Below are 57,671 nucleotides of genomic sequence, written 5' to 3'. Positions count from 1 at the left end.
AGCGCGATCACCGTCTCGGGCGCGACCCGGTCGTGCGGGCCGCCGAGGTCGTCGGCGAGGTCGTGCAGCCGGGCCGCGAGATCGAGGTCGTTCACGAAAGCCTCCTCGACGCCTGCGCAGGATCGGGTTGGGGGGCGAGCAGGGTGCGCAACGCGCGCAATCCGCTGCCGACGTGCTTGTTCACGGTGCTGACCGAGCAGCCCATGAGACGGGCGGTCTCGGCCTCGCTCAGGTCGTCGAAGTAACGGAGGACGACGGCGGTGCGCACGCGGGGCGACAGGTGCAGCAGCGCGGTGCGCATCTCGTCGACCGCGGCGTGCGCCGCCTGGAGGTCCGCGCCGTCGGAGCGGTCGGGAACGGTCTCGATCACCCGTTCGGTGTTGCTGAGCAGGCGGCGCCAGCTGAGATGGGTGTTGACCAGCAGTTTCCGTACGTAGGCCACCGGGACGTCGGCGCGCTCGACCTTCGCCCACTGCGCGTACGCCCGGGCCAGCGCGCTCTGCGTGAGGTCCTCGCCGCGGCTGCGGTCACCGGTGAGCAGGCGGGCGGTGCGCAGCAGCGAGGGGCCGTGCGCGCGCACGAACTCGCTGAACGCCTCGTCGTCGCGTCGTGCCACTCGCCCCCCTCGTGGATGCGCCTCCACCCGGTAGACGCATCGGCAGCCCGCACCGACCCCGGACCCTCGAGTCTCGGTTCGGTAACGGTCAGCGCCGCCGGGAGGCCAGCCGCCGCTGCACGGCCTCGCTGCGCAGCTCGCGCAGGGCGTCGGCGCCGACCCACCGGCCGCCCCGGCCCGCGGTCTCCTGCAACCGCAGCGCCGTCGCGACGGCTGCGGCGTTCAGCCCCGGGCTGCGCTTGCCGATCGCCCGCAGGGCCCAGCTCGCCCCCTTGCGGACCAGCGGCCGGTCGTCGTCGGCGCCGGCCGCGAGCGGCCCCAGCAGCGCGGCGAACCGCTCGTCGTCCGCCTCCTTGTCGGCCACCGCGAGCCCGGCCATGAGGGCGAAGCCGGCGCGCCTGACGAACAACTCGGGTCGCTGCGTCCAGTCGGCCGCCTTCTGCCAGGCCGGCGGCGCGTACCGGAACAGGTTCTGGCAGACCTGGTCGCACAGGTCCCAGGAGTCGAAGCCGGCGGCCCAGCGCTCGCACTGCCCGTCGTCGACCAGCGTCGCGTCGTCCACCAGCGAGGCGAGGATGCGCGCCTCGTGGACGCCGCTGTCCCACAACGCCGCGGCCAGGTCGTGGTCCCGGCCGAGCTCCCTGGCCACGCCGCGCAGCTCGGCGACCGTCACGCCGTAGGCGTGCTCGGTGGCGATGCCGTAGCGCGCCATCCCTGCGAGCCGGGTCGGGTCGGCGAGCGCCCGCAGCCGGGCGAGCACGCCGGGGACGTCGGTCACGGTCAGGATGTCAGGACGACGGGGAGCTCGCGCAGGCCGCGGATGACGAACTCCGGACGGCGCCGCGCGGGGTAGGCCAGCTCCAGGCGCGAGGTGCGCTCCAGCAGCGCGCCGAACGAGGCCTGCAGCTCCACCCTCGCCAGCGGCGCCCCGATGCAGAAGTGGACGCCCGCGCCGAAGGAGATGTGGGGGTTGTCAGTGCGGCCGACATCGAGTCGGTCGGGCTCGGTGAACACCGCCGGGTCGCGGTTGGCGGCCCCCAGCAGGGCGGCGATCTTCTGCCCGGCCGGCACGGTCACCCCGCCGATCCCGACGTCCTCCGTCGCGGTGCGCTCGAACAGCTGGAGCGGGGAGTCGAAGCGCATCAGCTCCTCGATCGCCGTCGGCAGCAGTCCCGGGTCGTCGCGGAGGCGCTGCAGCTGCTCGGGGTGCTCCAGCAGCGCGAGCAGGCCGTTGCCGCTGACGTTGACGGTCGCCTCGTGGCCGGCGTTGAGCAGCAGGATGCAGGTGGTGACCAGCTCGTCCTCGGTCAGCCGGTCACCCTCGGCGTCGCGCACGCTGACCAGGTGGGAGATCAGGTCCTCGCCCAGGTTCTTGCGCCGCCCGGCCGCGAGCTCCCGCAGGTAGGCGACGAACTCGGCCGCGGCCCGCTCCGCGGCCTCCTCGACCTCCGTCGTCCGCCCGTACTCGTACATCTTCACGATCGCGTTGGACCACGGCCGCAGCAGCGGCCGGTCGGCGTGCGGGACGCCCAGCAGCTCGGCGATGACGTCGACCGGCAGCTGCTCGGCCATCCCGCTGAGCACGTCCACCGGCTCCGACCCGCCCGAGCGCTCCACGAGCCCGTCGACGAGTTCCCTCGCCAGCTCCTGCACCCAGGGCCGCAGCCGCTCGACGTGACCGCGGGCGAAGGCCGTGCTGATCAAGCGGCGCAGCCGGGTGTGGTCGGGCGGCTCCATCTCGAGGATCGCGTTGCGATGGATCAGGTTGAAGCTCCCGAACCGCTCTGCCGGCTCCCGGTCCCGCCAGATCCGACCCAGCCGCCGGTCCCGCAGGACGGCGTTGGCCTCGGCGTGCGTGAACGCCAGCCACAGCTGCAGGCCCTCGTGCCACTGGACGGGTGCCTGCGCACGGGCGGCGGCGAACGCGGGGTACGGGTCGGCGACGACGGCGGGGTCGGAGAGGTCGAGCGGGACGGCGGTCACGCCCGCGAGCCTAGAGAAAGGACCCCCTCGCCCCCCGCCACTCGCAGGCTCGCGACGGGACCCTGCGAGGGGGCCGCGCCCCCGGTCATCCCGGATCCCGCCGAGTGCGACGAACTCGTGGTGATCAGCGGCTGATGGCCACGAGTTCGTCGCACTCGCCGGCGCCGTCCCGTGGCCGGCCCGGGCGGGGCCCTCCGTAGGCTCCCCGGCATGGCTTCCCGCAAGCGCTCATCCGCCTCCGCCGCCTCGGACGCCCCCAACCCGAAGGCTCCCTGCCCGTGCGGGTCGGGACGGCGCTACAAGCACTGCCACGGCTCGGGCTACGCGCCGCCGGTGACCCGCCCCTTCGAGGGCCTGCCGGGCGAGGCCGACTGGGTCGCCCTGCGCGAGCTCGTGCCGGCGGCGACGGCGAAGCTGCGGACGACGGACGGCAAGGACGTCACCCTCGCCAGCGTCCTGCCCGGCGGCGCCCCCGCACTGGTCCGCGCCAGCGGCGAGATCGTGCTGGGCGTCCAGCTGCAGGCGTCCTCCGACGACGTCAGCCGCGACCTCGGCACGGCCCTGGCGGCCGCGCTCGAGGCGCCGGCGGGCGCGCCGGTCGACCCGGGCCCGGTCGGGGCGGCGGGGTCATCCGGCCCGCGCCTGCAGGACCTGCTCGACGCGACGGCCCCGCTCGAGGTCACCGTGCACGAGGACTTCGGCTTCTGGCTGGAGGGCGTGGAGCCCGGTGCCGCCGCCCAGGCCGGGCTGAAGCAGGCCAACGAGGCGATCCTCCCGACCGTCCGGCTCGAGGGCCTGGAGGCGGCCTACTGGGTGCGCCCGAGCAACGAGCGGGCGCACCTGCGCTGGGTGCGGCCCGAGCCCGAGGAGAAGCTGCTCGACGCCCTGGCCCGGCTGCGGGCATCGGGGGAGATCCTGCTGGGCGAGGGCACCCGCTACGCCGGGGCGTTCCGGGCGCACGGCCTCGTCGTGCCGGTGTGGGACCTGCCCGCCGACGTGCCGGCGGCCGACTGGGCCGCTCCGGCGGCCGCGTTCCAGCAGCGGCTGGAGCAGGCGCTGGCCTCGACCGAGCCGCTCACGGCGGACGAGCGACGGGCGCGCGCGGGGCTGCTGTCCCGGCAGATCACGCTGCGCTGACCCCCCGGTCGCGGGGTCCCGGCTCACAGGAATCCCCGCTGTCCGTCGCCGTCCGGTGACTGTCAGGTGCGGGTGTCCAGGACGTTACGCGACCGTGACAACTAATTCCGGGTGAGGCCTTGACGCGGCACCGTTGTTAGCGCTCACAATGTGGCCGCTCGCACAGTGCAGTGACGCCGATCCTGCGGCGGCAAGAAGTCTCAGAAGGAGATCTCATGAGCAGAAGGCTCGGAATGACCGCCCTGGGTGCCGCTGCGGCGCTCGTCCTGGCGGCCTGTGGCGGAGAGGGTGCCGGAGGGTCGAGCTCGGGCAACGAGGGCTCCGCCCCCGAAGACCTCACGATCGGCGTCTCGATGCCGACGCAGACCTCGGAGCGCTGGATCGCCGACGGCGAGAACGTCCAGGAGCAGCTCGAGGAGCTCGGGTACGAGGTCGACCTGCAGTACGCCGGCGACGACATCCCGACCCAGAGCCAGCAGGTCGACCAGATGATCACCCAGGGCGCCGACGTCCTGATCATCGCCGCGATCGACGGCACCGCGCTCAGCAGCCAGCTCCAGGCCGCTGCCGACGCAGGCATCCCGGTCATCTCCTACGACCGGCTGATCCGCGACAGCGAGAACGTCGACTTCTACGTGACGTTCGACAACTTCGCGGTCGGCGTGGCGCAGGCGGAGTCGCTCGTCGAGGGGCTCGGCGAGGGCGGCCCGTTCAACATCGAGCTGTTCGCCGGCTCGCTCGACGACAACAACGCCTTCTTCTTCTTCGAGGGCGCGATGTCGGTCCTGCAGCCGCTGATCGACGACGGCACCCTGGTCGTGAAGTCGGGTCAGACCGACATCGAGCAGGTCGCCACGCTGCGCTGGCAGCAGGAGACGGCGCAGAAGCGCATGGAGGACCTGCTGACCTCCACGTACAACGACGGCTCGCGGGTCGACGGCGTCCTCTCGCCCTACGACGGTCTGTCCCGCGGCATCATCACCGCGCTGCAGAACGCCGGCTACGGCCCGACGACCGACGGCGGCGCGCAGCCGATGCCGATCGTCACCGGCCAGGACGCCGAGATCGCGTCGGTGAAGCTCATCGCCGACAGCGTCCAGTACTCGACGATCTTCAAGGACACCCGCGATCTGGCCGAGCAGGCCGTCATCGCCGCGGAGGCGTTCCTCGACGGCGACGAGCCGGAGGCCAACAACACCGAGGACTACGACAACGGCGTCAAGGTCGTGCCGTCCTTCCTGCTCCCGGTCGAGACCGTCACGGCCGACAACATCCAGACCGCCCTGGTCGACTCGGGCTACTGGACGGCCGAAGAGGTCGAGTCGGGTCAGGCCGAATGACCTCGGCACCGAGGTGACAGGGCCGGGCCCGGCAGCGGGAGCAGCATCCGCCGCCGGGCCCGGTCCCGCACCGGGGCCCTGAGCCCCACCGAAGGATCCCCGCCCGTCGACCCTGCCCGGATACCGGCGCGGGACATCGGGCCACCCGCGCCGGAGCGGCGCACACTGCACACCGGAACCCCGCACGACGACCACTCGACGACGAGGACGGCGGAATCCATGGACGACCACATCCTGGAGATGCGCTCCATCACCAAGACCTTCCCGGGCGTCAAGGCGCTGGAGAACGTCAACCTGGACGTCAGCCGCGGCGAGATCCACGCGATCTGCGGCGAGAACGGCGCCGGGAAGTCGACGCTGATGAAGGTCCTGTCGGGCGTCTACCCGGCCGGCACGTACGACGGCGAGATCGTCTTCGACGGCGAGCCCTGCCGGTTCGGCGGCATCCGCGACAGCGAGCACCGCGGGATCGTGATCATCCACCAGGAGCTCGCCCTGGTGCCGTACCTGTCGATCGCCGAGAACATCTTCCTGGGCAACGAGCGCCGCGGCCGCGGCGGGCTCATCGACTGGAACCGGGCCAACGCCGACGCCGCCGCGCTGCTGGCGTCCGTCGGCCTCGACGAGAACCCGGTCACGCCGGTCGGCCAGCTCGGCGTCGGCAAGCAGCAGCTGGTCGAGATCGCCAAGGCGCTCTCCAAGGACGTGAAGCTGCTGATCCTCGACGAGCCGACCGCGGCCCTCAACGACACCGACTCCGCGCACCTGCTCGGCCTGCTGCGCCGGCTCCGCGAGCGCGGCATCACCTGCATCATGATCTCGCACAAGCTCAACGAGATCACCGCCATCGCCGACAACGTCACCGTCATCCGCGACGGCAAGACGGTCGAGACGCTGAGCCTGCACGCCGGTGAAGTGACGCAGGAGCGGATCATCCGCGGCATGGTCGGCCGCGACCTGGAGAGCTTCTACCCCGACCGCGAGTCCCACCCCGGCGAGGAGGTCCTGCGCGTCGAGGACTGGACGGTGTGGCACCCCACCCAGGACCGCAAGGTCGTCGACGGGGCGAGCTTCCGGGTCCGCGCGGGCGAGGTCGTGGGCATCGCCGGGCTGATGGGCGCCGGCCGCACCGAGCTGGCCATGAGCATCTTCGGCCGGTCCTACGGGCGGAACATCTCCGGCCGGATCTTCGTGCACGGCCGGGAGATCCGCGCCCGCGACGTCCCGGAGGCGATCGCCAACGGCATCGCCTACGCGACCGAGGACCGCAAGAAGTACGGGCTGAACCTGATCGAGGACATCCGCCGCAACGTCTCCGCGGCCGGCCTGCGCAAGCTCGCCACCCGCGGCTGGGTCAACGGCAACGAGGAGATCAAGGTCGCCGAGGACAGCCGGCGGGACATGAACATCAAGGCCCCGAGCGTGCTGTCCGTCGTCGGCAAGCTGTCGGGCGGCAACCAGCAGAAGGTCGTCCTGTCCAAGTGGCTGTTCACCGACCCGGACGTGCTGATCCTCGACGAGCCCACCCGAGGCATCGACGTGGGCGCCAAGTTCGAGATCTACACGATCATCAACCGGTTGGTGGCCGCCGGGAAGGCCGTCGTCGTCATCTCGTCGGAGCTGCCCGAGCTGCTCGGCATCTGCGACCGCATCTACACCTTGTCGGCCGGCCGGCTCACCGGTGAGCTCCCGGTCGGCGAGGCCACGCAGGAGTCCCTGATGGAGCTCATGACCAAGGAGAAGGAGCTCGTGGCATGACCAAGACCGCGCCTCCCCCGGCCGAGCCGGCTGCTGACGAGGCGGCGCCCGCCGTCGCGCTCCACACCGGCACGAGCGACCTGCGCCAGCTGCTGACCCGCAACCTGCGGACCAGCGGCATCTACATCGCGTTCGTCGCGATCGTGGCGCTGTTCGCGATCCTCACCGAGGGCGTCTCGCTGAGCCCCGGCAACATCACGAACATCGTCCTGCAGTACTCCTACATCCTGGTCCTGGCCATCGGCATGGTCCTGGTGATCATCGCCGGCCACATCGACCTCTCGGTCGGCTCGGTGGTGGCGCTCACCGGCGCGGTCTCCGCCGTCCTGGTCATCCGGCAGGGCATGCCGTGGTGGGTCGGCATGGCGGCCGCACTCGCCGTCGGCATCCTGGTCGGCGTCTGGCACGGCTTCTGGGTCGCCTACGTCGGCATCCCGGCGTTCATCGTCACCCTCGCCGGCATGCTGCTCTTCCGCGGCCTGACCCTCCAGGTGCTCGACAACATCTCGCTGTCGCCGTTCCCGAGCGAGTACGGCAAGGTCGCCAGCGGCTTCCTCAACGGGCTGATCGGCGGCGACGGCTACGACGCGTTCACGCTGCTCATCGGGGCGATCGCGGTGGCCGGTTACGCGGTCAGCGGCTTCCGCACCCGGGTGGCGCGGGTCAAGTACCAGCAGCCGGTGGAGTCCTTCCCGCTGTTCGTCGCCCGCGTGGTGGTCGTCGGCGCCGTCGTCATGTACTTCGCCTGGCAGCTGGCCCACGCCCGCGGCCTGCCGATCGTGCTGATCATCCTGGCCGTCCTCGTCATCGTGTACGGCCTGGTCTCGAAGCGGACCGTCTTCGGCCGGCAGATCTACGCCATCGGCGGCAACCTGTCCGCGGCGATGCTCTCGGGCGTGAAGGTCCGCACGGTCAACTTCTGGATCTTCGTGAACATGGGCTTCCTGTCCGGGGTGGCCGGGGTCATCTACTCGTCGCGCTCCAACAGCGCCCAGCCGGCGGCGGGCAACATGTTCGAGCTCGACGCGATCGCCGCCTGTTTCATCGGTGGCGCGGCCGTCACCGGCGGTGTCGGCACGGTCGTCGGCGCCATGGTCGGCGGTCTGATCATGGCCGTGATGAGCAACGGCATGCAGCTGATGGGCATCGACCAGTCGGTGCAGTCGGTCGTCAAGGGCCTGGTCCTGCTGCTGGCGGTCGCCTTCGACGTCTACAACAAGCGCCGCGCCGGCGCCTCCCGCTGACGGCGCGCGCAGCAGGGACGACGAGGAGTCGAGGAGGAATGGTGCAGCCCGCGGCTGCGGCGGTCCGCCCGCTGTCGATGGCGGACGTCGCGGCCCGGGCCGGCGTCTCGCACCAGACGGTCTCCCGGGTGGTGAACGGCCATCCCAGCGTCGCGCCGGCCACCCGGGAGCGGGTGGAGCAGGCGATCGCCGAGCTCGGCTACCGCCCCAACGTGGCCGCGCGGGCGCTGGTCACCGGCTCCACGCGCACCATCGGCCTGGTCACCGTCAAGATCAACCAGTACGGGCCGGCGCAGACGATGCTCGGGCTGGAGAAGGCCGCCCGCGCGGCCGGCTACTCGCTGAGCGTCTCGATCCTCGACGACGCGACGGCGGGGGCGATGCGCGACGCGGTCGACGCCTTCGTCGCGCAGCGGGTCGACGCGATCGTCGCGCTCTCCACCTATGACGACGCCGCCGAGGCGCTGGCCAGCCTGGAGCCGCCGGTCCCGCTGGTCGCCGTCCAGGTCGGTGGCGACGAGGACCGGCCCGCGGTCGGCGTGGACCAGGAGGCCGGCGCCCGGCTGGCCGTCCGGCACCTGCTCGACCTCGGGCACCGCACGGTGCACCACGTGGCCGGACCGGCCGACTCGAAGGAGGCCCGCGGGCGCATCGACGGCTGGCGGGCCGAGCTCGAGGCCGTGGGCGCCCCGGTCCCCGAGCCGCTGCGCGGGGACTGGACGCCGTCGTCCGGCTACGCCGCGGGCCGGCAGCTCGCCGACCGCATCCGGGCCGGTGAGGACGTCACGGCGGTCTTCCTGGCCAACGACCAGATGGCTCTCGGCCTGCTGGCCGCCTTCCACGAGGCCGGGCTGGAGGCGCCCGACGACGTGAGCGTCGTCGGCTTCGACGACCTGCCCGAGGCGCCCTACTTCACCCCGCCGCTGACCACCGTCCGGCAGGACTTCGCCGAACTCGGGCGGCGCGGGGTCCAGCTGGTCCTGGCCCGCCTGCGGGGAGAGGACCTGCACCCGCGCCCGGTCCCGGCGCAGCTGATCGTCCGGGCCAGCTCCGGCCCGGCGAAGCCGGCACCCGCGGCTTGACCGCTGAGATGTTAGCGCTAACAATCGGGTGGACGCCGGGCCTCCGGCGCGGGGACGACGTCGGTTCGGAGGAGCACTGATGGACACCGATGCCGGCATCCATCCCGGCGAGGCGATCGCCGGCGGTCGCACGGCTCTGGGGATCGAGTTCGGGTCGACCCGGATCAAGGCGGTGCTGATCGGCCCGGACCACGCTCCGCTCGCCGTCGGCAGCCACGACTGGGAGAACCAGTTCGTGGACCGGCTGTGGACCTACTCGCTGGACGCCGTGTGGTCAGGAGTGCAGCAGAGCTTCTCCGCCCTGGCCGACGACGTGCGGCGACGCCACGGGGTCGAGCTGTCGACGGTCGGCGCCCTGGGCGTCTCGGCGATGATGCACGGCTACCTCGCGTTCGACGCCGACGGTGCGCTGCTCACACCGTTCCGCACCTGGCGCAACACGAACACGGGCCGGGCGGCCGAGCGGCTCAGCGCGGAGTTCGGCGTCAACATCCCGCACCGGTGGAGCGTCGCGCACCTCTACCAGGCGATCCTGGACGGCGAGGAGCACGTCGGTCGGCTCGCCCACCTGACCACCCTGGCCGGCTACGTGCACTGGCAGCTCACCGGCGAGAAGGTGCTCGGCATCGGGGACGCCAGCGGCATGTTCCCGATCGACACCTCCACCATCGACAAAGCCACCCGCGGGTACGACGCTCCGATGCTGGCCCGGTTCGACCAGCTGGCGTCCGAGGCCGGGGTCGAGCTGACGCTCGCCGAGCTGCTGCCCGCCATCTCGGTCGCCGGTAGGCCGGCCGGCGAGCTCACCGAGGCCGGCGCGACGCTGCTCGACCCGACCGGGCGGCTGCGCCCCGGCGTCCCGCTCTGCCCGCCCGAGGGTGACGCGGGAACGGGGATGGTGGCCACCAACTCGGTCGCCCCGCGCACCGGCAACGTCTCCGCCGGGACGAGCATCTTCGCGATGGTCGTGCTCGAGCACGAGCTCACCCAGGTGCACCGCGAACTGGACCTGGTCACCACGCCGGCCGGGGACCCGGTGGCCATGGTGCACTGCAACAACGGAGCCAGTGAGCTGAACGCCTGGGCCGGGCTGTTCACCGAGTTCGCCCGGGCGGTGGGAGCCGACGTCGGTCCGTCGCAGGTCTTCCACACCCTCTTCGCGGCCGCCCTCGACGGCGCGAGCGACGGCGGCGGGATGCTCGCCTACAACTACCTCTCCGGGGAGCCGATCACCGACCTCGAGGAGGGACGGCCGCTGTTCGTGCGGTCCCCGGACAGCCGGTTGAGCTTGAGCACCTTCATGCGCACGCAGCTGTTCTCGTCCCTGGCCACCCTGCGGATCGGCATGGACGTCCTGCAGCGGGCCGAGGGCGTGCGGCTCGACCGGATGTTCGCGCACGGTGGCCTGTTCAAGACCGAGGGCGTGGCGCAACGCTTCCTGGCCGCCGCCATCGACACCCCGGTGTCGGTCGGGGACGTCGCTGCCGAGGGAGGCGCCTGGGGGATCGCCGTCCTGGCTGCCTTCGCCGCCCGCCGCTCGCCGGAACAGGGTCTGGCCGACTACCTGGACACCGCGGTCTTCACCGGCACGAGCCTGCAGACCGCCGAGCCCGACCCGGTCGACGTCGCCGGCTTCGACGCGTTCATGCAGCGGTACGTCGCCGCACTCCCGGTGCAGCGGGCCGCCGTCGACCACGTGAGCCCCGTCCAGCGAGGAGAGAACGGATGACCGCCACCCTGACCGAGCACGGGACGCACCGCACGCAGCGCGAGCACGTCGCCGCCCTGCACGGCTACCTGACCCGCTACGAGCTGGTGACCTGGACGTCGGGCAACGTGTCGGAGCGGGTGCCGGGCGAGGACCTGTTCGTCATCAAGGGCAGCGGCGTCGAGTACGACGAGCTGACCTGGGAGGGCATCACCGTGTGCGACCTCGACGGCAACGCCGTCGACGGCGTCAAGCGCCCCTCCAGCGACACCGACGCGCACGCCTACGTCTACCGGCACATGCCCGAGGTCAACGGGCAGGTGCACACGCACAGCCCGTACGCCACCGCCTGGTCCGCGCGCGGGGAGGAGATCCCCTGCGTGATCACCGCGATGGCCGACGAGTTCGGCGGGCCGATCCCGGTCGGCCCGTTCGCGCTGATCGGGGACGACTCGATCGGCCAGGGCATCGTCGCGACGCTGGCCGGCTCGCGCTCGCCCGCGGTGCTGATGCGCAACCACGGCGTGTTCACCATCGGACCGTCGGCGAAGGCGGCCGTGAAGGCCGCGGTCATGACCGAGGACGTCGCCCGCACGGTGCACTTCTCCCGGCAGCTGGGGGAGCCGATCCCGATCGCCCAGGCCGACATCGACTCGCTGTACGCCCGGTACCAGAACGTCTACGGCCAGCGCTGATGCTGGGGAAGGACCACCACGTGGCATTCGAAGGTCAGGAGATCTGGTTCCTCACCGGCAGCCAGGGGCTGTACGGCGAGGAGACCCTGCAGCAGGTGGCCGAGCAGTCGCAGCGGGTCGCCGCCGCGCTCGACGACGCCGCCGAGGTGCCGGTGCGCGTGGTCTGGAAGCCGGTGCTCACCGACGCCGGCGCGATCCGGCGGGCGATGGGCTCGGCGAACGAGGACCCGACCTGCCTCGGTGTCATCACCTGGATGCACACCTTCTCGCCGGCGAAGATGTGGATCGCCGGGCTGGATGCGCTGCGCAAGCCGCTGCTGCACCTGCACACCCAGGCCGACGCCGCCCTGCCCTGGGCGACGATCGACATGGACTTCATGAACCTCAACCAGGCCGCGCACGGCGACCGGGAGTACGGCTTCGTCCTGACCCGGCTGCGGACGCCGCGGACGACGGTCGCCGGGCACGTGTCCAACCCGGCGGTCCGGGCGCGCGTCGGCTCGTGGGCCCGGGCGGCGGTGGGCGCCGCCGAGGCGCGGTCGCTCAAGCTGGCCCGCTTCGGCGACAACATGCGCAACGTGGCCGTCACCGAGGGCGACAAGGTCGAGGCGGAGCTGCGCTTCGGCGTCTCGGTGAACACCTGGGGCGTCAACGACCTGGTGTCCGTCGTCGAGGCGGTCGAGGAGTCCGCCGTCGACACGCTGATCGCCGAGTACGGCGATCTCTACGACATGGACGACGACCTGCGCCCGGGCGGCTCACGGCACGACAGCGTCCGGTACCAGGCGCGGATCGAGGCGGCGCTGCGGCAGTTCCTGACCGACGGCGGGTTCGGGGCGTTCACCACGAACTTCGAGGACCTCGGCGGCCTGCGCCAGCTCCCGGGCCTCGCCGTCCAGCGGCTCATGGCCGACGGGTACGGCTTCGGCGGCGAGGGCGACTGGAAGACCTCGGCGCTGCTGCGGATCCTCAAGACGGCCGCGACCGGGCTGCCCGGCGGCACCTCGTTCATGGAGGACTACACCTACGACCTGTCGTCGGACCGGCCAAAGATCCTCGGCGCGCACATGCTGGAGGTCTGCCCGTCCATCACGTCGTCCCGGCCGCGGCTGGAGGTGCACCCGCTCGGCATCGGCGGCCGCGAGGACCCCGCCCGGCTGGTGTTCACCGCCGACCCGGCGCCGGGCGTCGTCGTCGGCTGGTGCGACCTCGGTGACCGGTTCCGCTGGGTGGCGAACGAGATCGACGTCGTCGAGCCGTCGGAGCCCCTGCCTCGGTTGCCGGTGGCGCGTGCGGTGTGGGAGCCGCGGCCGGACTTCGCGACGGCGGCCGAGGGCTGGCTGACCGCCGGCGGCCCGCACCACACGGTGCTGAGCACGCAGCTGGGCGCCGACGAGCTCACCGACCTGGCCGAGGTGTTCTCGACCGAGCTGGTGCTCATCGACGGCGACACCACCCGCCGGTCGCTGGCCAAGGAGCTGCGCTGGAGCGCCGCCTACCACCGCTTGGCCCAGCGCCTGTAACAGCTTTCTGTACCGAAAGCTGAGCGCGGCGGTTCAGCTTTCGGTACAGAAAGCTGGCGTCGAGGGGGCGGGCGTCGGCTAGGTTTCCCCGCCGTGACCACGACCGAGCAGCCGTCGAAGCGGTCCCGGCGGAGGAAGCGGAAGCAGGAGTCACTCCCGCCCTACGACGGTCCCGAGGCGGTCGCGCCACCGCTGGCGTGGGCCCGCCGGTTCACGCCGTTCGGCATCGGTCGGCGCCGGGTGCGGCTCTCGATCGAGGGCGGCCGGCTCACGGTGACGCGGGTACCGGTGCTCGGGGCCGAGCGCGTGGTGATCCAGGCCCCGGTGGCGGAGTTCCACAGCGCGGCGCCGTCCCGGGGCGGCCGCGGGCTGCACCTCTGGCACGGCGACCGGCTGTTCCGGCTCGCCGGCAGGTCCACCGCCAGGGCCGACGGTGGCAGCACGCTGACCCTCGGCGACGACCCGGTCAGCGCGGTGATCGGTCTGATCCTGCTGCCGTTCTACCTCTTCGCGCTCATCGGCATGTACACCGAGGCGGTCGCCTCCCAGCGGAAGAACGTGGCGACGACGCTGCGCTGGCTCGGCCCGGTCGTCGGGGGCCCGCCGCCCGGTGTCGAGGTCCGTCCGCCGCTGCCCGGCGGGTGGCTCGCCGCCGGACGCTGGACCGTGCGCCTCGCCGTCCTCGGCGCCCTGGTCGGCGGCCTGCTCGCCGTCCTGTGACAGCTTTCTGTACCGAAAGCTGAGCGGGACGGCGCAGCTTTCGGTACAGAAAGCTCAGAGGGGGTCGCGCTGGACGGGGCAGCTCATGCACCGCGGGCCGCCCCGGCCGCTGCCCAGCTCCGAGCCGGCGATGGCCACGACCTCGATGCCGGCCGCCTCGAGCGCGGCGTTGGTGACGGTGTTCCGCTCGTAGGCCACCGCGATCCGGGGGGCCAGGGCGAGGGTGTTGTTGCCGTCGTCCCACTGCTCGCGCTCGGCGGTGACCGGGTCCAGCCCGGTGTCGATCACCCGCAGCCGGTCGATGCCCATGGCGGTGGCGGCGGCCACGACGAACGGCTGCGGCCCGGTGACGGTCAGCTCGACCTCGTCGGCGTCGTCGCCCACGCCGGCCGGCGCCGTCACGGTCCAGGCCCGCAGCGAGTCGGCGACGGCGGGGTACATGACCATCGCGTCGACGTCGACCATCGTGGCGATCGTGTCCAGGTGCATCGTGGCCCGCTGCTGGGCGATCGGGACGACGAGCACCGTCGTCGCCAGGCCGCGGGCGAACAGTCGCCGGGCCAGCCGCTCGGCGCCGCCGGGCGTCGTCCGCTCGCCGACGCCGACGGCGATGACCCCGGGGCTGAGCAGTAGGACGTCGCCGCCCTCGAGGTGCTCCAGGCTCGAGCCGTACAGCTGCTCGACCCCGGCGAAGCGCGGGTGGTGGGTGTAGATCGCCGCGGTGATCGTGCTCTCCCGGTGCCGCGCGGGCATGGCCAGCGAGGTCACCGCCACCTCGTCGCCGATCCAGACCGAGGAATCCCGGGTGAACAGCAGGTTGGGCAGCGGGGGGACGACGAAGTCCGAGCGGTCCATCACCTCGTAGGCGAGGCCGCGGCCCCCGCGCAGCTCGTCGTGGGCGAGGCCGGCGATGAGCGTGGCCGCGAGGTCCTCGGGGGAGAGCCAGGCCAGGTGGGAGGTGGCGGCGCGCTGCAGGGTGGCGCCGAGCCGGGGGTCGTCGACGGCGGCGCCGATGAGCTCGGCCCGCGCGGCCGGGAAGGACAGGATCTCGGTGAGCAGCGCGTCGACGTGCAGCACCTCGACGCCGCGGTCGCGCAGCGCCTGGGCGAACGCGTCGTGCTCGTCCTGCGCGCGGGCCACCCACGGGACGCCGTCGAAGAGCAGCTGGTCGTTGTTCCGCGGGGTGAGCCGGCGCAGCTCGGGGCCCGGGCGGTGCAGCATCACGGTGCGCAGGCGGCCGACCTCGCTGGTCGCGCCCATCGTCCCGGCGGTCTCGATCATGGGCAGAGGCTGGCACACACCGAGGACCTCCCGCGCCGCAACCCGCTGGATAGGGTCCGGTGGGGCCGGCGCGACGAGGCGCCCGCGAGCCGACCGGAGGAAGCCGTGGACCTGTTCGACCTCACCGGAAAGGTCGCCGTCGTCACCGGGGGCACCCGCGGCATCGGCCTGATGATGGCCCGCGGGCTGCTCCAGGCCGGAGCGCGGGTCTACGTCAGTTCCCGCAAGCCCGAGGCCGGGGACGCCGCCGTCGCCGAGCTGTCCGCGTACGGAACGGTCGCGTCGATCCCCGCCGACCTGTCCACCGAGGCCGAGTGCCTGCGGCTGGCGGAGGAGGTCGGGAAGCGGGAGGACCAGGTGCACGTGCTGGTCAACAACGCCGGCGCGACCTGGGGCGAGCCGCTGGCGACGTTCCCCGAATCGGCGTGGGACAAGCTGCTGAACCTCAACCTCAAGGCGCCGTTCTTCCTCACCCGGGCGTTCCTGCCGCTGCTGGAGGAGGCCGGCACCCACGAGGACCCGGCGCGGGTGGTGAACGTGGGCAGCATCGACGGGCTGCACGTGCCGCCGATGCACACCTACTCGTACTCCTCCAGCAAGGCCGCGCTGCACCACCTCACCCGCGTGCTGGCCAAGGAGCTCGGACCGCGCCGGATCACGGTCAACGCGGTCGCCCCGGGGCCCTTCGAGTCGAAGATGATGCACGCGACGCTGGAGACGTTCGGCAAGGAGATCGCCGCCCGCTCGCCGCTGGGCCGCATCGGCCGGCCCGACGACATGGCCGGCGTCGTCGTCTACCTGACCAGCCGCGCGGGCTCGTACGTGACCGGCTCGGTCATCGCGGTGGACGGCGGCATCGCCACGACCCGCTGAGAAAGGACCCCCTGCCCCCCACCGCTCGCATGCTCGCGGCGGGACCCTGCAGGGGGCCGTTCAGACCGTCGTCGCCGTGCCGACCCTCGCCAGGTGCGACGCCGCCAGCGCCACCTGGTGCGGCGAGCCGACCAGCCCGCCCTGCTCGCGGGCCGCCTCCCACCACGCGCGGGCCCCCTCGAGGTCCCCGCGGCGCTCGGCGATCCGGCCCAGCAGCTCGTCGTAGGCGCCCAGGGTCAGCGACGGCGTCCCGAGCACCGCCTGCCGCCCGCGGTAGGGCCGCAGCGACTCGGCCGCCGCCGCCCAGTCCGGCTCGTCGCCGAGCCAGAGCGAGGACTCGGCCTGCAGGTAGAGGGCGACGTCGCTGGCCCAGTCGCGCACCAGCGTCCGGCCCCAGCGGGCACGGAGCCGGCGGGCCTCGGCGAGGTCGCCGGACTCGGCGGCGGCCAGCACGGCCATCTCCTGCAGCAGCGGGCTGCCCTCGTCGCCGGTCTCGACCAGCAGCGGGATCGCGTCGGCCTGCCGGTGGTCGGCCCGCCGGAGGGTGAACTGGTGCGCGGCGTAGGCGTGCCGCGCGTGCGGCGTGACCCGCCGGTACAGCTCGTAGGCCTCGGTCGTGAGCTCCTCGGCGCGGGCGGCGTTGCCGCGCAGCCACGCCAGGCCGCCGGCCTGCCAGAGGACGTGCGGCCGCACCTCGGGGCCGCTGAGCGAGACGGCCAGCCGGCGGGCCTCGGCGTGGTCCTCCTCGAAACCGGCGAGGTCGGCGAAGTGCAGCCGGATCGGGGCGCGGTGCAGGTGGGTGATGAACTCGGTGCGGCGGGGGAGGCCCTTCCCGGCCAGCGCCAGCGCCTCATCGGCGGCGGCCAGCCGCAGCTCGGCGGCCCCCGGGCGGCCCCACACGCCGACGCTGAAGTTGTTCAACGTGCGGCCCAGCAGCTCGGGGTCGCCGATCGTGCGGGCCATCTCGACCGCCCGCCGGGCGGCCTGCACCCCCCGGTCGTCGGGGCCGAAGGCCAGCTCGATGCCGAGGGTGCCCAGCAACCGCGCGGTCATCCGGTCGTCGCCGACCCCACCCTCCTGCTCCGAGAGCAGGTCCTCGAGCAGGGCGACCATCTCGTCGTCGACGACGCCGTGCGGCCGCCAGTTCCACACCGTGACGCTGCCCCAGACGGCGGCGGCCTCGGCCAGGCACTGCCGGTCGCCGAGCTGCCGGGCCACGGTGATCGCCTCGCCGATGACCCCGGCGGCCTCGGTGCGCGACCCGCTGCGCAGCAGGTCGTGGCCGAGGGCGGTGAGCAGGTCGTGGCGGGTGCGGGCCGAGTCCGGCTCGGCCGGGTCGATCAGCGCCAGCGCCTGCCGGGTGTGCGCGGCGGCCTCACCGTGCGCCAGCCGGGCACGCGCGGCCTGCGCCGCCGCGGTCGAGTACGTGCGCGCCGGCCCCGGACCGGCGACCGGCAGGGCCTCGACGAAGTGGTGCGCCAGCCGCTCGACCAGGCCCTCGTCGGGCGCGCCGGCGGAGCGCCGCTCGAGCGCTGAGCCCAGCCGGGCGTGCAGCCGGGCGCGCCGCAGCGCCGGGAGGCCGTCGACCAGCACCTCCTGCACGAGTGCGTGGGTGAAGCGCCAGCTCCACGGCCGGCCGCCCTCCACCACGAGCCCGACGGCCAGCGCCGAGTCCATGGCGTCGAGGGCCTCCTCGGCGGGCGTGCCGGCCGCCTCGAGCAGGTCGAGGCTGACCTCGCGGCCGGCCACGGCGGCCAGCTCGAGCACGTCGCGGGTGCCCTGCGGCAGCCGGTCCAGCCGCGTGCGCAGGACCTCGCCGACCGACGGCGGCACCGGCACCCGGTCCAGGTGCAGGTCGTGGGTGCCGACCATCCAGCGCGACAGCTCGACGACGAAGAACGGGTTGCCGCCGGTGCGGTCGTGCACCTGCGTCGCCAGCGTCCGGTCGCCGGGCGAGCCCAGCTGGGTGGTGAGCAGGGCGGCGACGTCGTCGGTGGCGAGGCCGCCCAGGCGCAGGAAGGTCGCCGACTGCTCGCGGGCCATCCGGCCCAGGCAGTCGCTCACGGCCACCGGCAACACCTCGCCGACGGTGCGGGCGGTGACGACCAGCAGCACCGGCGCCCGGGGGAGGTGCCGGGCGAGCAGGCCCAGCAACTGGACGGAGGTGGTGTCGGCGCCCTGGAGGTCGTCGAGCACCACGAGCACCGGCCGGTCGGCGGCGGCCTTCAACCGGGCGCGGAGGTCCTGGAACAGGCGGAACCGCGCGGCGTCGGCGTCGTCCTCGGTGCTGTCGGAGACCGGCGTCAGCTCCGCCTGGTCCAGCTGCTCGAGGACCTGGGTCCACGGCCACAGGGCCGGGGCGCCGGCGTCGTCGGCGCAGCGGCTCCACGCCACCGCCCACCCGGCGGCGCGGCCGGCCTCGGCCGCCGCCTCGGCCAGCCGGGTCTTGCCGATGCCGGCCTCGCCCTCGACGACGACGACGGCGGACCGCCCCGCGGTGACCTGCTCGGCGATCGTGCGCAGCTGGGTGAGCTCGGGACGGCGACCGACGAGCGCCTCGGAGCCCGGCGTGAACGTGGCCGTCGGGACCGGCCGGTGCGCGACCGGCAGCACGGGCCGGGGCAGCCGCTCGGTCAGCTTCGGGTCCTGGCGCAGCACCGCCTGCTCGAGGTCGCGCAGCTCCGGGCCGGGGTCGATGCCCAGCTCGTCGCGGAGCAGGTCGGCGCAGCGCCGGAGCGCGTCGAGGGCCTCGGCCTGCCGGTCGGCGGCGTAGAGCGCGGTGACCAGCCGCGCCCACAGCCGCTCGCGCAACGGGTTCTCGGCGACCAGGTGCTGCAGATCGGTGACGGCGGCGTCGGGACGGCCGAGCGCGAGCAGGGCGTCGCAGCGGCGCTCGCGGGCGCGGACGTACAGCTCGGCCAGCCGCAGCCGGTCGGTGCCGGCGCTCGGCAGGTCCCCCAGCTCGGCCAGTGGCTCGCCCCGCCACAGCGCGAGCGCCTCGTCGAGCAGGGTGACGCCCCGGCCGGGGTCGCCGGCGGCGACCGCGCGGTCGCCCTCCTCGACCAGGTCGGTGAAGCGCAGCAGGTCGAGGTCGTCGGCCGAGGCCTGGAGCAGGTAGCCCGGCGAGCGGGTGAGCAGCACGGTCGGCGCCTCGCGCGGGCCGCGGGAGGGCTCGAGGACGCGGCGCAGGTGCGAGACGTAGGCCTGCAGCGTGCCGGTGACCGTCGGCGGCGGGTCGTCGCCCCACAGCGTGCTCACGATGCGGTCGACCGCGACGACGCGGCCGGCCTCGGCGAGCAGGAGGGTCAGCAGCGCGCGCGGCTTGGCGCCGCCGACGTCGACGGGCTTGCCGTCGGGACCCGTGACCTCGAGCGGGCCGAGGACTCGGTAGCGCACGACGGGGGATGCTCCCAGGTCGCGGGCCGCCGCGGCACCCCTTTCGGTGCGCCGTCCCCCTGCAAGTCGTCGTCCTAGTCGGCTGCAAGTCCGGGCCAAGGGCCGGGGCCGAACCTTCGTGCCGTCCAGATCAGATCTCCGCGGCACCGGCCGCGGGCCGCGAAGAGGAAAACTCCCTGATGAGTCTCACCGACCTCCCCCGAGACCCCGAGCCGATGACCGCCACCATCGGTGACGACGTGCTCGACACCCTGGCCCCCGCGTACACGGCGGCCGACGTCGCCGAGCTGCGCAGCCTCGTCCACGGGCCGGTGTACGCGGCCGGGGACGACGGCATGGCCGCCGAGGTGGCCACGTGGAACGTGGCCGTCCAGCACACCCCCGCGATCGCGGTGGGCGCCACCTGCGCGGCCGACGTCGCGGCCGCCGTCTCCTGGGCCACCGACCGCGGTCTCGGCGTCGCCGTCCAGGCCACCGGGCACGGGCCGGTCCGCAATGCCGCCGGCTCGATGATGATCACCACCCGCCGCATGCAGGGCCTGTCCATCGACCCCGAGCGCCGCGTCGCCCGCGTCGAGGCCGGCGTCAAGTGGATCAAGGTCCTCGAGGTCGCGGCCGAGTTCGGCCTGGTGGGTCTGTGCGGCTCGTCGTCCGACGTCGGTGTCGTGGGCTACACCCTCGGCGGTGGCATGGGGTCGCTGGGCCGCAAGCACGGCTTCGCCGCCGACCACGTCCGGACCGTCGAGATCGTCACCGCCGACGGGCGGCTGCGCCGGATCTGCGCCGACAACGAGGGGGAGCTGTTCTGGGCCGTCCGTGGTGGCAAGGGCAACCTCGGCATCGTGACGGCGCTGGAGATCGAGCTGGTACCCGAGAAGACGCTGGTGGCCGGCGGCATCTTCTTCGCCGGTCAGGACACCCCCGCGCTGCTGCACGCCTTCCGCGAGTGGGCGCCCACGCTGCCCGAGGAGGTCAGCACGTCGATCGCGATCATGCGGATGCCGCCGATGGAGGAGCTGCCGCCGCCGCTGCGCGGGCAGACCGTCGTCCACCTCCGGTACGCCTACGCCGGCGCGGACCTCGACCTCGGCGAGCGGCTGGTCGAGCCGATGAAGGCGGCCGGCGAGATCCTGCTCGGCTTCATCGGTCCCATCCGGACGACCGAGATGGACAGCATCCACATGGACCCGGTCGACCCGCTGCCCGCGTGGGAGAAGGGGATGCTGCTGTCCGAGCTGACCGAGGAGACCGTCGACACGCTGCTCGCCGCCGCCGGCCCGCAGCTCGACATCCCGCTGATCATGGTCGAACTCCGGCTGATGGGTGGGGCGCTGGGCCGCCAGCCGGAGCAGCCGAACGCCGTCGCCGGCCGCGGCGGTGCCTACTCGCTGATGATCCTCGGCCCGGCGGTGCCCGAGCTGGCCCAGGTCGTGCCGGCCATCGGCAAGGGCGTCCTCGGGGCGCTCACGCCGTGGAAGTCACCGGTGAACATGGTCAACTTCCTCGGCGACGTGACCGGGCCCGACGAGGTGGCCGCGGCCTACGAGCCCGGCACCTTCGAGCGGCTGCGGGAGGTCAAGCAGCGGGTCGACCCCGCCGGCGTCTTCTCCTTCGGCCACGCGTTCTGAGGGACGCGATCACCAGGGAGGGCCTCAGTCGGGCAGCAGGACGCCGGGGTTGCAGATGCCCTTCGGGTCCAGCCGCTGCTTGACCGCCTTCAGCACCTCGACGCCCAGCGGCCCGATCTCCCGTTCCAGCCAGGGGCGGTGGTCGGCGCCGACGGCGTGGTGGTGGGTGAGCGTCCCGCCGGCGGCCAGCATCGCGTCGGTGGCGGCTCGCTTGGCCGAGAGCCACTGCTGGATCGGCAGGTCGTCGTCGCGGTCGGCCAGCACGGTGAAGTACAGCGAGGCGCCCGTCGGGTAGCCGTGCGACACGTGCGTCATCACCAGCGGGGCCCGGCCGTCGCGGGTGAGCGTCTCGCGCAGGGCCCGGCGGACGGCGTCGTACACGGTGGGCAGCGCCGACCAGGTGGCCGCCGTCTCCAGCGTCTCCACCAGCAGGCCGCCGTCCATGAGCCGGTCGCGCACGTAGGGACCCTCGAAGCGGTGCTTCTTCCACGAGTCCCCGACCCGGCGGCCCAGCCGGATCGCCCCGCCCTCGCGCAGCAGGGACGACGCCTCCCGCTGCCGGGCGCGGATCAGGGCCGGCAGCCCCTCCCAGCCGACGACCAGCAGGCAGCCCTCCCCGTGACCCCGGGTGCGCAGGCTGGCGCGCAGGGCCTTGGCCCCGGCGCCGGAGGCCATCATCAGGTTCGCCTTCGTCTCGTCGGCGTCGGACAGCCGGACGACGTCGGGCAGCAGGTCGTGGCGGGCCAGCCGCTGGAGGGCGGCCAGCCCCGCCGGCCAGGTGCGGAACGACCAGCCCTCGTAGGCCGACGCGGCGGGCCTCGGCCGCACCCGCAGGGTCACCTCGGTGATCACGCCGAGGGTGCCCTCGGAGCCGAGCGCCAGGCCGAGCAGGTCAGGGCCGGCCGCGGTGGCCGGCGGGTGGCCCACCTCCAGCACCCCGGACGGCGTGGCCAGGGTCAGCCCGGCGACGAGCTCGTCGAAGCGGCCGACGCCGGTCGAGGCCTGGCCCGCCGACCGGGTGGCCGCGTACCCGCCGATCGTGGCGAACTCCCAGCTCTGCGGCAGGTGGCCGAAGGTGAGCCCCTCGCGGGCGAGCTCCTCCTCCAGCGCCGGGCCGCGCATGCCCGGGCCGACCGTCACCAGGGACGACGGCACGTCGAGCGACTGCACCGAGGCCATCCGGGACAGGTCGACGGCGATCGACGGCCGGTCGTCGGGGTCCATGCCGGCCAGCCCGCCGACCACGCTCGTGCCGCCACCGAACGGGACGACGACGAGGCCGTGCTCGCTGCACGCGGCCAGCAGCGCCGCCGTCTCCTCGGTGGTGCCGGGGGTGACGACCGCGTCGGGGGCGTCGGAGGCGTCCCCCTCCCGTCGGCGGAGCAGGTCGAGGTAGCTCTTGCCCCCTGCCCGGCGCAGCCGCGACTCCCGGTCGGTGCGGACGTTGTCCTCGCCGAGCAGGCCGACCAGCGCGGTGCGGGCCTCCTCGCCCAGCCGCGACTCGGTCAGGCGGATCTGGTCGACGGCGACCGGCGGCGTCGGTCGCGGTGTCCAGCCCAGCTCGCGGGTCAGGTGTTTCCGGGCCGCCTTGGGCAGGGTGCCGGCGAGGTCGCCGCCGTCGTCGGGAGCGGCGGGGGCCGGGCCCCAGCCCTGGATCGTCAGTTCCGGCTGGTCGGGCATCGCTACAGTCTGCCGGTGCCCGTTCCGGATCGATCACGGTGACCGGTCCGCTGCTGCCCGGCTCCCTCTCCGCCGAGCGCCGCGCGCGTGACCTGGCCGCCGTCGCCGGGAGCTCGGTCGACGTCGTGGTGGTCGGCGGCGGCGTCACCGGCACCGGCGTCGCGCTCGACGCCGCCAGCCGCGGGCTCTCGGTCGTGCTCCTGGAGCGGGCCGACCTGGCCTCGGGCACCAGTCGCTGGTCGTCGAAGCTCGTGCACGGCGGGCTGCGCTACCTGGCGCACGGGGAGATCGGCCTGGCGCGGGAGAGCGCCCGCGAGCGCGCCGTCCTCATGGGGGCGACGGCGCCGCACCTGGTCCGCCCGCTGCCATTCCTCGTGCCCGACGCGGCGGGGCGCGACGTCTCCGCGCTGGCCGCCGCCGGGGGGCGGCTGGGCGACGCCGTCCGGTTCTCGGTGCCCGGCGGCCGGGGCTCGCTGCCGGCGACCCGGCGGGTGTCGGCCGCCGACGTCGCGCGGCTCACGCCGGCGGTGCGGCCGGGCGGGGGCGGGGTCGTGTTCTGGGACGGCCAGCTCGTCGACGACGCCCGGCTGGTGGTCGCGCTCGCGCGGACGGCGGCGCAGTACGGCGCCCGGGTGCTGACCGGGGCCGCGGTGACGGCGGTCGACGGCGCAGACGTGCACGTGAGCCTCGCCGACGGCGGGTCGATCTCGCTGCGGGCCGGGGTGGTGGTCAACGCCGCCGGGGTGTGGGCGCAGACACTGGCGCCCGGCGTGCGGCTGGTGCCCTCGCGCGGCTCGCACCTCGTCGTCCGCGGGTCCCGGCTGGGCGACCCGACCGCCGCGCTCACCGTCCCCCTGCCCGGCTCGCGGTCCCGGTACGTGTTCGCGCTGCCGCAGCCGGGCGGGCTGGTCTACCTCGGGCTCACCGACGAGCCGGTCGAGGGGCCGGTGCCCGACGACGACCCGTCGCCCAGCAAGGAGGAGATCGCCCAGCTCCTCGAGACGGTCAACCAGGTGCTCGCCGATCCGCTGACGCGCGCCGACGTCGTCGGGTCCTACGCCGGCCTGCGCCCGCTCGTGCTGCCGGCGTCGGCCGGCACCGGGCCGGGTGACGCCACCGCCGACCTCTCCCGCAAGCACCTGCTCTCCTGGGACGGACCGGTCCTCACCGTGGTCGGCGGGAAGCTGACCACCTACCGGGCGATGGCGCAGGAGGCGGTGGACGCCGTGGTCGCGCGGCTGGGCCGCGGAGCGCGGCGCGCGCTGACCGCCCGGCTGCCGCTGGTGGGGGCCGCACCCCGCTCGGCGCTGGCGAAGGTCGACGCCCCGGCCCGACTGGTCGCCCGGTACGGCACCGAGGCGCCGGTGGTCGCGGCGCTGGGGTCCGAACCGGTGGTGGAGGGCCGCCCCGAGACGGTCGGCGAGCTGCGGTTCGGGCTGCGCCACGAGGGGGCGCGGACCGTGTCGGACCTGCTCGACCGGCGCACCCGCATCGGGCTGGTCCCCGCCGACCGCGTGCACGCCGCCCTGGTCGCCGAACGGGTCTGGGCTACCGAGTCCTGACCCGGCGGGTCAGGCGCCAGGCCGCCCAGGCCCGGCCCGCGTCGCTGCGCGACGGCGGCAGGGTGCAGCCGACCAGGGCCAGGGCGTTGACGACGGCGAGCACGAGCCCCGCCGCGGATCCGGCCAGCGCGAACGCGCCGCCGGTCAGCGCCAGCGCGAGGGTCACCAGCGGGCCGGCGAGGCAGATGCGCAGCTCGGCCCCCGCGCTGCCGCTGCGTTCGCGCTCCACGGCACCGCCGAGCAGCCCCTCGAGGCGCAGCGCCAGCACGCGCAGGCCCTGCCGTCGCGCGGCGATCACGTGGCCCCACTCGTGCGCGGCCGCCGAGGCGAGCGCCACCGCGACGACCGCCGCCGCGGTGCCGGCGGCCCCGACGACGCCGAACCCCTGCCGGACCGCGATCACCCCGAGCAGCCCGGCGACCAGCGCGGACTCGGCGACGGCGCGACGGGACACCGAGATGGCGACGCCACCGGCGGCGCTCACCAGTCCGCCAGGTCGAACTCGGCCCGCCCCGGGGCGAGGTGCAGGGCGGAGAGGTCGAGGCCCTCGTCGGTCAGCGCCCGGCGCACGGCGGCCAGCCGCTCGGCCGGCCCGGCCACCGGTCCCGCCGCGACGATCCCCGAGGCGACCGCGCAGCACCGGTGCTGGCCGAAGCTCGTCCCGGGGCCCGGGTCGTCGGCGACCGCCACCCCGCGCAGGACCCGGCGGGTGAACGCGGGCACGGAGCTGCCGAACGCCGCCGAGTCGCGGCGCCGCTCGGCGAGCACGACCTCCAGGACCGTCCGGATCTGCTCGCGGGCGACGTAGACGACGGCGGAGTCCGGCCGGCCGAACGCGAGCGGGTCGTTGAGGACCTTGGCCGTGAAGGGCAGACCGGCCGCGTCCAGGCCGCGGACGATCCTGGCGAACACCTCGGGTGCCGTCTCCGGCAGCAGGTGCAGGTAGCAGCGGGCCAGGCCGGTGGCGCGGGTCATCGGGCCGCTGGTGCCGGTCACCACGTAGAAGCCGGTGGACGCCCACGGTCGGTCGGCGGGGAACCGGACGAGGACGCCGTCGGCGGTCGCCTCGACCTCGTCGTCGGTCACGTGCAGGACCAGGTCGTCGCGCTCGACCACCGTGCGGTCGTCGTCGCCGGGCCCGACCACCCGCCACCCGCCCTCCCAGTAGTACCGCTCGCCCAGGCCCGCGCGCAGCCGGTGGCAGAACGCGGGGTCCTCGCGGGCCGAGGCCGGCCGCTTGTCGGCGGCGCCGGTGGGGCCGCGGTGGAGGTGCGGGGTCTCGTGGTGGTGGTAGAAGCGCTCGTAGAGCGCGTGCGTGAGCGTGGCGGTCAGGGTCTGGTGGTAGCCGTGCCCACGCCGGGGGGCCACCGCCACGACGTCGGTGCCGAGCCGGAAGCCGTCCACGCCGGCCTGGGTCTGCGCGGCGATGTCGGCCAGCAGGTCGTCCCATCCGCCGGCGGTCTCGGGCGCCGCGGGGCGGAGGGTGTCGAGGATCAGGGACACAGCAGCAGCTCCGCGCACTCGTCGGGACGTCGTAGCAGTTGGCCGGCGACCTGCAGGTAGGCCAGCGACCGCGAGGGGAGGACCTGGCTGTGGATCGCGGCCGAGCACAGCCGCTGCAGCAGGAAGAACGCAGCGAAGCGGACCCACAGCCGCCGATCGGCTGCGACCACGGGCACGAGGGCCTCGTACGCGGCGACGGCGGCGGCGATGTCGGTGCGGACCGCGCTGAAGGGGGGATCGGCCGCCGCGATCCAGTCGTCGAGGGACGGGCCGGCGTCGAGGTCGATCCCGGACAGCCAGGTGAAGACGAGGTCGCCGATCAGGCAGCCGACGTCCCAGCGCGGGTCGCCCAGGCCGCCGGCCTCCCAGTCGACCAGCGCGAGCGGGCGGGGGGCCTCGGGAGCGGCACCGCACAGGATGTTGTCGCTCTTGATGTCGCCGTGGACGACCGCCGTGGGCCGCCATTCGTCGGCGGTGGCCCGGAGCAGCGGCACGAGGTGGCTGCCCCGCAGCAGCCGGAGCGCCTCGGCGAAGCCGCTGGCGTACCGGGTGACCTCGCGGGGGCTGACGACCGTCCAGGCCCGCACCAACCGGCGGGCGGGGTCGCAGCGGGGGAAGTCGCCGGGAAGGGAGCCGGTCGGGACGGCGTGGATCGCGGCCACGCTGCGGGCGGCGGCGCGGGCCCACGCGGGGCTGGTGCCGCCGGCGTCCAGCCGGCAGGTCTCGAGGGTGCCGCTGCCGGTGACGTCCTCGGTGACCAGGACGGGGGCACGCGGGTCGCCGAGGGCGGCGAGCAGCCGGGGGACCGGCAGGTCCGACCCGCTCAGCTGCCGGAGGACGGCGACCTCCTGGTCGACCGCCCCACCGGAGCCCGTGGGGAGCGCGCGCTTGACGAAGGCCGAGCGGCCGTCGTCGAACCGCAGCCGGTAGCAGAGGCTGCGCTGGTGCAGGGCGACGACGTCGACGACGGTGGCCCCCCGGAAGGGGTCGGCGGCGCAGACCTGCGCCACGGTCTCCTCGGTTCCCCGGTCCTGGTACATCGGCACTCCTCTGGGGCGGACGGTGGGTCGGCTGCGGGTCGGCTGTAGGGCGGCGTCGCACTGCCGGCCGCGGACGACTGGGGTCCGGGCCGGCAGTACGGGGGACGCCGATCAGCCGATGAACGTCGTGCCGAGCAGGCTGGGCGACACGATCAGCAGGACGACGGTCGGCGTCAGCGCATCCGTCGCCGTGCCCGTCACGGTGCGACGCTCGCGGGCCTTCTCCTCGAAGCGGGCGCGCTCGCTGGTGGTCCCGAACAGGTTCTTCTCCGACATCTCGGTGTTCCTCCTCCGTGGGTCCGGCTGGGCGGGTGCTGCGCCGGTGGGAGAAGAGTGCCGACGGGCGGGACGCCGGGAATCCGGCGAACGACGTATTCCGGACGACCGGAACCACGTATTCGCCCGGCGGCTGCGCGGCCCGGTCGAGCAGGATGAGTCGGTGGACACGTACACGCACGGGCACGCCGAGCCGGTCGCCCGCGTCTGAGCCGGCGAGATCGGCGATCTCGCGCACCTTGGCGGCCCAAGGCGAGCGAGATCGCCGATCTCGCCGAGGCGGCTGATCAGCCCTGGCGGGCGGCGTTGGCCTGGACGGCGGTGCTCACGTACTGCGCCAGACCCGGCGCCATGGCCTCGTAGGTGGCGGTGAACCGCTCGTCCTCCACGTACATGCGGCCCAGACCGGCGTGCATCTCCGGCGAGCACTCGTAGAAGTTCCGGCTGATGTGCTGCCGGTTGGCCTCCGCGACGTCCATCGCCTCGACGGACTCGGGCGCGGCACCGGACCGCATCACGGCCACCCACCGGGTGCCGAGGTCCTCCATCTCGGCCTTGATCCGCACCCAGTCGTCCTTGGAGTACGCCGCGGTCTTCCGCTTCGACTCCGCGTACGCGTCCGTGTCGCCCCAGCGCTCCTCCACCTCGGCGTCGTACTGCGCGGGGTCGTGGTCGCCGAACACCTCGAACCGCTCCTCGGGGGTGAGCGAGATCCCCATGGCTCGTGCCTCCATCTCCTTCTCGACGGCCGCGACCATCGCCGACGTCCGTTCCATCCGGTCCCGCAGCAGCCGGTGCTGACGGCGCAGGTGCACCTCGGGGTCGGCGGACGGGTCGTCGAGCAGGGTCGCGACCTCCTCCAGGGGGAACCCGAGCTCGCGGTAGAGCAGCACCTGGTGCAGCCGGTCCAGGTCGGCCGGCGAGTACTGCCGGTAGCCCGCCGCCGTCCGCCCGGACGGCGACAGCAGGCCGATCCGGTCGTAGTGGTGCAGCGTGCGCACCGTCACGCCGGCCAGCGCGGCGACGTCTCCCACGTTCATCGGTCCCTCCCTCCTCGTGACACGGAGAAGGGAACAGCCTGACGTCGCGTCAGGGTCAAGTGCGAATCAGCGCGTCTTCCGGCCGGCCTTGAGGCCCTCGACGGTCTTCGCGATCCGCGCCGTCCTGGTCTCGGGCTTCTTGGCCTCCTCGACCCAGCGCACCCACTCCTTGCGGTGCGTGAACGCCAGCCCGTCGAACGCCGAGCGCGCGGCGTCGTCCATCGCGGCGGCCAGGTCGTCGGGGACCGGCACCTCGCGCGGCGCGGTGTCGAGCTCGAGGCCGACGTCGACCACCTCGCCGGCGGTCACGCCCGCGGCCTCGCGGTGCTCGGCGGCCAGCGGGATCCAGAACTCGCCGCTGTAGGCCGCCACCGTCGTCCGGTAGGTGTAGCCGGCGAGCGTGACGACGACGGGCGGTCGCTTGCCCGAGCCCAACGCCTCGACGACATCGTCGGGCACCTGGATGCCCGTCGCCGTCTTCCCGCCCAGCACCACCGTCGACCGGAACTCCACGGCGGGCACCGTACGGCGTGGCAGGTCAGCGCACGGCGTCCTGGCTCACCCCACCAGCTGGGCGAGCAGGACGGCGTTGAGGGCGATGATGACCCCCGCGACGACCGCCGCCACCGCGGTCGTCGACCGGCGGTTGGCGAGGTCGCCCATCACGTCGCGACGGCGGGTGAGCAGCAGGAGCGGGACCAGCGCGAACGGGATCCCGAACGAGAGCACCACCTGGGAGATGACCAGCGCCCACGTCGGGTCGAGGCCGAGCGCCAGCACCACCAGCGCCGGCGCCAGGGTCAGGGCCCGGCGCGCCAGCAGCGGGATCCGGCGCCGGATGAAGCCCTGCATGACCACCTGGCCCGCGAACGTGCCCACGCCGGCCGAGGCGAACCCGGAGGCCAGCAGCGCCAGGGCGAACAGCAGCGCGGCGGAATCGTCGAGGGTGAACGCGATCCCGGCGTGCGCCCCGGCCAGGGTGTCGGTCGCCGCGATGTCCGAGCCGTAGAAGAGTGCCGCCGCGATCAGCAGCATCGCGGCGTTGACCAGCCCGGCCAGACCCATCGCGGTCATGACGTCGACGCGCTGGGTCCGCAGCGCGAAGCGGCGCTGCCGGGCCGAGGCCAGCTCGATCCCGCGGGGGATGAGGGCGGAGTGCAGGTAGATGGCGTGCGGCATCACCGTCGCGCCGAGGATGCCGGTGGCCAGCACGAGGCTCTCGGTGCCCTCGAACGCGGGCACCAGCCCGGCGGCCGCCGCCGCAGGTTCCACCGGTGCCCGCAGCAGCATGACGAGGAAGCCGATCAGGATCACCGCGAACAGCCCGGTGATCGCGCCCTGGAACCGCCGCTGGCCGCGGCCGTGCAGCGCCAGCAGGCCGAAGGCCACGGCGCCGGTGATGATCCCGCCGGTCAGCAGCGGCAGCCCGAACAGCAGGTTGAGCGCGATCGCCCCGCCGATCACCTCGGCCAGGTCGGTCGCCATGGCCACGAGCTCGGCCTGCACCCACAGGCCGCGGACGACGGGACGGCGGAACGTCTCCCGGCACACCTCCGGCAGGTTCGCGCCGGTCGCCAGGCCGAGCTTCGCCGACAGGCTCTGCACGAACATCGCCATGACGTTCGCGACGACGATCACCCAGAGCAGCAGGTAGCCGAAGGACGCGCCGCCCGCGACGTTGGTGGCGAAGTTGCCCGGGTCGACGTAGGCGATGGCGGCGACGAAGGCGGGGCCGAACAGGGCCAGCCGGCCGACCGCGGCGGGGCGCTCACCGTTCGGGAGCAGCGGGACCGGCGTCCGTGACGCCGCGCGGAACATCGCCGGTCACCTCCCGCCGCGAACGGGGCCGGTGACGGCGTGGCTAGGCTCGGACGGGTGAGCGGTGAGGGGCCGCGCGGCTGGGGTGACCCGCTGTACGCGGCGGTCCTGGACGCGACCGCGGTCGGCCCGGGCACCACCGTGCTCGACCTCGGGTGCGGCGCCGGCTTGTTCGCGCGCGCCGCGGCCGACCGTGGTGCCCGGGTCACGGGCACCGACCTCGACCCGGCGGCCGTCGCGCAGGCCGCGGCCGCGGTGCCGGAGGGGGTCTTCGCGGTCGGCGACGCGCACCATCCGCCGCCCGGCCGCGTCGACGTGGTCGCCGCGGTGCAGCTGCTCATGCACGTGGCCGACCCGGTCGCGGTGCTGGCCGGGGCGGGGGAGCACGGCTCGGTCGTCGCGGCCACGGTGTGGGGGCGCGAGGAGGAGTGCGACATCCGGGCCTTCGGCGAGGCGCTCGCCCCGTGGCTGGGTCCCCGTCGCCCGCCGCCCGGCCCGCCGCCGGTCACCGAGCCCGGCCGGCTCCGTGAGGTCGCCGAGCACGCCGGGCTCGTCGTCGAGCGCGTCGAGGAGGTGACCTGCCCGTTCGACTACGCCGACACCGACGAGCTGCTCGGACCGTTCTTCGACTCCGCCCTGGCGCGGGCGGTCGGCCGCCGGGCCGGTCCGGTCGCGCTGCGCGACGCCGTGCTGGGGCGCATGGCGCAGTACCGCACCCCGGCGGGGGGTTACCGGCTGCAGAACCTCTTCCGGGTCGTGGTCGCGCACCCGGGCTAAGGCCCCGTCCGGAGGCTCGCCCCGAGCGTGCGAGGGGTGAGGGGGACGGGGTCCTTCACCAGCCGGTCCCGGCCGCGCCGGCATACCGGGAGGCCAGGAAGCTCTTGCAGAACTCTCCGTTGGTCTCGATGCCGAGCCGGGTGAGCCGGGCTCGGCGGAGGTGCAGCGGTACCTGCGCCGAGCTGACCCGGCTGCCGTCGGCATGGATCAGCAGGGGCGCGTCGTCGTCGTCCGGGAGCCCCAGCGCCGCCCGCCGCTGGCGCAGCCGGTCGAGCGCCGGCGAGGCCGGCGCCGACCCGAGCGTCAGCTCGGCGAGCTCCTCGGGGCCGACCCCGGCGTCCACCAGCGGTCGGGCGACCCGGTCCTGCCCGGCGATGACGGACTTCTCCAGGAAGTACCGCCGCAGCCCGGCGAGGTCGGTCTCGGCCTCCCCCTCGAACACCTCGACGAAGCCGGCGTGCGCCGCGATGCCCCGGTTGATCTCGTCGGAGGCGTGGTGGTCGGTCAGGGTGATCTCCGCCCGCGTCACCCCTGGCACGGCCGCGACGGCGTCGTAGGCGTCGGCGACCATCAGGAACGAGAAGTTCGGCGCGCAGAAGAAGGTGGGCAGCCGCAGCCGGACGTCGGCCACGGAACCGCCGTGGCCGTCGCCGGAGACGGTGCACGAGGCCACGAAGTCGAGATCCGTGATCGGTTCGTCGAGCTCCGGGTCGAGCACCGTCCCCAGCGCCTGCCAGACGGAGTCGCGCAGGGTCACGCCGTCGTCCCCGCGCCCGCCGCTCCGGTGACCAGCTGCTCGCCGGGCTGCTCGGGTTCGCGCTGGGCCGGGATCTCGCCCGCGGCGGGGAGCTGGCACTCGGCCGGCACCTCGATGTCGTACAGCCGGGCCGCGTTGAGACCGAGGATCTTCTTCTTGGTGGCCGTCGTCAGCTTCGGGTAGTCGCTGAACGCCTCGTCGTCGGGCATCTGCCAGTCGACCAGACCCTCGACCTGCCACCTCGGCGTCCAGATGTTGTAGTCGCTGCCGAAGGTCATCCGGTCCTCGCCGACCCAGAACAGCAGCTCGCCCATGATCCGGGCGAAGAACTTCGGGCGGGCATGCATCAGCGCGCCGACGACGACCGAGCAGCCCGCGTAGACGTTGGGCTCCTGCACGGCGATGTAGGCGAAGTCGTCGATGCGGGGGATGCCGGCGTGCTCGACGATGAAGTTCAGGTCCGGGAAGTCCGTGGCGGCCTGGTCGACGTCCTCGACGGCGAAGCCGTCCTTGTTCAGCGGCCAGATCGTCGGGCCCTTGTGGGCGTGGATGTTCTTGATGCCCAGTTCCCGGCACTTCTCCAGGAACCGGTAGGAGTCCTTGTCGGTGAGCTTCCAGCCGCGGGAGCCGTTCTCGTGCCACTCGGCGGTGTAGAGCTTGACGCCCTTGAGGTTCCAGCGCGCGGCGTCCTCCTCGAGCTGCTTGAGCCCGGCATCGCCGTCCCGCGGGTCCCACCGGCCGTTGACGATGAACTTGTCGGGGTGCTTGTCCAGCATCGCCGCGTTCTGCTCGGTGGTGTTGAAGCCGTTCTTGTACCAGTACTTCAGGTAGGTCGACTGGAAGATGGCCTTGTCGACGTGGCCTTCCTCGAACACGTCCCGCATCAGGTCGTCCGCGGACACCTTGAGGTACTTGTCCCACTCCCAGTGCGTCGTGGGCGGGGCGAGCTGGTGGTAGCCGTAGAAGCAGTCGATCCAGCCCTTGGCGTACTGCTCCCGGCCTTCGACCCAGTTGTCACGGCTGGCGTCCCAGAAGTGCATGTGGCTGTCGACGATGAAGTACTTCTCGCCATCCTTCTCGTACATGAACGTGCACCTCTCGCGTCGATGGATGCGGCAGTTCCAGGGCGAAAAACGGGATCAGGGAACGAGAATGGCGCGACCGCGCACCTTGCCCGCGTCGAGGTCGTGGAGTGCGTCCACGGCCCGGTCGAGGGGGTACTGCTGGGTGTGCAGCGTGACCTTGCCGGCCTGGGCGAGGACCATCAGCTCGGCGAGGTCGTTGTAGGTGCCGACGATGTTGCCGACGATGCTGCGCTCGGTCGCGATGATGTCCAGCGTCGGGATGTGCAGCTCCCCGCCGTAGCCGATGACGTAGTACGAGCCGTCGGGCGCGGTCATGTTCCAGCCGTCCATCTCGGCGCCCTGCTCGGCGACGAAGTCGAAGACGACCTGGGCCCCTCCGCCGGTGAGGTCCTGGACGGCGGCCACGTGCCCGCCGTCGGCGAGCACGGTCTGGTCCGCGCCGATCTGCCCGGCGAGCTCCAGTGCAGCCGGGTTCTTGTCGACGACGACGACGCGGGTCCCGCTCAGCGCGGCCAGGCACTGGATGCCGATGTGGCCCAGGCCGCCCGCGCCCTGCACGACGGCGGTCGTGCCCGGGTGCAGCAGGGGCAGCGCCTTGCGGACGGCGTGGTAAGCGGTGATGCCGGCGTCGGCGAGCGCGGCGACGTCGGCCGGGTTGGTCGACGGGTCGAGCTTGACGCAGGCCCGCGCCGTCGTGCGCAGGTACTCGGCCATGCCGCCGTCGTTGTTGGACAGGCCGGGGAAGAACGCGTTCGCGCACTGCATGTCCTTGCCGGCGCGGCACGCCTGGCACAGGCCGCAGCTGGGTTGCGGATGCAGGATCACCGTGTCGCCGACCGCCACGTTGGTGACGCCGTCGCCCACCTCGTGCACCCAGCCGGCGTTCTCGTGCCCGATCACGTACGGCAGGTCCGGGTTCTGCACCTCGGCCCACTGCCCCTCGAGGATGTGCAGGTCGGTGCGGCAGACCCCGGCGCCACCGATCTTGACGATGACGTCGAGCGGGCCGGTGAGCTTCGGTTCGGCGATGTCGTCGACGGTGGGATCCTCGTGGTACCGGTGCACTCGGACGGCGCGCATGCCCAGGCCTCCTCGGAGGTCGACGCTGGCCGCCGACCACAGGGTGTGCTGCGGCGGCGGGGTATGACGCGGAAGTTACGGACCACCGGCCACGGCGAACGTCTCACTTTGAGACGGTCGCCGTGGCCGGCACTGCTCACCCCATGGACGGGCCGAGACCCAGCGACTGGGGGGTGCTCGCGTCCGGCGAGGGCTGGGGGATCCCCTCGTCGAGCTGCCCGAACTCGGTCATCAGCGACTTGTTCCAGGGCGTCTGTTCCTCGGCGACGAGCGAGTCCGTCGTCAGGACCAGACCGGCGACCGATGCGCCGTTCTGCAGCGCCGAGCGCACCACCCGCAGCGGGTCGATGACGCCGAGCTCGAGCATGTTGCCGAAGCGGCCCTCGAGCGCGTCGAAGCCCTCGTCCACCGCCATCGTCCCGACCTGCTTGACGACGTCCTCCGCGTCGTACCCGGCGTTGGCCGCGATCAGGTGCAGCGGTTCGGTGAGCGCGCCGCGCACGATCTCCACGCCGACGCGGTAGTCGCCGTGCACGTCGAGGTCGTTCAGCGCCGGCTCCGCGTGCAGCAGCGCCGCGCCGCCGCCGGCCAGGATCCCCTCGGCCATCGCGGCCCTGGTGGCCTGCAGCGAGTCGTCGACGCGGTGCCGGACCTCCTTGGCCTCGGCGTTGGTCGGCATGCCCACCCGGATGACCGCGGCCTTGCCGGAGAGCCGGGCGATCCGCTCGGACAGGAAGTCCTGGTCGGTGCCGATCGTCGCCCGGCCCAGCTCGGCCCGCAGCTGGCTCAGCCGGCGTTCGCGGGCGGCGGCGTCGCCGCGCCCCCCGATGATCGTCGTGTGGTCGCTGGTCACCCGGACCTGGTCGGCCTGGCCCAGGAGCGCCGTGGTCATCTGCTCGAGGGCGAAAGACGACGCCCGGGAGTGCACCTGGCCGCCGGTGAGCGCGGCGATGTCCTCCAGCATGTGGATGCGCTTCTCGCCGAAGCCGGGGGCCTGGATCGCGACGCACCGGAAGAGCCCGTTCACGTGGTTGTGCACGAGCATCTGCAGCGCCGTCCCCTCGACGGCCTCGGCGATGATCACCAGCGGCTTGGGCTGGCGCATGATGCTGTCGAGCACCGGCATCAGGACCTTGATGTCGGTGATCTTGTGCGCGGTCAGCAGGACGTAGCAGTCCTCGAGGACCGCCTCCAGCCGGCCCACGTCGGTGACCATGTACGGCGAGACGTAGCCGTTGTCGAACTCGAAGTCCTCGACGAAGTCGACGTCGATGCCGAGGACGGGGGAGTCCTCGACGGTGACGACGCCGCCCTCGCCGACGGTGTACAGGGCGCGGGCCACCGCGGCGCCGATCGTGTCGTCGTCGTTGGCCGAGATGGCGGCCACCCGGCGGAAGTCGTCCTCGTCGCGCAGCGGGTGGGCCGCCGCGGCCAGGTGCTCGACGAGCCGGCCGACGGCGGTGTCGATGCCGCGCTTGACCAGGACGGGGTTGCCGCCGCCGGCGATCGCGGCCATGCCCTGCCGGACGATGGCCTCGGCCAGCACGATGGCCGTGGTGGTGCCGTCGCCCACGGTGTCGTTGGTCTTGATCGCGGCTTCCTTGACCAGCTGGGCGCCCATGTTCTCGAACTGGTCGCGCAGGTAGATCTCGCGGGCGATGGTCACGCCGTCGTTGGTGACCTCGGGCGAGCCGGTGATGCGCTCGAGGATCACGTTGCGGCCCTTGGGGCCGAGGGTCGGTTTGACGGAGGCGGCGAGTTGCTCCACGCCTGCCTGCAGCAGGCGCCGGGCATCAGCGCCGAATCGAAGTTCCTTGGCCATGGGGTCCTCCTGGTGCGCGGGGGTGTGGGGGACGGTCGGTTGCGCGGGTCGGACCGGCCGGAACCGCCGGGCCGAGGAGGGCCGCCGGGTGGGTGTGCACCCGCCCGGCGGCCCGTGGGGTGGATCAGTCGGCCGAGGCCCTGGCGGCCGGCACGTCTGCGGTGACCGACGCAGGCAGGTCGAAGCCGATGTACTCGGCTGCGTCCTCGGGGTTGGCGAACATGATCGTCCGGTCGTCCTCGTGGACCATCCGGCCGTAGTGGGTCGACATGCTCTCCTCGAGGTTCGACGCGTCGAAGTAGCCCTGCTCCTCGCCGAGGGCCTCGGAGAGCTCGTCGTAGTCGAAGTCCATCCGGGTCACCGCGTCCAGGCGGATCATCGACGGCAGGTACGTGACCTTCACGCCCGCCTTCTCCTTCATGACGTCGGCGATGACCTCCCCCACCTGGTCGTTCATGAGCGTGATGCCGCACATGCCGGACGAGGTGGCGTTGACGGCGCCGAACGCGGTCGATGCGGTGGTGGTCACTGGGCCAGCTCCTTCGGGACGTCGAGGCCGAGGTCGGTCACGATGACGGCGAAGCGCTTCTTCGCGTGGTCGAGGGAGTCCTCGAACCGGGGTGGCCGGTGATCGGGTTGCGACCACAGCGGCTGCATCGTCCGGGCCGCGCGCAGCGCCCGGGGCACCCACGTCGACAGCCAGCCCTGCATGAGCTGCTTGTTGTGGTCGGCGAACTCCCGGTCGTGCACGAGCGGCCCGAAGCAGGCCTTCGTCCAGCGCAGGTCGCGCTGCGCGTAGTCGGACTCGCCGGCCCCCATGACGGTGGGGGTGACGAAGTCGCCGTTGCCGGGTGCGGCCTGCATGACCAGGCCGCTGCGGAACAGCTCGCCGACCAGCGGCTCGAACACGACGTTCGTGGCGAACATGGCCTCGCCCCAGTCGTCCTCGACGGCCGTCAGCGACTCGACGAGCTCGCGGACGCCCTGCATGTCGGGGTCGTTGTTCCAGGCGTCCACGTGCGCGGCGCCGTCGAAGGCCTCGATCTCCTCGCTGAGCGTGAGGTTGTAGAGCGCCAGGTCCTGGGCGAACCGGATCTTGTGGGCGCTGTTCACGGCCAGCACGGTGTTGTGCATGTTCGTCGGGCACGACCGCTCGTTGGCCGCGAACACGTAGAGGCCCAGGATGTGCTCGACGTGCATCCACGCCCCGACGCTGCGCTCGACGAACCGGACCCAGTTGGGGGTCCACTGGTCGAAGGACTTCGCGTCGCGCGCGTTCTCGATGTTCGCGTTGATCTGCCGGACGATGTTGGCGTTGTTCCGGTAGATCGTCTGTTCCCACTCCTCGTTGGGGTCCCGGAACTCGTGCCAGCCGTGGGCCGGCCACTGCAGGTCCTTGCCGCCACCGCCGGTGCCGATGCCCCGTGTGGGTTCGGGGTCGTCGACCCCCCAGGCCTTCAACTTCGTCCAGGTCAGCGGGTAGCCGGCCTGGCCGTCGGCGAAGCCGTAGATCCAGCCCTGCATGAGGTAGTGCCGCGGGTCGGGCTGCACCTCGACCGTGACGTCCTCGTAGTGGGTCTGCTTGCGCTTCGCCGGGACGTAGTAGTTGTAGCGCCGGGCACTCGCGCCGGAGTCGGGGAACTCCTTCGCCCCGGCCTCGGCGTCGGTGAAGTTGACCCGTGGGACGCTGCGGGGCGGCCGCTCGGGGGCTTCGGGGCGCTCGGTGGTAGCGGTCATGGTCAGTCCTCGCCTTCCGGCTCACCGGTGGTGGTGAACTTGTCGTAGAAGATGTGGTCCTCGCTGCGTCCGAGCCGGGTGAGCATCGCGATGGCGGCCTCGACCATGGGCGGTGGCCCGCAGACGTAGGCGTCCACCTTCGTGAGGTCGGTCTCCCGGCGTTCGACGACGTCGGTGATCAGGCCCGTCTCCCCCTCCCAGCCGTCGTCGCCGGTCGGCTCGGACAGCGCCGGGACGAAGGTCAGGCCGGGTAGTTGATCTGCCAGCTTCGCGATCTCCTCCTCGAAGCACAGATCGCGCCGGGTCCGTGCGCCGTAGTAGAAGGTGACTTTCCGGTCGAGGCCGCGTTCGGCCATCGAGCGCAGCAGGGCCAGCAGTGGCGCGAGGCCGGCCCCTCCGCCGAGGAACAACAGGTCCGCGGGACTGCTCTCCCGGAACCGGAAGGCGCCGAAGGGCCCCTCCACGCTCAGCCGGTCACCGACGGCGATCTTGTCGGCCAGGTGCCCGGAGAACAGCCCCCCGGGATAGATCCTGATGACGAACTCGAAGACGCCCTCCCGGTTCGGCGTGTTCGCCATCGAGAACGAGCGCGTCGCGTGGTGGCCGGGCACCTGGAAGTCCAGGTACTGGCCCGGGAAGTACTTGATCTCCTCGGGCTCCACGAGCTTGACCACGAGGTGCCGCATGTCGTGGGTCACCGGCTCGTTCGCGATGACCTCGACCGTGCCCTGCCGGAGGGGGAGCCCGGACTGGATCATCTCCTCGTCGTAGTTGAGGAGCTCGATCACCAGGTCTTCGAAGGGGTGGGCCCGGCACAGCAGGGTCGAACCCTCGTCCCGCTCGAAGTCGGGCAGGGCGAACGTGGAGTAGCTGTCGAGCTCGATGTCCTCGCCCTCCAGCACGAAGGACTTGCAGGCCGCGCACTGGCCTTCCTTGCACCCGTGCATGAGCGCGACGCCCTGCTCGGCCGCGGCACGCAGGATCGTCTGGTCCTCGTCGACCTCGATCTCGATGCCGACCGGCTCGAACCGGACACGGTGTTTCTCTCCCACGGACCCGCCTTCCCGTCGGTGGTGACCGGACCTGGGCGTGCGTGTCTGGCGGGGGAGGGCCGGGCGCGCCGACCCTCCCCCTCGCCTGACCCGCGCTCAGGCGTTCTGGGGTGCCGGCCGTCCGGCCGGGCCCTGACGCCTGTAGTTCTCGATGAACGCCGTCCGCTCGGCGTCGCTCATCTCGTTGAACAGGACGTTCGGGCTCAGGAGTGGGCCGAGCCGCTTGAGGTGATCGGTGGTCCACATCTTGCTGGGGTCGAGGTTCAGATGCGGCTGCGCCGTCATCGTCTTCCCGTCGTCCCGGACGTAGCCCATGTCCTCGACGACCTTGTCCCACGTCCAGCCGTGGTAGAGGGTCTCCCACTCGCGGTGGCCCACCAGGCGGCCCATGTTCGGGGTCTCGCGGCCCTGGTAGACCGGCCGGAACGCCGTGACGTCGGTCCACTTGCAGGTCTCGCTGCAGTAGGTGCGGTGCACGCCGTCGATCTCGGCGGTCTGGATGTCCTCGCGGATCAGGCAGGGGACCATGCAGACCCAGCAGCGGTTCGGGTACACGTAGTCGACGTCCTCACCGACGATCGGCTTGTGCCCGTTCGGGATGGCGAGCCGGCTGTAGTTCTCCCACCACTTGCCGTACTTGTCGTACCAGCCCGGGTACTTGTACTCGAACCACTCGAAGTCCTCGTCGGTCATGCCGTCGATCCGCCAGTAGTTCGCCAGCCAGCCGGTGGCGAAGAACTGGGCGACCTCGTGGACGTAGCCCTTGTTCCAGATCCGGTTCCAGGCCTCTTCGACCAGGTCGTGCGGAACGGTGAGGCCGTACTTCTCCAGCGGGACCAGGTAGCTGCGGTAGTAGTCGTCGTAGATCCACCGGCGCCACATCTCGGCGTAGGACTCCCGGTCCTTGCGGCGGTCCTTGGTGCCGTACTCGATGAAGGTGCCGATGGCGGCGTCGACCACGGCGTGGTTGTTCCACCACGCGTAGCGCAGGTCGCGCTCGAGCAGCTGGCGGTTGCCCTCGTCGGACAGCGCCATCAGCAGGGTCGCGTACCCGTTGGAGATGTGCCGGGACTCGTCGGACTGGACCGAGTGGAAGACCGTCGGCAGCAGGTAGTCGCCGTTGGCCGCCGCCTCGGCCGGCATGGCCACGAACAGCGTGTTCGTGAAGGCCGTCTCCGCGACGATGGTCAGGTAGATGCTGGCCGCGGTGATGGCGTCCCCGGTGATGAACCCCTCGGCGAACTGCCGGCCGATGGTGCCGGCGTAGTCGTTGTGGAAGTTCCGCAGGCTGTTGTTGAAGCCCGCCGGGTCGATGTAGTTGTTCATGTACAGGCGCTTGAGGTTCTGCTGGATCGTCGAGTGCCGGACCTCGTCGATCATCTGGATCGCCTGGCCGTTGTGCAGTTCCGGGTTCGGCACCGCGTGGAACAGCATCGGCATCGAGCGGGCGGCCGAGATCTCGGGCAGCGGGATGATCGACAGGAACAGCTTCTGCCACTCCAGCCAGCGTTCCTGCACCTGGCGGAACATGTTCCCGCGGATCGCGCCGTCCTCGGCGCCGTAGACGCGGTTGTCCTTCTCCTCCTCCATCGGGAAGTACGAGCGCAGGATCTGCTTGAGCGGGTCCTTCTTCTGCGCCTTCCGGAAGGTGTAGTCGGTGCCGTACTTCATGTACGGCTCGTGGTACTGGGGCTCCCAGGCCAGTTCCTGGATCTTCTGGTGGGCCTTCGCCAGGCTTTGCCGACTCACGTCGTCTCCTCACGGTTGTGGTCGGGCGGACTCGTCGGTGCCGCAGCCCCCCGGGTGCACGGAAGCTCCGAAGGGCGGGTGCGGCGACCCGTTCTCGTCGTCCGAAGCCGCGACGGGCGCGGGCGCCGCGGGCCCCGGAGGTACGCGAGGCGGCGGCGGGGATGGTTGTCGCTGCCGTTCACCTCGTGGCAGGAATCACACTCGTCCACGGAGGGCTCGGTGGTCTCAATATGAGACGTCCACCGGTCCGCCCGTTCCTAGAGTGGGTCGCACCGGGGGCGTCCGCGCAGCGGCGGGCGCCAGCTCCTCCGAGCAGAGGGAGGCGACGGGTTGTCCATCGGGTCGCAGCCGCCGTCGCACGGGAGCGCCGCCGGCCTGCGCCCGGGGACGGGCGTGCTGCCCACCGCCGCGATGGCCGGCAGCGACGAGCTCGCCCGCGCGCGCACGTCGTTCCTGGACGCAGAGCAGGTCCTGGCCGGCGTCGTCCGGGAGCCCATCCTCGCCTCGTGGACCCGCTCCCGGGTCTTCCAGGTGCGCCCGGACCACCTGGAGCTGCCCTTCGAAGCGGGCCCGGACGGCGAGACGAGGCTGACCCTCGCCGCCGAGCCGGTGCTCCGCGACATCGCCGACCTGTTCGCCACCGAGCCGGTGAGCGTGATCCTCTGCGACGCCGACGGCGTGGTGCTCAGCCGGCGCACCGGCGACCGCACCCTCGAGCAGCACCTCAACCAGGTCTGGTTGGCCCCCGGCTTCAGCTACGCCGAGCGCTTCGTGGGCACCAACGGCATCGGCACCGCCCTGGAGGCGCGCGGCCCGGCGCAGGTCTTCGGCCACGAGCACTACGTCGACCGGCTCGAGGACCTCGCGTGCGCGGGGGCGCCGATCCGCAGCCCGGTGACGGGCAAGGTGCTCGGGGTCGTCGACCTGACCTGCTGGCGGCGCGACGCCGGTCCGCTGCTGGTCGCCACCGCCGCGACGCTCACCCGCCGGATCGAGACGATGCTGCTCGAGCAGTCGGGCCAGCGGGAGGTCGCCGTGCTCAGCGACTACCTGGCGGCCTGCCGGCGCAACCGCGGTCCGGTGCTGGCCATCGGGGACGACCTGCTGATGATGAACGACCGGGCCCGCGAGCTGCTCGACCCGGCCGATCTCGAGCCACTGATCGCGGAGGCCGGCGAGGCGCTGGCCGCCGGACGGCGGCATCCCCTGGTCATCGACCTGCCCAGCGGACGCACCGCCCGGGTGCACTGCCGTCCCACGCTCAGCGGGGCGGCCGTCGTCGGCGGCGTCCTGGACGTCGGGCTGATCACCCCGGCGCCCGCGACCGACCTGCACCTGGTTCCCACGCCGCGCGGCCCGCTGGCGTCGGCCGTCGGCTCCGGCGCGGCCTGGTCGAAGTGCTGCTCGGCGGTCGACCGTCACGTGCAGGCCGGCGAGTGGCTGGTCCTCGAGGGCGAGCCCGGGTCCGGCCGGACGACCGTCGCACACCTCACGCACCAGAGCCGCACCCCGGCCGCGCGCATGCGCGTCCTGCGCAGCGAGGACCACGGACCGCACCGGGCGGCCGAGATCGCCGACGAGCTGGCGGCCGGCGGCGGAACGCTGGTCCTGGCCCACATCGACCAGCTGCCCGCCGACGCCGTCACCGAGCTCATCGAGGTGCTCGAGCCCTACCGGGAGTCGGTCGCCGTCGACCGGACCTGGGTGGTGGCCACGCTGACCCCCTCGGACGTCGACCGCCCTCCCGAGCTGGACGAGCTGCTGTCCTGCTTCCCGCGCACGGTCACCGTCCCGCCCCTCCGGCACCACATCGAGGACGTCGCCGAGCTGGTGCCGCACCTGCTCGCCCGGCTGAGCCACGGCCGCCCCCTGACCTGCTCCCCGGAGGTCATGCGGGTGCTGATGCACAACCGCTGGCCGGGCAACGTGACGCAGCTGGCCTCGGTCCTGCGCAAGGTGGTCGCCCGCCGCCGGACCGGCGTGATCGAGCTGCGGGACCTGCCGCCGGAGTGCCGGTCGACCACCCGACGGGTGCTCGCCCCGCTGGAGTCGCTCGAGTGCGACGCCATCGTGGAGGCGCTGGTCGACGCCGGGGGCAACAAGGTCGAGGCCGCCCGCCGGCTGTCGATGTCCCGGGCGACCATCTACCGCAAGATCCGCGACTACGGCATCTCGGTGCCCGCCACCGAGCCCACCGGGCGGGGCTCGCGGTGACCGACCCGCTGGTGACCCGGGCCGTCGGCCGGAGCACCGTCGTGCTCGCCTACCTGGCGGCGCTGGCGATCGCGGGCCGGCCGGCCTGGCTCGCCGTGCTGCTGGGCGTCGCCCTGGTCCTGGTGTGGGCGTCCCCGCTGCTGATGACCCGTCGCCGGCCGCTCTGGGCGCGCCACGGACTCTCGGGTGAGTCGCGCGTCACGATGCGCGACGACGTCGATCCCGGCTAACCTCGGGGGCAGCGAAGGGGAGTAGCCCCCAATGTCGCGGTCGACACACTGACCGAAGCCGGACCATCGGCTGACGTCCGGCCGCGCGGCCCCGCTCCGGCGAGGCGGGCGAGACCTTCGATCCAGGCAGCACGTGCCGGGTCGAGGTCTCGCACTTCGTCCCGGCCGGACCAGAGAGGCCCACCGGTTCCGTGGACGCAGTACTCGCGAGCACGCTCATCTCCTTCGGCGTCATCTTCGTCGCCGAACTGGGCGACAAGTCCCAGCTGATGGCGTTGACCTTCGCCACCCGTTTCCGCGTCTGGCCGGTGCTGATCGGCATCACGATCGCCACGGCGATCGTCCACCTGGCGTCGGTGGCCATCGGTTTCGGTCTCGGGGAGGCGCTGCCCACCGGGTGGATCAACCTGGCCGCGGCGCTGGCCTTCGTGGCGTTCGGGTTCTGGACGCTGCGCGGGGACACCCTCACCGAGGACGAGCAGGAGAAGGTCAACCGCGTCGGCAAGCGGGCGATCATCGCCGTCGGCACCGCGTTCTTCCTCGCCGAGCTCGGCGACAAGACGATGCTCGCCACGATCACGCTGGCCACCGACCACGGCTGGTTCGGCACCTGGCTGGGCTCCACCCTCGGCATGGTCGCCGCGGACGCCCTGGCCATCGTCGTGGGCCGGGCGCTGGGCAAGCGGCTGCCCGAGCGGGCGATCGCCTACGGCGCCGCCACGCTGTTCTTCCTGTTCGGTCTCTGGCTGGCGATCGAAGCCGTCGTCGAACTGACCTGACAGCGGGGCCCGGCGGCGCTACCGTCCGCGGCATGCCGTTCCGTTGACGTGCCCTGCCGCCCGACGCCCGTCCCCTCGCCCGCCTGGCGGTGGGGTGGGCCGCGCTGTCCGAGCTGGTGCCCTACTACCCGCTCTACGCGCTGCTGTTCCTCGACACCGGCCTGTCCGGCGCGCAGATCTCGGCACTGTTCGCGATCTGGTCGGTCACCGGGTTCGTCGCCGAGGTGCCCTCCGGCGCGCTGGCCGACCGCTGGTCGCGGCGCGGCGTCGTCGTCCTGGCGTCGGTCCTGCAGGCCGTCGCGTTCGTCGTCTGGACGGCGGCACCCGAGCTGTGGGCCTTCGCCGTCGGCTTCGTGATCTGGGGCGTGGCCGGGGCGATGGTCTCCGGCGCGTCGGAGGCGCTGGTCTACGACGGGCTCGCCGCCGTCGGCGCGGAGGCCGGCTACGTGCGGGTCAACGGCGCGATGACCGCGGCCGAGCTGCTGGTGCAGATCCCGACGGCGCTGGCGGCCGGCGCCCTGTTCGCCGTCGGGGGCTACGCCGCGGTGGGGTGGGCGAGCGTCGGCACCTGCCTGGCCGCCGCCGCGCTGGCGCTGCGGTTCCCGGAGGCGCCGCGCCGGGCCCCGGGCGACGGTGACTCCCTGGCCGGCACGCTCCGGCAGGGGATCGCCGAGGCCGTACACCGGCCCGGGCTGCGGCTGCGCGTGCTGGCCGTCGCGCTGATCGGCGGCCTGGACGCGGTCGAGGAGTACTTCCCCGTCCTCGCCGGGGAGTGGGGGGTGCCGACGACGGCCGTGCCGGTCGCGGTGCTGGTGATCGCGCTGGCCGGGGCCGCCGGCGCGGCGCTGGGCGGCCGGGCCGACCGGCTGCGCTCGGGCGTCCTGCTGACGGTGCTCGCCGTCGCGGGGCTGCTCCTGGCCGGCGCCGCTCTGTGGGCCCGCCCGGCCGCGCTGGCCGCCGTGGCCCTGTTCTACGCGCTGTACCTGGGCGTGCTGGTCGTCGCCGAGGCCCGGTTGCAGGCACGGATCGCCGGCGCGCACCGCGCGACGATCACGTCGGTGGCGGGCCTGGGGATCGAACTGGCGTCGCTGCTGGTGTTCGCCGCCTGGGCGCTGGGTGGCCCGCTGGCGGTCGCCGTCCTCGTGGTCGCCGTCGTCCCGGTGGTCCGTGCCGGGCTGCGGACCCGCTCGCCGGTCTGACCTGCGTCGCGAGGCGCACTCTTGCGCTGTTCCACCTGCTTTTGCGCCGTTGCACCAGCGCGAGAGTGGAGGAAACGGCGCAAGAGCTGGGGGCGACCGACCGCGTCGCAGCTAGCTCCCGCGCGCCCGTTGCAGGTAGGCTGAGGGCGTCGTGCCCACCACCGCGCGGAAGTCGCGGCTGAAGTGCGCCTGGTCGAACCAGCCGAGGTCGGCGGCGAGGGCGGCGAGGTCGTCGACCTCACCGGCGTCGATCGCGGCGGCGGCGTCCTGCAGCCGGTACCGGGCGAGCACCTTCTTCGGGCTGACGCCGACGTACGCGGCGAACAACCGCTGCACCGACCGCGTGCTCAGCCCGCCGAGCGCGGCGACCTGGTCGACCCGGACCAGCGAGCGGTCCTCGATCATCGCGTCGAGCAGGGCCAGCAGGTCGAGGTAGGCCGGCTCCGCGGTCGGCGCGAGCGGGGCGAGGGCGCGGTCGAGCACGGCGGTGCGGGCGGCGTCGTCGTCCTCGGCCAGGACGGCGTCGCGCAGGACGGCGGGGTCCAGCCCCAGGTCGGAGCCCAGCGGCGCCACCCCGTTGCGGGACGGCAGCCGGCCGGTGAAGGCCCGGAACCCGCCGGGGCGGAACTTCACCGCCGTCACCCGGCCGCGCCCGACCAGGTCGACGGTGAACCGGCGGGTGACCACCCCGTGCACGAGGACGGCGGGCAGCGCGAACCCGAACCGCGGCCGGTCGCCCGACTCCACCGACACGTTCACGCTCGGGTGGCTGAGCACCTCCGAGCGGAACGGCGGGCGGCCGGTGAGGTCCCAGCGCACCGACCAGTAGCGCTCGACGAACGGGGCGAGCGCCGGGTCGACGGCGGCGTCGCGGCGCAGGGCGGCGGCCTCGGCGGTCTCGGCCGGGCGCAGCACGCCGCGCTCGGTCGCCGGACTCGTCGCGCTCGGGGTCGTCGCTCTCGGGGCCGTCGCTCTCAGGGTCGTCGCGTTCTTCCAAGACGCCACCGGGCCACCCTAGGCAGGCTCGGTGACATGACGATCATCGACGGACGCCCCGAGGGCTACACCACGCTGACCCCGTTCCTCGTCTGCTCACCGGCCACCGAGGCGATCGCCTTCTACGAGGCGGTATTCGGGGCGACGGTCGTGAGCCGGATGGACGGCCCGGGCGGCACCGTGCTGCACGCGGAGCTGGACCTGGGGCTCGGTCGGCTGCAGCTGTCGGACCCCAACGCCGAGTACGGCCTGGTGGCACCGAGCAGGGACGGCGACGCCGTGAGCGGCTCGACGTGCATCTACGTCGCCGACGTGGACGCGGTGTTCGACCGGGCGGTGGAGCGCGGCGCGACCGTGCGCGAGAAGCCGAGCACCTTCGTCACCGGCGACCGCTTCGCCTCGGTCTACGACCCGTTCGGCCATCGCTGGGCGGTCATGACCAAGGTCGAGGAGATCAGTCCGGAAGTGACGCAGCGCCGACTGGACGAGTGGGCGTCGACACAGGGCTGAGCGACAACCGCGGCAGGAGCACCTGCACGAGCGGGCCGATGGCCACCGCGTAGACGACCGTGCCCACGCCGAGCGTGCCACCGAGCAGCCAGCCGGTGGCGACGACGGCGACCTCGATCGAGGTGCGCACCAGTCGTACCGAGCGGCCGGTGCGGCGGACCAGGCCGGTCATCAGCCCGTCCCGCGGCCCGGGCCCGAGGTGCACCCCGATGTAGGCCGCGGTGGCCACGGCGTTGAGCAGCACGCCGGCCACCAGCAGACCGACCCGCAGGGGGAGGGGCGACGGCGCGGGGACCAGCGCCAGCGTCGCGTCGACGGCGAGGCCGATCACGACGACGTTGCTCACCGTGCCGAGCCCCGGTCGCTGGCGCAGCGGGATCCAGCACAGCAGCACCAGCGCGCCGACCAGGATGGACACGGCGCCGATCGACCAGCCCATCCGGCCGGCGAGCCCCTGGTGCAGCACGTCCCACGGCATGTTGCCCAGCGCAGAGCGGATGATCAGCGCCATCGAGACGCCGTAGAGCACCAGCCCGGCGTAGAGCTGGATCAGCCGGTGGGGCAGCCGGCGGCCACGGAGCGAGGGCCGCGAGCACTGGAGCACGCGACCAGCATGGCCCATGATTGGCCTGCCAACCACGGGCCAATCGGGAGGTAGTGGCGTGGAGACGACCTCGGCCCGCCGGCTGGCGGAGCTGGTCGGCGACCTCGCCGGCGAGCGCCCGCCGCGGTACGCCGCGCTGGCCCAGCGGGTGCGGATGCTCGTCGCCGACGGCCGGGTGCCGCTCGGCACCCGCCTGCCCGCGGAGCGCGAGCTCGCCGCGGCGCTGACGCTCAGCCGGGCCACGGTCACCGCCGCCTACGCCCGCCTCCGGGACGACGGCTGGGCGACGGCACGCCAAGGCGCGGGCACGTTCGCGGCGCTGCCCGCCGGTCCGCACCGCGGCGCCTGGGTGCCCGGCCCCGTGGACGACGGGTCGATCGACATGGCGCACGCCGCCCCGTCGGCGCCCGCGTCGGTCCCGGCCGCCTTCGCCGCCGCCCTCGCCGAACTGCCGCGCCACCTGCCCCAGCACGGCTACCACCCGGCCGGGCTCCCGGATCTGCGCGCCCGGATCGCCGAGCGGTACACCGCGCGGGGGCTGCCGACGACGCCGGAGCAGATCCTCGTGACCGCGGGCGCGCTGCACGGCGTCGCGACGGCGTTCCAGACCCTGGTGCGCCGTGGTCAGCGGCTGCTGACCGAGCAGCCGACCTATCCGAACGCGCTCGACGCGGCCCGGGCGTCGGGCGTCCGCATCCTCCCCACCGCGCTCGACGCGGCCGAGCCGGACGCGTGGCTCGACGCGGCCGAGCGGGCGCTGCGCACGGTCCGGCCGGCCGCGGCGTACCTGATGCCGGACTTCCACAACCCGACCGGCCGGCTGGTCGACGCCGCCGGCCGGGAACGCCTCGCCGCGGCGCTGCGGCGCGCGGGCACCGTCGCCGTCGTCGACGAGACGTTCGCCGAGCTGTGGCTGGACACCCCCGCGCCGCCCCCGCTGGCCTCGTTCGGGGAGGGGCACGTCTCCGTCGGCAGCCTGAGCAAGACGTTCTGGGGCGGCCTGCGGATCGGCTGGGTGCGCGCCGAGGCCGAGACGGTGCGCCACCTGACGGCGGTCGCCGTCCGCTCGACGATGGCCGGCCCGGTCGTCGAGCAGCTCGCCGCCTGCGCACTCCTCGACGGTGCCGACGCGGCCCTCGGCGAGCTCCGGCAGCAGCTGCGCGAACGACGCGCGGTGCTGCTCGGGGAGCTGCGGTCACGGCTGCCGGCGTGGCGCGTGCGGGAGCCGGCCGGCGGGCTCGTGCTGTGGTGCGGGCTGCCGTCGCCGCGGTCGCGGGCGCTGGTCGCCGCCGCCGAGGGGCACGGCCTGCGGCTCGCGCCGGGGCCGCTGTTCGGCACCGGCCACGCCCTCGACGACCGGCTGCGGCTGCCCTACACGCATCCGCCGGAGCTGCTGCGCGCGGCTGTCTCCCTGCTCGCCCGCGCCGACGCGGACGTCGAGCACGGCGCCGCGCCGCCCGACGGTGCCCCTGCGCCCGCGGACCCGGTGGTCTGATCAGCCGGCGGGGTAGGCCTCCTCGGCCGCGGCGGTGGCGGCCCGCAGCACCTCCTTGACCGGGAGGTCCAGGTCGCGGGCCAGCGCCGCGACGTCCTCGTACTCGACGCTGACGTTGACCACCCGCCCGCCGTGCACGGCGACCTTCACGCCCACCCGCCCGCCGAGCACGTCGACCGACGCCGACGCCCGCTCCAGCGCCGCCTTGCCCACGGGCACGATCCGCAGGCCGATGGTCGACGTCGTCGCGAAGACCGCGCCCTGCACCGCCGCCACCACCTCGGGCCGGCAGAGCGCGGACAGCGTGTGGGCCGGGCGGCCCTTCTTCATGACGATCGGCGTCAGCCAGGCGTCCGAGGCCCCGGCGGCGAACAGGGCGTCGAGGACGCCGGGCCACAGCCGCGGGTCCAGGTCGTCGATGTTGCTCTCGATGACGACAGGGCCGACGGCTCCGGCTGCGTCGGATGGCTCGCCCAGCACCAGGCGGAGCAGGTTCGGGAGCTGCTCGGGATCGCGGCTGCCCGCGCCGGTGCCCACCCGCTCGACCCGCATCGGCGGCAGCGCCCCCCACTCGTCGACGCGGGCCGCGAGCAGCGCCGCCCCCGTGGGCGTGCACATCTCCATCGCGACCGGGCCGGCCACGACCGGGATCCCCTGCAGCAGTTCCAGCACGGCGGGTCCGGGGATCGGGACGACGCCGTGCGCGCCGCGGACCGAGCCGCTGCCCAGGGTCACCGGTGAGGCGTGCAGCCGCTCCAGCCCGAGGTGCTCGAACGCGGCGACGACACCGACGACGTCGGCCAGCGCGTCGAGGGCGCCCACCTCGTGGAAGTGCACGGTCTCCGGCGCCACCCGGTGCACCCGGCCCTCGGCGACCGCGAGCCGCTCGAACACGGCCAGCGCGCCCTCGCGCACGGGCGTGGGCAGGTCGGCGTCGAGCAGCAGCCCGCGGACGTCGGCCCAGGTGCGGTGCTCCGTCGACTCGGGGGCGTGCACGTGCACGCGGATGGCGCCCAGCCCGTGGCGGGACGTCTGCTCCGTGACCAGCCGGACCTGCTCCACCGGCAGGGCGGCCACGGCGGCGGCGGGCACGTCGAGCGGCACCCCGGCGTCCACGAGCGCACCCAGCAGCATGTCCCCGGACGCGCCCGCGGAGAGGTCCAACCACCCGATCACGGGTTGATCATGCCTTCCCGGCGAGATCGCCGATCTCGCGCGGTTCGACCCCCCAAAGCGTGCGAGATCGCCGATCTCGCCGGGGTTGGTCAGGCGCGGTGAGCGCGGCGGGCCACGCGGGCGGCGAACACGCCGGCCGAGTAGCCGTTGTCGATGTTGCTCACGACGACGCCCGGTGCGGCCGCGTTGAGCATCGTCATCAGCGCGCCGAGGCCGCCGAACGCTCCGGGCTGCCCGGTCGACGTCGGGACGGCGACCACGGGGACGTCGGTCATCGCGCCGATCGTCGTGGCGAGCGAGGCGTCCAGGCCCGCGACCACGACCAGGCAGTCGACGCCGTCGAACAGCGACCCGTCGGCCAGCAGCGACCGGACCCGGCTGCCGGCGACGTCCTCGACCCGCACGACCTCGGTGCCCGTCACCCGGGCGACGAAGGCGGCCTCGGCCGCGACCGGGACGTCGGCGCCGCCGGCGCACAGCACCCGCACCCGGCCGACCGGCTCGGGAACCGGGCCGACGGCGGCGGCCAGGGCGGCGGCGTCCATGGTCGTGTAGGCGTCGTGCTCGGCGGCCAGCGCGACGAGGGTGTCGGCGGTCGCGCGCAGCACGAGGGCGGGGCGGTCGGGGTGCTCGCGGCGGGCCTCGCGCACCAGCGCCAGCACCTGCTCGGTGCTGCGACCCGTGGCCCAGATGACCTCGGGCTCGGCCGCGACGACGGGTGCCACCGCCGACGGCGACTGGGACGGCAGCGGGCCCAGGAGCGGGTCGGCGTCGCCGGTCGCCAGCGGCGGGTCGGGGGAGAGCAGGAGCGGAGCGAACCCGCCGGCCTCGTCGGGCGAGGGGGAGTCGTCCAGCGGGGAAGGCTGCACGGCGACGACCGTAGCCGCCGGCTCGGCGTCGGCCGGGGAGTCGGGGTCGGCCGTGTCGGGGGGCGGGCCGAACAGCGCGTCCAGCGGGCTGCCGGCGGCCCGCTGGGTCACCCCGGAGAGGCGGACGACGCGGTCGCGGCCGCTGCGCTTGGCGTCGTAGAGCACACCGTCGGCGGCGGCGAAGAGGGTGCGCCGGTCGTCGCCGCGGGCGGCCGACGCGATGCCGACGGAGATCGTCACCGGGACGTCGAGGCCCAGGGCGTCCCAGGCGTAGGTGGCCACCTTGCGGCGGGTCCGCTCGAGCGCCCGCTCGGCCTGCTCGGCGGTCGTGTCGGGCAGCAGGATCACGAACTCGTCGCCGGCCCAGCGGCACACCTCGTCGGTGTCGCGGACGCCGTCGACGAGCAGGTCGGCCACCGCGCGGAGGACGGCGTCGCCGCCGGGGTGCCCGATCGCGTCGTTGATCGACTTGAACCGGTCCACGTCGACGACGGCCAGCGCGGGCGCGGCCCCGGTCGACAGCAGCCCGTCGAGCCGGGCCTCGGCGTAGCGCCGGTTGGGCAGGTGGGTGAGCGGGTCCTCATAGGCCTGCCGGCGCAGCTGCCCGGCGGCCCGTTCGGTCTCCAGCAGGCTCTTGCGGCGGCCGAACAGCTCCACCCAGCGGGTGCGCCGCTCGTCGACCCGGTCCAGCTCGTCGGACAGGTAGGCCTGCAGGTAGGGCAGCGCCCGGCCGGCGTCGTCGAGCTCGGCGTGCAGCGTGCACAGCTCGCGCAGCGCCGCGCGGCGCAGCCGGGGCAGCCCGTGCTCGGTGGACAGGGTGAGCGCCGAGACCAGGTGCTCGTCGGCGGTGCGGACGTCGCCCTGCCGGCGCAGCGCCCGGCCCAGCGCCAGCTGGGCGGAGGCGAGCTGCGCCCGGTCGGCGGTGGCCGAGGTGATGCGGACGGCGGCACGCAGCTGCCCGGTCGCCGCCACGTGCTCGCCGAGACCGACCAGGCCCCAGCCGTGCACGACCTGGGCCGCGACGATGCCGGGAGCATCCGGTGGCAGCAGCTCGAGCGCCTGCTCGGCCAGCCGGCGGGCCTCGGCGAAGTGCGGGACGGCCGACTCGGGCACGCCGTCGTCGAGAAGGCCCTCGCCGAGCTCGGCGCACAGCTCGCCGAGGCGGGTGGCGCTGGCGGCGACCAGGACGGCGGGGTCGCCGTCCTCGGGGCCCAGGGTGGCGGGGTCCTGCGCGGCGGCGGTGGCGGCCTCGTGGGCCCGGCGCTGGTAGTCCAGCGCCAGGGGCATCAGCTCGAGGTCGGCGAGCACGCCGGCGAGGGTGTCGAGGGTGTCGACCAGCAGGGCCGACGGCGGCAGCACCGGGTCGAGCAGGCTGGCCGCCTCGACCGCCTCGTCCATGGCGGCGTCGATGCGCCGGGAGAGCAACTCGATGCGGGCGTGCCGGGCCAGGCCGGCGGCGCGCTGCAGGTCGTCGTCGGCGGCGTCGAACGCGGCCTTCGCCGAACGGACCAGCGCGATCGCCAGGGCGGCGTGCGAGGCGGACTCGGCGCGCGGGTCGTCGTCGTCCTCGCCGTCCCCGTCGATCAGCTTCTCGACGCCGGCGTGCAGGTCGAGGGCCGGCTGGTCGGGGTCGTCGGAGGCGACCGGCTCGCCGACCAGGGTGAACCCGGCCACGCGCAGCCGGCGGACGAGCAGCTCGGCGCGCAGCGTGTCGGCCCAGGCGCGGCCGAGGGAGACCGGGGCGTCCTCGACCGCGTCGTCGGCGGTGACGGCCGCGACGTAGGGCGAGGGGTCCCGCTCGACACCGGCGAGCAGTTCCTCGGCATCGTCGAGCTGCCAGTTCGCCAGGGCAGCGGTCACCCGGTGGTGCAGGGCTCCCGGTGGCACGAGCGCACTGTGCACGTCGTCCCCGCTGCTGTCGAGCATGTGTTCGGAGGCGCGCCGTCCCCCGTCCGTCGTGTCCCACGTGCCCCACGCGGACGACGGGCTCACGTCGCCACCCCGGTATCCCCGCCAGTTCCGTCATCTGCGGTATCGGCGGGCTGGGCGCCCCCCGGCGCGCGCACGCGGTTGCGGCCGCCGCGCTTGGCGGAGAACAGGTTCAGATCGGCCGAGTCGAACAGCGCGCGCCACCCGACGGGTGCGGGTTCCTCCGCACCGGCGGCGGGTGCGGTGGCCACGCCGATGCTGACCGTGACCGGTTCGTCGAGCGGCAGGTCGGACCAGTCGGCCCCCGCGACGGCCGAGCGGAGCCGCTCCATGACGACGACGGCCTGCGCCTCGGTCGCCGTCGGCAGCACCACCAGGAACTCGTCACCGGCCCACCGGTAGACCTCGTCCCCGGTGCGGCTGTGCTCGCGCAGCAGGTCGGCGACCCGCCGCAGGACGGCGTCGCCCTCGGTGTGCGAGGCGGCGTCGTTGACCGACTTGAACCGGTCGACGTCGACGACGGCCAGCGACACCGGCTCCTCGCCGAGCCGCAGCGCCCCGAGCCGGCGCTCGGCGCTGCGCCGGTTGCCGAGCCCGGTGAGCGGGTCCTCGAGGGCGTGCCGGCGCAGCAGTGCCGCCTGCCGCTCGGCCTCGCGCAGCCGGCTGCGGCGGACGAACATCTCGGCCCACAGCTCGCGGCTGCGGGCGTGCGCGCGGCCGGCGTCGGCCCGGTAGGCCTCCAGCCAGTGCAGCGCCTCGGCCGGGCGGCCGAGGTCGGCGGTGTTGCGGCCCAGCTCCAGCAGGCACTGGCGGTAGCGGCGGCGGTCGCCGGCCGCGACGAACGCCCCGGCGGCGTCGACCAGCAGGCCGATCGACTCCTCGCCGGCGATCGGGTCGCCGTCGCGCTCGGCGATGCGGGCGAGCAACCGGGCGAGCACCAGGTCGGTGTAGGCGCGCAGCCACACCCCGCCGGTGCCCTGCACGTGGCGGCGGACCCGGCGCAACGGCCCGAGGGCGTCGTCGAGGTCACCCGAGCAGACCAGCGCCCACGCCTGGACGACGTCGAGCAGGTCCTCGTCGGCCGGGTCGGGCTCCCAGTCGATGTCGCGGGCGGCCGTGGCCGAGGCGATGCTCTCCACGGCCAGCTCCTTGGCGCGGACGGCGTCGCCCCGGCGGAGCACGGTCTGGGCGAGCTCGACGTGCTGCTGGGCCGACAGCAGGCGCATCCGCCAGAGGTGCTCGGGCTCGCGGAGAGCCGCGGCCACGTGCTGGCCGCGGGTGGCGTGGGCGATCGCCAGCTCCTCGAGGTCCAGCGTGGAGAGCGTCATCGACAGCCAGCGGTGCGCCTCGTGCAGCGCGCGGGACGGGCCGCCGGCCGCGGGGGCGTCGGTGAGCAGGCTGGCGTCGACGGCGAGCAGCATCGCCCCGTCGACGTGGTCGGCGGTGACCTCGACGTGGGCGAGGTAGGCCATCGCGAGCGCGGTGTCGGCCGACGGCGGGCACTTGTCGAGCGCCTCGCGGGCGGCGGCGACCTCGGCGACGACGGCGTCCGGGTCCTCGTCGAACAGGCCGCGCCGGGCGGCCACGGCATGCCGCCACACGACCCAGTGCGGGTCGATGCCCTCGCTCCCGGCGAAGGCGGCGCCCGCCTCGTCGAGCAGGCCGGCCAGCGCGGCGGCGTCGTCGCGGTGGGCGACGGCGAGCAGGCGCCACAGCACGGTCTGCAGTTCCTCGGTGGTGGTGTCGGGCGCGCGTCGAGCCGGGCGGGGGGTCACGCATCCCTCCATCCACGCCGTCGAGCGGCCCGCACGGGCCCGGGATCTGCCGGTACAGCGAGGCAGCTTCCCCCGGGTGCGGCGTCTCCGCCCACCCGCCCGCACTACCCTCGTCGGATGCCCGGGACGCCTCTCAGCTCGCCTCCGACGCGGTTCGCCTATCTCGGGCCCGAGGGTACCTTCGCCGAAGCGGCGCTCAGCACCGTCGTTGCCCCCTCGGAGGGAGCCCGGTACCCCCAGCCGAGTGTCGCGGCCGCGCTGGCCGCCGTCCGATCGGGCGACGCCGACGCCGCGCTGGTCCCGCTGGAGAACTCCGTCGAGGGTTCGGTGCCCGCGACGATGGACGGTCTGGCCGACGGCGCACTGCTGGTCATCGGCCGCGAGGTGTTCCTCCCCGTGACGATGGCGCTGGTGTCGCGGCCCGGCGTCGCGCTGTCCGACGTCCGCTCGCTTGCCAGCCATCCGCACGCCCTCGCGCAGTCCGCGCGGTGGCTCTCGGCGAACCTGCCCGGCGTCTCGCCCCTGCCCGCCACCTCGACGGCCGCCGCCGCGGCCGCCGTCGCCGCGGGGGAGTTCGACGCCGCCGTCTGCGCGCCGATCGCTGCGCAGCGGTACGGGCTGGCGACGCTGGTCGACGACATCGCCGACCACGCGGGCGCGGTCACCCGGTTCGTGCTGGTGGCGCCGCCGGGCGAGCTGCCCCCGCCGACCGGCAACGACAAGACGTCGCTGGTCGCCGTCGTCGGTGACCGCACCGGCGCCCTGCTGGAGCTGCTCGGCGAGTTCGCCGTCCGCGGCATCTCGCTGACCCGGATCGAGTCGCGGCCCACCCGGGAGCGGCTGGGCGTCTACTCGTTCTCCCTCGACTGCGAGGGCCACATCGCCGACGCCCGCGTGGGCGAGGCGCTGGCCGCGCTGCACCGGGTCTGCGACGACGTCCGGTTCCTCGGCTCCTACCCGCGCGCCGACGGCCGGGAGAACAAGCCGGTGCCGGCGACCGCGGGCGACCCGGCGTTCGCCGAGGCGGCGCAGTGGCTCGGCGCGATCCGGGGCACGACCCCGAGTTGATCATCGGGGCCGGGCACGCGACACGGTGCGACACGCAGGAGGGGCGTGCACGGAGCCGATGATCAACCCGCAGCGGCGGGTTCCAGCTCCCGCTCCGGCTCGGGTGCCGTCCGGCGCGCCAGCGTGCTCGGCCACCAGACCCGGTCACCGATCAGCGCCACGGCGGCGGGCACCACGAGCGTGCGGACGACGAAGGTGTCGAGGAGGACGCCGAACCCGACCAGGAACCCGAGCTGGGTGAGGATCACCAGCGGCAGCACGGTGAGCGCCCCGAACGTGGCCGCGAGCACCAGGCCCGCGCTGGTGATCACGCCGCCGGTCACCGCCAGCGCGCGCATGACGCCGTCCCGGGCGCCGTGCGCGATCGATTCCTCGCGCGCGCGGGTCATCAGGAAGATGTTGTAGTCGATCCCGAGCGCCACGAGGAACACGAACCCGATCAGCAGGACGCCGGGGTCGCTGCCCGGGAAGTCGAAGAGCCCGTCGAAGACCAGCGCGGCCACGCCGACGGTCGCCGCCGTCGACAGTGCCACGGTGGCCACCAGCAGCACCGGGGCGAGCAACGACCGCAGCAGGACGGCCAGCACCGCGGTGATGACCGCCAGCACGAGCGGCACGATCACCCGGAGGTCGCGGCCGGAGGTCTCCTGGGTGTCGAGGTCGCTGGCCGTCGAGCCGCCGACGAGGGCGGCGGGGTCGACGTCGCGCGTCGCGGTGCGCAGCTCGGCCACGGTCGCCTGCGCGGCCTCGCTGTCGGGGGCGTCGGAGAGGGTTGCGTCGAGGCGCACCAGCCCGTCGACGACGACCGGCTCCGCGGGTGCGCCGGTGGGTGGCCCGGCCGCCTCGCCGCTGAACGGCACCACCTGGGTGACGCCGTCGACGCCGGCTGCCGCCTCGGCGACGTCCTGCCAGGCGTCCTCGGGCACGATGACGTAGGCGGGCGCCGCCTCGCCGGCGTCGAAGTGCCGCTCCAACGCCTCCTGCCCGGTGGCTGCCGGCGAGCCGCCCCGGACCGCGTCGGACAGGGCGATGCCGTCGGCGTCGAACGAGGGCGCGAAGGCCGCCAGCGCGAACAGGCCGACCAGGCTCCAGACGAGCACGCGCGCCGGCCGCCGTCCCACCGTCGCGGCGACTCGGTCCCAGCCGCGGCCGGTGGCGTGCTCGCTGCCGTACTTCGGGCGGAACGGCCAGAAGGCGGCCCGGCCGAGCAGGACGAGCGTTGCGGGGAGGAAGGTGAGCGCCGCCAGCATGGCCAGGGCGATGCTCACCGCGGAGATGGGGCCCAGGCCGCGGTTGGAGCCGAGGTCGGAGAAGAGCAGGCAGAGCACGCCGAGGATCACCGTCGCCCCGGAGGCGACGATCGGCTCCCACGACTGCCGGAGTGCCCGACGCATCGCCGTGTACTTCGACTGCTCGATGCGCAGTTCCTCGCGGTAGCGGGCGACGAGCAGCAGCCCGTAGTCGGTGGCCGCGCCGACGACGAGGATCGAGGCGATGCCCTGGCTCTGCCCGTTGACCGCGATCACGCCCTGCTCGGCCAGCAGGTACGCGACGGCGGTGGAGGCGGAGAGGGCGAGGCCGGCGGTGCCGATGACCAGCAGCGGCAGCAACGGGCTGCGGTAGACGACCAGCAGGATCAGCAGCACGACCCCGAAGGCCGCGAGCAGCAGCAGGCCGTCGATGCCGGAGAAGCCGCTGGCGAAGTCGGAGAACGTGGCGCCGGGCCCGGTGACGTGGAACGTCGTCCCGTCGACGGCGTCGAGCCCGCGCAGCTCGGCGATCAGGTCCGGCAGCCGGTCGCCGAGGTCGGGGTTGATCGGCAGGAAGGCCTGCGCCGCGACGCCGTCCTCGCTCGAGATCGGCGGGGAGGCCTGACCCTCGAGGGCGTCGGCGTCCTCGACGACCGAGACCGCCTCGTCGACCCGCTGGCCGATGTCGGCGAGCTGCTGCGGGTCGAGGGTGCCCTCGTCACTTTCTCCGGAGCCCTCCCAGAGCAGGATGACCGGGAGAGCCCGGCTGGTGCGGAAGCCCTCCAGTAGCTCGGTGACGCGGGTGGACTCGGCGCTGTCGGGCAGGAAAGCGGCGGAGTCGTTCTCCTGCACCGTGGACAGCTGGCCGCCGAGCGCCCCGAGGGGGCCGGCGAGGCCGAGCCAGGCCAGCGCGATGATGGCCGGGACGAGCCAGCGGGCGATGCTGCGGCGAGGCATGATTTCCCTTGGTGGTCGAAAATCTCGATCGTCGAGAGAATAGCGGGCGCGGGCCCTGGGCGCACGGACGGAGGTGGCGGTGGACGGGGATGTCGCGCGTCAGGAGCTCGCTCTCCTCCTTCGCCGGCTGACCGTCGAATTGGATGCAGTCGGGCAGCGATTCGCGCTCGAGCACGGCCTCAACCGGACCGACGTCCGCGCGCTCGTCGCGATCATGGACGCCGCGCGGCGCGGTGAGGCCCTGACGGCCGGCCGGCTGGGCGAGGCCGTGGAACTGCGCTCGGCCTCGGTGACGGCGCTCGTGGACCGGCTCGAGAAGGTCGGGCACGTGCGGCGGGTCCCGGATCCCGACGACCGCCGGCGCGTCTCGCTCGAGATGTCGGATGCGGCGATGGCGGCCGGGGCGGAGCACTTCGGCGGGCTGCAGCGCGACCTCACCGCCGCGATGTCGTCCTACTCGGACGAGGAGCTGGCCGTCGTCCGGCGGTTCCTGGAGGACATGACCGCCGTGATCGTGCAGCACGCCCGATCGGACCCGTGATCCGGGCGCGGCGGGCGACGCGGAGCGCGCGGCCCCGGATCACCGACGGGTGAGGACCGTGGTGCGGGGCGTCCCCGGGTGCCACGCTGCTCGGCATGGATCCACGGCTGATGGAGC

50 protein-coding genes (2 of these 50 cut by a window edge) are annotated in these 57,671 nt (G+C 73.7%); 22 read left to right on the top strand and 28 right to left on the bottom strand.

Going from position 1 to position 57,671, the window contains the following annotated elements; genetic code table 11:
* From ABD644_RS16750 to ABD644_RS16735, 4 genes are all read right to left on the bottom strand, one after another.
* Nucleotides 1–95, bottom strand: partial view of a hypothetical protein gene (locus ABD644_RS16750; RefSeq protein WP_344690128.1) — the beginning only. It extends 808 nt beyond the left edge of the window; 95 of the gene's 903 nt are visible here — the first part of the coding sequence; its start codon is at nt 93–95; the stop codon falls past the left edge of the window.
* Nucleotides 92–616 carry a SigE family RNA polymerase sigma factor gene (locus ABD644_RS16745; RefSeq protein ID WP_344690127.1) on the bottom strand — a complete coding sequence of 175 codons (525 nt, stop codon included), beginning with the start codon at nt 614–616 and terminating at the stop codon, nt 92–94. The genes ABD644_RS16750 and ABD644_RS16745 overlap by 4 nt, the downstream gene beginning before the upstream one ends.
* Before the next feature lie 88 nt (nt 617–704).
* Nucleotides 705–1,394, bottom strand: a complete 690-nt coding sequence (locus tag ABD644_RS16740) for a DNA alkylation repair protein (RefSeq protein ID WP_344690126.1) — start codon at nt 1,392–1,394, stop codon at nt 705–707.
* Between the two features lie 2 nt (nt 1,395–1,396).
* On the bottom strand, nt 1,397–2,599 hold the full coding sequence (locus tag ABD644_RS16735) for a cytochrome P450 (RefSeq protein ID WP_344690125.1): 1,203 nt from the start codon (nt 2,597–2,599) through the stop codon (nt 1,397–1,399).
* Nucleotides 2,600–2,809: 210 nt separating this feature from the next.
* Here ABD644_RS16735 and ABD644_RS16730 point away from each other — a divergent pair, with 210 nt between their 5' ends.
* The 9 genes from ABD644_RS16730 (at nt 2,810) to ABD644_RS16690 (ending at nt 13,806) form a co-directional block, all read left to right on the top strand.
* Complete coding sequence (locus ABD644_RS16730) at nt 2,810–3,736, top strand: DUF5926 family protein (RefSeq protein ID WP_344690124.1); 927 nt, start codon at nt 2,810–2,812, stop codon at nt 3,734–3,736.
* A gap of 233 nt (nt 3,737–3,969) precedes the next feature.
* On the top strand, nt 3,970–5,076 hold the full coding sequence (gene chvE, locus ABD644_RS16725) for a multiple monosaccharide ABC transporter substrate-binding protein (protein ID WP_344690123.1): 1,107 nt from the start codon (nt 3,970–3,972) through the stop codon (nt 5,074–5,076).
* 219 nt (nt 5,077–5,295) lie between these two features.
* Entirely contained in the window at nt 5,296–6,834 is a 1,539-nt protein-coding gene (gene mmsA, locus ABD644_RS16720) for a multiple monosaccharide ABC transporter ATP-binding protein (protein ID WP_344690122.1), read from the top strand.
* On the top strand, nt 6,831–8,078 hold the full coding sequence (gene mmsB / locus ABD644_RS16715) for a multiple monosaccharide ABC transporter permease (protein ID WP_344690121.1): 1,248 nt from the start codon (nt 6,831–6,833) through the stop codon (nt 8,076–8,078). The genes mmsA and mmsB overlap by 4 nt, the downstream gene beginning before the upstream one ends.
* 38 nt (nt 8,079–8,116) lie before the next feature.
* Entirely contained in the window at nt 8,117–9,160 is a 1,044-nt protein-coding gene (locus ABD644_RS16710; RefSeq protein ID WP_344690120.1) for a LacI family DNA-binding transcriptional regulator, read from the top strand.
* Nucleotides 9,161–9,239: 79 nt separating this feature from the next.
* Nucleotides 9,240–10,889: a xylulokinase gene (locus ABD644_RS16705; RefSeq protein ID WP_344690119.1), complete on the top strand. Its 1,650-nt coding sequence runs from the start codon at nt 9,240–9,242 to the stop codon at nt 10,887–10,889.
* The gene (locus tag ABD644_RS16700; RefSeq protein ID WP_344690118.1) at nt 10,886–11,563 is read left to right on the top strand and encodes an L-ribulose-5-phosphate 4-epimerase; all 678 of its coding nucleotides are present in this window, start codon (nt 10,886–10,888) and stop codon (nt 11,561–11,563) included. The genes ABD644_RS16705 and ABD644_RS16700 overlap by 4 nt, the downstream gene beginning before the upstream one ends.
* 20 nt (nt 11,564–11,583) lie before the next feature.
* A complete protein-coding gene (gene araA, locus ABD644_RS16695) occupies nt 11,584–13,086 on the top strand; it encodes an L-arabinose isomerase (RefSeq protein WP_344690117.1) in 1,503 nt (500 codons plus the stop codon).
* A gap of 93 nt (nt 13,087–13,179) precedes the next feature.
* Nucleotides 13,180–13,806 (top strand): hypothetical protein, encoded by a 627-nt coding sequence (locus ABD644_RS16690; RefSeq protein ID WP_344690116.1) that lies wholly within the window; start codon nt 13,180–13,182, stop codon nt 13,804–13,806.
* Between the two features lie 54 nt (nt 13,807–13,860).
* On the opposite strand, the gene ABD644_RS16685 is transcribed toward ABD644_RS16690, so the two are convergent.
* Nucleotides 13,861–15,087, bottom strand: coding sequence for an arginine deiminase (locus ABD644_RS16685; protein ID WP_344690115.1), 1,227 nt, complete (start codon nt 15,085–15,087; stop codon nt 13,861–13,863).
* A 105-nt stretch (nt 15,088–15,192) separates the two neighbouring features.
* On the opposite strand from ABD644_RS16685, the gene ABD644_RS16680 reads away from it, so the two are divergent.
* Nucleotides 15,193–15,960 carry an SDR family oxidoreductase gene (locus tag ABD644_RS16680; protein ID WP_344690114.1) on the top strand — a complete coding sequence of 256 codons (768 nt, stop codon included), beginning with the start codon at nt 15,193–15,195 and terminating at the stop codon, nt 15,958–15,960.
* Between the two features lie 60 nt (nt 15,961–16,020).
* Here the strand turns inward: ABD644_RS16680 and ABD644_RS16675 are convergent, their stop codons facing one another.
* On the bottom strand, nt 16,021–19,356 hold the full coding sequence (locus ABD644_RS16675) for an ATP-binding protein (protein ID WP_344690113.1): 3,336 nt from the start codon (nt 19,354–19,356) through the stop codon (nt 16,021–16,023).
* Nucleotides 19,357–19,535: 179 nt separating this feature from the next.
* Here ABD644_RS16675 and ABD644_RS16670 point away from each other — a divergent pair, with 179 nt between their 5' ends.
* Entirely contained in the window at nt 19,536–20,984 is a 1,449-nt protein-coding gene (locus tag ABD644_RS16670; RefSeq protein WP_344690112.1) for an FAD-binding oxidoreductase, read from the top strand.
* Between the two features lie 24 nt (nt 20,985–21,008).
* On the opposite strand, the gene ABD644_RS16665 is transcribed toward ABD644_RS16670, so the two are convergent.
* A complete protein-coding gene (locus ABD644_RS16665; protein WP_344690111.1) occupies nt 21,009–22,664 on the bottom strand; it encodes an FAD-binding oxidoreductase in 1,656 nt (551 codons plus the stop codon).
* 38 nt (nt 22,665–22,702) lie between these two features.
* Here ABD644_RS16665 and ABD644_RS16660 point away from each other — a divergent pair, with 38 nt between their 5' ends.
* On the top strand, nt 22,703–24,226 hold the full coding sequence (locus tag ABD644_RS16660; protein ID WP_344690110.1) for a glycerol-3-phosphate dehydrogenase/oxidase: 1,524 nt from the start codon (nt 22,703–22,705) through the stop codon (nt 24,224–24,226).
* On the opposite strand, the gene ABD644_RS16655 is transcribed toward ABD644_RS16660, so the two are convergent.
* The 7 genes from ABD644_RS16655 to ABD644_RS16625 all read right to left on the bottom strand — a co-directional run bounded on the left by ABD644_RS16655 (nt 24,213) and on the right by ABD644_RS16625 (nt 29,903).
* Nucleotides 24,213–24,710, bottom strand: coding sequence for a zinc metalloprotease (locus ABD644_RS16655; RefSeq protein ID WP_344690109.1), 498 nt, complete (start codon nt 24,708–24,710; stop codon nt 24,213–24,215). The genes ABD644_RS16660 and ABD644_RS16655 overlap by 14 nt on opposite strands.
* Nucleotides 24,707–25,729, bottom strand: a complete 1,023-nt coding sequence (locus ABD644_RS16650) for a T3SS effector HopA1 family protein (protein ID WP_344690108.1) — start codon at nt 25,727–25,729, stop codon at nt 24,707–24,709. Before ABD644_RS16650 ends, ABD644_RS16655 begins: the two co-directional genes overlap by 4 nt.
* The gene (locus ABD644_RS16645; protein WP_344690107.1) at nt 25,720–26,769 is read right to left on the bottom strand and encodes a phosphotransferase family protein; all 1,050 of its coding nucleotides are present in this window, start codon (nt 26,767–26,769) and stop codon (nt 25,720–25,722) included. The genes ABD644_RS16650 and ABD644_RS16645 overlap by 10 nt, the downstream gene beginning before the upstream one ends.
* A gap of 111 nt (nt 26,770–26,880) precedes the next feature.
* On the bottom strand, nt 26,881–27,045 hold the full coding sequence (locus ABD644_RS16640) for a hypothetical protein (RefSeq protein ID WP_344690106.1): 165 nt from the start codon (nt 27,043–27,045) through the stop codon (nt 26,881–26,883).
* Between the two features lie 287 nt (nt 27,046–27,332).
* Nucleotides 27,333–28,085 carry a MerR family transcriptional regulator gene (locus tag ABD644_RS16635; RefSeq protein ID WP_344690105.1) on the bottom strand — a complete coding sequence of 251 codons (753 nt, stop codon included), beginning with the start codon at nt 28,083–28,085 and terminating at the stop codon, nt 27,333–27,335.
* 66 nt (nt 28,086–28,151) lie between these two features.
* The gene (locus tag ABD644_RS16630; protein WP_344690103.1) at nt 28,152–28,598 is read right to left on the bottom strand and encodes a YdeI/OmpD-associated family protein; all 447 of its coding nucleotides are present in this window, start codon (nt 28,596–28,598) and stop codon (nt 28,152–28,154) included.
* A 45-nt stretch (nt 28,599–28,643) separates the two neighbouring features.
* Nucleotides 28,644–29,903 (bottom strand): Nramp family divalent metal transporter, encoded by a 1,260-nt coding sequence (locus ABD644_RS16625; RefSeq protein WP_344690102.1) that lies wholly within the window; start codon nt 29,901–29,903, stop codon nt 28,644–28,646.
* A gap of 57 nt (nt 29,904–29,960) precedes the next feature.
* On the opposite strand from ABD644_RS16625, the gene ABD644_RS16620 reads away from it, so the two are divergent.
* Complete coding sequence (locus ABD644_RS16620; RefSeq protein WP_344690101.1) at nt 29,961–30,680, top strand: class I SAM-dependent methyltransferase; 720 nt, start codon at nt 29,961–29,963, stop codon at nt 30,678–30,680.
* Nucleotides 30,681–30,735: 55 nt separating this feature from the next.
* On the opposite strand, the gene ABD644_RS16615 is transcribed toward ABD644_RS16620, so the two are convergent.
* The 8 genes from ABD644_RS16615 to ABD644_RS16580 form a co-directional block, all read right to left on the bottom strand.
* Entirely contained in the window at nt 30,736–31,437 is a 702-nt protein-coding gene (locus tag ABD644_RS16615; RefSeq protein WP_344690100.1) for an iron-sulfur cluster assembly protein, read from the bottom strand.
* Nucleotides 31,434–32,522: an amidohydrolase family protein gene (locus ABD644_RS16610; protein ID WP_344690099.1), complete on the bottom strand. Its 1,089-nt coding sequence runs from the start codon at nt 32,520–32,522 to the stop codon at nt 31,434–31,436. Before ABD644_RS16610 ends, ABD644_RS16615 begins: the two co-directional genes overlap by 4 nt.
* Nucleotides 32,523–32,576: 54 nt before the next feature.
* A complete protein-coding gene (locus ABD644_RS16605) occupies nt 32,577–33,602 on the bottom strand; it encodes an NAD(P)-dependent alcohol dehydrogenase (RefSeq protein WP_344690098.1) in 1,026 nt (341 codons plus the stop codon).
* A gap of 136 nt (nt 33,603–33,738) precedes the next feature.
* The gene (gene groL, locus ABD644_RS16600) at nt 33,739–35,424 is read right to left on the bottom strand and encodes a chaperonin GroEL (RefSeq protein WP_344690097.1); all 1,686 of its coding nucleotides are present in this window, start codon (nt 35,422–35,424) and stop codon (nt 33,739–33,741) included.
* A gap of 124 nt (nt 35,425–35,548) precedes the next feature.
* Nucleotides 35,549–35,953, bottom strand: a complete 405-nt coding sequence (gene mimD, locus ABD644_RS16595) for a propane 2-monooxygenase effector subunit MimD (RefSeq protein WP_344690096.1) — start codon at nt 35,951–35,953, stop codon at nt 35,549–35,551.
* Nucleotides 35,950–37,161, bottom strand: a complete 1,212-nt coding sequence (locus tag ABD644_RS16590; protein WP_344690095.1) for a ferritin family protein — start codon at nt 37,159–37,161, stop codon at nt 35,950–35,952. The genes mimD and ABD644_RS16590 overlap by 4 nt, the downstream gene beginning before the upstream one ends.
* Before the next feature lie 2 nt (nt 37,162–37,163).
* Nucleotides 37,164–38,213 (bottom strand): NADH:ubiquinone reductase (Na(+)-transporting) subunit F, encoded by a 1,050-nt coding sequence (locus ABD644_RS16585; RefSeq protein ID WP_344690094.1) that lies wholly within the window; start codon nt 38,211–38,213, stop codon nt 37,164–37,166.
* A gap of 96 nt (nt 38,214–38,309) precedes the next feature.
* Nucleotides 38,310–39,962, bottom strand: coding sequence for a ferritin family protein (locus ABD644_RS16580; RefSeq protein ID WP_344690093.1), 1,653 nt, complete (start codon nt 39,960–39,962; stop codon nt 38,310–38,312).
* 330 nt (nt 39,963–40,292) lie between these two features.
* On the opposite strand from ABD644_RS16580, the gene ABD644_RS16575 reads away from it, so the two are divergent.
* The 4 genes from ABD644_RS16575 to ABD644_RS16560 all read left to right on the top strand — a co-directional run bounded on the left by ABD644_RS16575 (nt 40,293) and on the right by ABD644_RS16560 (nt 44,384).
* The gene (locus tag ABD644_RS16575; RefSeq protein WP_344690092.1) at nt 40,293–42,176 is read left to right on the top strand and encodes a sigma-54-dependent Fis family transcriptional regulator; all 1,884 of its coding nucleotides are present in this window, start codon (nt 40,293–40,295) and stop codon (nt 42,174–42,176) included.
* Nucleotides 42,173–42,406, top strand: coding sequence for a hypothetical protein (locus ABD644_RS16570; protein ID WP_344690091.1), 234 nt, complete (start codon nt 42,173–42,175; stop codon nt 42,404–42,406). The genes ABD644_RS16575 and ABD644_RS16570 overlap by 4 nt, the downstream gene beginning before the upstream one ends.
* A 191-nt stretch (nt 42,407–42,597) precedes the next feature.
* Nucleotides 42,598–43,185, top strand: coding sequence for a TMEM165/GDT1 family protein (locus tag ABD644_RS16565; protein WP_344690090.1), 588 nt, complete (start codon nt 42,598–42,600; stop codon nt 43,183–43,185).
* 89 nt (nt 43,186–43,274) lie between these two features.
* Complete coding sequence (locus tag ABD644_RS16560; RefSeq protein WP_344690089.1) at nt 43,275–44,384, top strand: MFS transporter; 1,110 nt, start codon at nt 43,275–43,277, stop codon at nt 44,382–44,384.
* A 111-nt stretch (nt 44,385–44,495) separates the two neighbouring features.
* Here ABD644_RS16560 and ABD644_RS16555 read toward each other — a convergent pair whose 3' ends face one another.
* Nucleotides 44,496–45,299, bottom strand: a complete 804-nt coding sequence (locus ABD644_RS16555; protein ID WP_344690088.1) for a DUF6597 domain-containing transcriptional factor — start codon at nt 45,297–45,299, stop codon at nt 44,496–44,498.
* A gap of 117 nt (nt 45,300–45,416) precedes the next feature.
* Between ABD644_RS16555 and ABD644_RS16550 the strand changes: the two genes are divergently transcribed.
* Nucleotides 45,417–45,890 carry a VOC family protein gene (locus ABD644_RS16550; protein ID WP_344690087.1) on the top strand — a complete coding sequence of 158 codons (474 nt, stop codon included), beginning with the start codon at nt 45,417–45,419 and terminating at the stop codon, nt 45,888–45,890.
* Here ABD644_RS16550 and yczE read toward each other — a convergent pair.
* Nucleotides 45,835–46,494 (bottom strand): membrane protein YczE, encoded by a 660-nt coding sequence (gene yczE, locus ABD644_RS16545; protein WP_344690086.1) that lies wholly within the window; start codon nt 46,492–46,494, stop codon nt 45,835–45,837. The two genes, ABD644_RS16550 and yczE, sit on opposite strands and share 56 nt — an antisense overlap.
* Before the next feature lie 58 nt (nt 46,495–46,552).
* Between yczE and yczR the strand changes: the two genes are divergently transcribed.
* The gene (yczR, locus tag ABD644_RS16540) at nt 46,553–47,989 is read left to right on the top strand and encodes a MocR-like transcription factor YczR (RefSeq protein WP_344690085.1); all 1,437 of its coding nucleotides are present in this window, start codon (nt 46,553–46,555) and stop codon (nt 47,987–47,989) included.
* Here the strand turns inward: yczR and larC are convergent, their stop codons facing one another.
* The 3 genes from larC to ABD644_RS16525 form a co-directional block, all read right to left on the bottom strand.
* On the bottom strand, nt 47,990–49,165 hold the full coding sequence (larC, locus tag ABD644_RS16535; RefSeq protein WP_344690084.1) for a nickel pincer cofactor biosynthesis protein LarC: 1,176 nt from the start codon (nt 49,163–49,165) through the stop codon (nt 47,990–47,992). It lies immediately after the preceding gene.
* Nucleotides 49,166–49,254: 89 nt separating this feature from the next.
* A complete protein-coding gene (locus tag ABD644_RS16530; protein ID WP_344690083.1) occupies nt 49,255–52,026 on the bottom strand; it encodes a diguanylate cyclase domain-containing protein in 2,772 nt (923 codons plus the stop codon).
* The gene (locus ABD644_RS16525) at nt 52,023–53,738 is read right to left on the bottom strand and encodes a diguanylate cyclase (protein ID WP_344690082.1); all 1,716 of its coding nucleotides are present in this window, start codon (nt 53,736–53,738) and stop codon (nt 52,023–52,025) included. The genes ABD644_RS16530 and ABD644_RS16525 overlap by 4 nt, the downstream gene beginning before the upstream one ends.
* A 117-nt stretch (nt 53,739–53,855) precedes the next feature.
* Here ABD644_RS16525 and pheA point away from each other — a divergent pair, with 117 nt between their 5' ends.
* The gene (gene pheA, locus ABD644_RS16520; RefSeq protein WP_344690081.1) at nt 53,856–54,806 is read left to right on the top strand and encodes a prephenate dehydratase; all 951 of its coding nucleotides are present in this window, start codon (nt 53,856–53,858) and stop codon (nt 54,804–54,806) included.
* Between the two features lie 62 nt (nt 54,807–54,868).
* Here the strand turns inward: pheA and ABD644_RS16515 are convergent, their stop codons facing one another.
* Complete coding sequence (locus tag ABD644_RS16515) at nt 54,869–57,013, bottom strand: MMPL family transporter (protein WP_344690080.1); 2,145 nt, start codon at nt 57,011–57,013, stop codon at nt 54,869–54,871.
* A 79-nt stretch (nt 57,014–57,092) separates the two neighbouring features.
* On the opposite strand from ABD644_RS16515, the gene ABD644_RS16510 reads away from it, so the two are divergent.
* Both ABD644_RS16510 and ABD644_RS16505 read left to right on the top strand, forming a co-directional pair.
* Complete coding sequence (locus ABD644_RS16510; protein WP_344690079.1) at nt 57,093–57,554, top strand: MarR family winged helix-turn-helix transcriptional regulator; 462 nt, start codon at nt 57,093–57,095, stop codon at nt 57,552–57,554.
* Between the two features lie 95 nt (nt 57,555–57,649).
* Nucleotides 57,650–57,671: the 5' end (the start) of a hypothetical protein gene (locus tag ABD644_RS16505; protein ID WP_344690078.1), read on the top strand. Its footprint extends 233 nt past the window's final position; only the first 22 of its 255 coding nucleotides appear in the window; its start codon is at nt 57,650–57,652; its stop codon lies off the right edge, out of view.

Origin of the sequence: Blastococcus jejuensis (assembly GCF_039534705.1) — a bacterium.
GTDB classification, from domain to species: domain Bacteria; phylum Actinomycetota; class Actinomycetes; order Mycobacteriales; family Geodermatophilaceae; genus Blastococcus_B; species Blastococcus_B jejuensis.
This window is presented reverse-complemented; position numbering and strand designations above follow the sequence as displayed.

Excerpts from the sequence above, each read along its gene's own strand:
- pheA (WP_344690081.1), top strand. The coding sequence starts at position 53,856 with ATGCCCGGGACGCCTCTCAGCTCGCCTCCGACGCGGTTCGCCTATCTC.
- ABD644_RS16700 (WP_344690118.1), top strand. The coding sequence starts at position 10,886 with ATGACCGCCACCCTGACCGAGCACGGGACGCACCGCACGCAGCGCGAG.
- ABD644_RS16635 (WP_344690105.1), bottom strand. The coding sequence starts at position 28,085 with ATGAACGTGGGAGACGTCGCCGCGCTGGCCGGCGTGACGGTGCGCACG.
- mmsB (WP_344690121.1), top strand. The coding sequence starts at position 6,831 with ATGACCAAGACCGCGCCTCCCCCGGCCGAGCCGGCTGCTGACGAGGCG.
- ABD644_RS16590 (WP_344690095.1), bottom strand. The coding sequence starts at position 37,161 with ATGACCGCTACCACCGAGCGCCCCGAAGCCCCCGAGCGGCCGCCCCGC.
- ABD644_RS16610 (WP_344690099.1), bottom strand. The coding sequence starts at position 32,522 with ATGTACGAGAAGGATGGCGAGAAGTACTTCATCGTCGACAGCCACATG.
- ABD644_RS16645 (WP_344690107.1), bottom strand. The coding sequence starts at position 26,769 with ATGTACCAGGACCGGGGAACCGAGGAGACCGTGGCGCAGGTCTGCGCC.
- mmsA (WP_344690122.1), top strand. The coding sequence starts at position 5,296 with ATGGACGACCACATCCTGGAGATGCGCTCCATCACCAAGACCTTCCCG.
- ABD644_RS16665 (WP_344690111.1), bottom strand. The coding sequence starts at position 22,664 with ATGCCCGACCAGCCGGAACTGACGATCCAGGGCTGGGGCCCGGCCCCC.
- ABD644_RS16640 (WP_344690106.1), bottom strand. The coding sequence starts at position 27,045 with ATGTCGGAGAAGAACCTGTTCGGGACCACCAGCGAGCGCGCCCGCTTC.
- ABD644_RS16515 (WP_344690080.1), bottom strand. The coding sequence starts at position 57,013 with ATGCCTCGCCGCAGCATCGCCCGCTGGCTCGTCCCGGCCATCATCGCG.
- ABD644_RS16670 (WP_344690112.1), top strand. The coding sequence starts at position 19,536 with ATGAGTCTCACCGACCTCCCCCGAGACCCCGAGCCGATGACCGCCACC.
- ABD644_RS16625 (WP_344690102.1), bottom strand. The coding sequence starts at position 29,903 with ATGTTCCGCGCGGCGTCACGGACGCCGGTCCCGCTGCTCCCGAACGGT.
- groL (WP_344690097.1), bottom strand. The coding sequence starts at position 35,424 with ATGGCCAAGGAACTTCGATTCGGCGCTGATGCCCGGCGCCTGCTGCAG.
- ABD644_RS16730 (WP_344690124.1), top strand. The coding sequence starts at position 2,810 with ATGGCTTCCCGCAAGCGCTCATCCGCCTCCGCCGCCTCGGACGCCCCC.
- ABD644_RS16605 (WP_344690098.1), bottom strand. The coding sequence starts at position 33,602 with ATGCGCGCCGTCCGAGTGCACCGGTACCACGAGGATCCCACCGTCGAC.
- ABD644_RS16550 (WP_344690087.1), top strand. The coding sequence starts at position 45,417 with ATGACGATCATCGACGGACGCCCCGAGGGCTACACCACGCTGACCCCG.
- ABD644_RS16705 (WP_344690119.1), top strand. The coding sequence starts at position 9,240 with ATGGACACCGATGCCGGCATCCATCCCGGCGAGGCGATCGCCGGCGGT.
- chvE (WP_344690123.1), top strand. The coding sequence starts at position 3,970 with ATGACCGCCCTGGGTGCCGCTGCGGCGCTCGTCCTGGCGGCCTGTGGC.
- ABD644_RS16710 (WP_344690120.1), top strand. The coding sequence starts at position 8,117 with ATGGTGCAGCCCGCGGCTGCGGCGGTCCGCCCGCTGTCGATGGCGGAC.
- ABD644_RS16685 (WP_344690115.1), bottom strand. The coding sequence starts at position 15,087 with ATGATCGAGACCGCCGGGACGATGGGCGCGACCAGCGAGGTCGGCCGC.